This window comes from uncultured Pseudokineococcus sp. (assembly GCF_947499845.1).
In the GTDB taxonomy this organism is placed as follows: domain Bacteria; phylum Actinomycetota; class Actinomycetes; order Actinomycetales; family Quadrisphaeraceae; genus Pseudokineococcus.
Genome location: NZ_CANMPM010000006.1, coordinates 115,344 through 172,382 on the forward strand (window position 1 = coordinate 115,344; position 57,039 = coordinate 172,382).

The following is a 57,039-nucleotide window of genomic DNA, read 5'->3' on the forward strand; positions in this document are numbered from 1 at the left end:
CATCGTCATGCCGCTCGTCGCGAGGTCGGTCATGACCTCGAGCACCTCGTTGATCATCTCCGGGTCGAGGGCCGAGGTGGGCTCGTCGAAGAGCATGACCTTCGGCTCCATGGCGAGCGCCCGCGCGATGGCCACCCGCTGCTGCTGGCCGCCCGACAGCTGGGCCGGGAACTTGGCCGCCTGGTGGGCCACGCCGACGCGCTCCAGCAGCTCCATGGCGCGCGAGCGGGCCTCGGCCCGCCCGACCCCGCGCACGCGCACCGGGCCGAGGGTGACGTTCTCGAGCACCGTCTTGTGCGCGAAGAGGTTGAAGGCCTGGAAGACCATGCCGACGTCGGCGCGCAGCCGCGCGAGGGCCTTGCCCTCCTGGGGCAGGGCGCGGCCGTCGATCTCGATCGTCCCGGAGTCGATCGTCTCCAGGCGGTTGATGGTGCGGCACAGGGTCGACTTGCCGGACCCTGACGGTCCGATGACGACCACGACCTCGCCGCGGCCCACCGCGAGGTCGACGTCCTTGAGCACGTGCAGGTCGCCGAAGTGCTTGTCCACGTGCGACAGCACGACGAGCGGCTCCCGGCCGTCCCCGCTGCGCTCCTGGCTGGTGGTCACGCGGCGCAACCTAACCGCGCCGCCCCGCGCCGTGGGGACGTCGCCGGACCGTGACGGCATCGTGACCGCGGGGCCGTCGGCCCGGTCCCCGGCCGGGCCGCGGGCGGCGTCCGTGGTGGTGCCCCGCGCGGACGTACCCTGGCCGCGCCATGACTGCCACCGCTGACGCCCCCACCACGGCCCCCGCGACGGAGCCCCAGGCCGCCCCGGTGCGCACCTACGCGGTGCGGACCTTCGGCTGCCAGATGAACGTCCACGACTCCGAGCGCCTCTCCGGCTCGCTCGAGGCGGCCGGGTACGCCCCGCTCGCGGCGGGGGAGCGGCCGGAGACGGCCGACGTCGTCGTCTTCAACACGTGCGCGGTGCGCGAGAACGCCGACAACAAGCTCTACGGCAACCTCGGCCAGCTCGCGCCGGTGAAGGCGCAGCGGCCCGGCATGCAGATCGCGGTCGGCGGGTGCCTGGCGCAGAAGGACCGCTCGACGATCGTCGAGAGGGCGCCCTGGGTCGACGTCGTCTTCGGCACCCACAACATCGGGTCGCTGCCGGCGCTGCTCGAGCGGTCGGCGCACAACCGCCGCGCCGAGGTGGAGATCCTCGAGTCGCTCGAGACCTTCCCCTCCACGCTGCCCACCAAGCGCGACTCCGCGGCCTCGGGCTGGGTGTCCATCAGCGTCGGCTGCACGAACACCTGCACCTTCTGCATCGTCCCGGCGCTGCGCGGCACCGAGAAGGACCGGCGCCCCGGCGACGTCCTCGCCGAGGTGCGGGCGCTCGTCGACGACGGCGCCGTCGAGGTCACCCTCCTCGGCCAGAACGTCAACACCTACGGCATCGAGCTGGGCGACCGCGGCGCCTTCGCCAAGCTGCTGCGCGCCTGCGGGCAGGTCGACGGCCTCGAGCGCGTGCGCTTCACGAGCCCGCACCCGGCGTCCTTCACGGACGACGTCATCGCCGCCATGGCCGAGACGCCGAACGTCATGCCCCAGCTGCACATGCCGCTGCAGTCGGGCTCGGACCGGGTGCTGCGCGCGATGCGCCGCTCCTACCGCAGCACCCGCTTCCTCGGGATCCTCGAGCGCGTGCGCGCCGCCATCCCCGACGCCGCCATCTCGACCGACCTCATCGTCGGCTTCCCGGGGGAGACGGAGGACGACTTCCGGGCCACCCTCGACGTCGTCGCGGCGTCCCGCTTCGCGCAGGCCTTCACGTTCCAGTACTCCCCGCGCCCGGGCACCCCGGCGGCGACGATGGCCGACCAGGTGCCCAAGGCCGTCGTCCAGGAGCGCTTCGAGCGCCTCGTGGCGCTGCAGGAGCAGATCAGCTGGGACGAGGGGAAGGCCCAGGTGGGCCGCGAGGTCGAGGTCATGGTCTCGGTCGGCGAGGGCCGCAAGGACGACGCCACGTCCCGCATCTCGGGCCGGGCGCCCGACAACCGGCTCGTGCACGTCGCGCTGCCCGAGGGCGCCGAGGTGCCGCGACCGGGCGACATGGTGACCACGCGGATCACCTACGCCGCGCCGCACCACCTCGTCGCCGACCCCGCCGTCGGCGTCGGGCCGGAGCTGGTCGCCCAGGGCGCCCCCGCCGTGCACCGCCTGCGGCGCACCCGGGCCGGCGACGCGTGGGACCGCCGCCAGGCCGCCTCCTGCGGCGTGCCGGCGCCCGCGGGGGAGCCCCGGCCCGCCGGCGCGCCCGTCGCCCTCGGCCTGCCCGGCCTGCGCCGCTGACCCTGCCGACCCCCCGCGGGGGGCGGCCGCTCAGCCCGCGGTGATCCAGAGCCGGACGGCGAGCCCCAGCCCGGCGACGCCGATGACGGCCCGCAGCACGCCCTGGGGGAGGCGGCGGGCCACGATCGGCCCCAGCCAGCCGCCGACGAGGATCCCCACGGCGAGCGGGAGGGCGGCCAGGAGGTCGACCTCGCCGAGCACGAGGAAGAGCGCCGCGGCGACGAGGTTGCTCACCATGAGCAGGATGTTCTTCAGCGCCACGAGCCGCTGGAGCGTCGTGTCGAGGACGAAGCCGAGCAGCACGGGCACGAGCACCCCGGCGGCGGCGCCGAAGTAGCCCCCGTAGACCGCGACGAGGAACAGGCCCACGAGGGCCGGCCACGACTCGCGGACGTCGTCGCCCGGCTCGTCGACGGGAGCGGCCTCCCGGCGCAGGAGCCGGCGCAGGCGCGGCTGGGCCAGCATGAGGGCCGAGGCGCCGCCGACGAGGAACGGGACGACCCGTTCGAACACCTCCCCGGGCGTCGTCACGAGGAGGACGGCGCCGGCGAGGCCACCGACGGCGAAGACGGGCGCCAGGCGCACGAGGCGGGCCCGCTGACCCGCGAGCTCGGGGCGGCTGCTGGCCGCGGACCCGACGCCCGAGGCGACGAGGGCGACGGTGTTGGTGACGTTGGCGGTCACCGGCGGCAGCCCGGCCGCGAGGAGCGCGGGGTAGGTCACGAGCGAGGCCAGGCCGACGACCGAGCCGACGAGCCCCCCGCCGACGCCCGCGAGGACCAGCAGGGCGACCTCCAGCGGGCTCATCACCGTCGATCCAACCACCGCGCCGGCGTCCGCCCGTGCCGACGTCGCCCGCACGGCGGCCCGGCCGTCGGTCCGCGCGAGGCTCTGACGCCGGGTCCGCGGCCCGGCGGGCGGACCCGCCTGTGGCAGGGTCTGCGGGCGTGGAGGGACCGGTCGCGCAGGACGTCCGCCCCCGGCCGGGGGCGGACGAGCAGCCGCCGCTCGTCGCCGTCGTCGGCCCGACCGCCACGGGCAAGTCCGACCTCGGCGTCGCCCTGGCGCTGGCGCTCGGCGGCGAGGTCGTCAACGCCGACGCCTCCCAGCTCTACCGCGGCATGGACGTCGGCACGGCCAAGCTTCCCGTCGCCGAGCGCCGCGGCGTCCCGCACCACCAGCTCGACGTCCTCGACGTGCGCGAGGAGGCGAGCGTCGCGGCCTACCAGCGGGCCGCCCGCGCCGCCGTCGCCGACGTCCGCGCCCGCGGCCTCGTCCCCGTCCTCGTCGGCGGGAGCGGCCTCTACGTGCGGGCCGTCCTCGACGCGCTCGAGTTCCCCGGCACCGACGCGGACGTGCGGGCGCGCTGGCAGGCCGAGGCGGACCGGCTCGGCGCCCCCGCGCTGCACGCCCGGCTGGCCGAGCTCGACCCGGCGGCCGCGGCCGCCGTCCTGCCCACCAACGAGCGCCGCGTCGTCCGCGCCCTGGAGGCCATCGAGGTCAGCGGGCGGCCCTTCAGCGCGACGATGCCGCGCTACGAGCACCCGCCCGCGCTCGCGCCGGTCGTCCAGGTCGGCCTGCGCCTGCCGCGCCCGGAGCTCGACGACCGCGTGGCCCGGCGCGTGCGGGCCATGGCCGACGCCGGCCTCGTGGAGGAGGTGCGGCGGCTCGTGGACGCGGGGCTGCGCGAGGGCCGCACGGCCCCGCGGGCGCTCGGGTACGCCCAGGTCCTCGACCACCTCGACGGCAGCTGCTCGCTCGAGGAGGCCCTCGCCGCGACGACGGCGGCCACGCGGCGCTTCGCCCGGCGCCAGGAGAGCTGGTTCCGCCGCGACCCGCGCGTGCGGTGGCTGGACCTCGTCGACGACGCCGACGACCTCCTGCGACGGGCCCTCGCCGAGGTCGCCCGTGCCCCCGCGCCCGTCGACGTCCCCGTCGACGCGAGGGCCGCACCGCTGCCCGGTGCGTAGCCTCGGCACGTGACCACCGAGCCCGTGACCACCGAGCCCGTGACGACCGAGCCCGTGACCACCGAGCCCGTGACCGCCGAGCCCGAGGCGCCGACGTCCCTCAGCGGCCTGCGCTTCACCACCGGCCACGGCACGGAGAACGACTTCGTCCTGCTCACGGACCCGGACGGGCGCCTCGCCCTCGACGACGCGGCGGTCCGCCTCCTGTGCGACCGGCGCGCCGGCGTCGGCGGCGACGGCGTCATCCGGGCCGTGCGCAGCGAGGCGCTCCCCGAGGGCGCCGCCGCGCTCGCCGAGGACCCGGGCGCCACCTGGTTCATGGACTACCGCAACGCCGACGGCAGCGCCGCGCAGATGTGCGGCAACGGCGTGCGCGTCCTCGTCGCCCACCTCCTGCGCGAGGGCCTCGTCGACCCGGCGGAGCTGGCCGACGGCCGGGCCCTCGCCGTGGGCACCCGCTCGGGCGTCAAGCGCGTCACCGCCGCCGAGGACGACGAGGGCCGCCCGGGCTGGTTCGCCGTCGACATGGGCCCCTGGACGGTGCCGGGCGGGGACGCCGCGGTCGCCGACGGCTTCGACGTCACCGTCGGCGTGCGGGGCCTGGACGGCGTCCCGCGCCCGGGCCTGTCGCTCGACCTCGGCAACCCCCACGTCGTCGTGGCGCTCACCGGCCGCGAGGAGCTCGAGGCCGCCGACCTGCTCGGGGCGCCCGTCGTCGAGCCCGCGCCGGCCGACGGCGCGAACGTCGAGCTCGTCGTCCCGCTCGACGCCCCCGCCCCCGGGGTCGGCGCCCTGCTCATGCGGGTCAGCGAGCGCGGCGTGGGCGAGACGCGCTCGTGCGGCACGGGCGCCTGCGCGGCCGCCCTGGCCGTCCGCCTGTGGGCCGGCGCGGACTCCCCGGACGTCTGGCGGGTGGCCGTGCCCGGGGGGCGGCTGCGCGTGCGGGCGCTGGAGGGCGGGCGCGTCGAGCTCGCCGGCCCGGCCGTCCTCGTCGCCGACGGCGTCCTCGCCTGAGTCCGCCCCCTCCGGTCGCCTCGGGGCGCCGTCGAGCACCACGTCGTCCGTCCCCGGAGCGGTCGACGGCCGGCGGTGACCGGATCGTGACGACGGGATACCGGATCGTGATGACGTCCTGCGACCACAGGTGACTCTCGGGTGATGCACTACGGGCGGCGCGATGCGCCGGAGCCGTCGGGGGGGCCGACGGCGGACCGGAGGGACGTGGTCGACGTGACGGAGCAGGGGAGCGGCGTCGTGCTCGCCGGCGCAGCGGCGGGCCGGGCCCGCGCGGCCGGCCGGGTCGTCGCCCCGGGGCCAACGACGCAGGCGGCGCGCCGCCAGCTGGTCCGCCGCGTGACGGCCGAGGTGCCGGAGCCCCGCGAGGGCGCGGACCGGGCGGCCCGCCGCGAGGCGCTCATCCACTCGCTGGAGATGTCGCGACGTCGTCGTCGCCCCGTGCGGCGCTGAGGCCGCCGCTGCGCTCAGGCGTCTCCGTGCGTCCCGGCCGCCCCGTCCGCCGGCCGTCGGACCCGCAGGACGCGGTAGCCCTTGGCGCTGCCGGCGCGGGTCGTCTCGAGGGGCGCCGGCAGGGCCCCGCCGAGCCAGGCCTTCAGCGAGTCGGCACCGAGGTTGCGCTGGACGACGAGGTGGGCGTCGGCCCCCGGCGCCAGGCGGGGGAGCCACCGCAGGAGCAGCGCGTGGAGGGCGTCCTTGCCGACCCGGATCGGCGGGTTGGACCACAGGCCGGCGAGGACGACGTCGTCGGGGACCTCGGAGGGGAGCACGGCGCGGACGCCGGGCAGGCCCAGCCGGTCGGCGTTCCGGCGCACGAGGTCGAGCGCCCGCTCGCTGACGTCGACGGCCCACACGATCGCGCCCGGCGCCTCGGCGGCCATGGCCAGGGCCAGCGGCCCCCACCCGCAGCCGAGGTCCAGCAGGTCCCCGCCGTCCGGGGGCGTCGGCGCCTCGCGCAGCAGGACGCGCGTGCCGAGGTCGAGCCGTCCGGCGCTGAACACGCCGGGAGCCGTCTCGACCTCGACGTCGCGCCCGCGCAGGCGCACCTCGCGGACCTCGCGCTCGTCGTCGCCGGCGGGGCGGCCGGCCAGCCGACCCGTGAAGTAGTGCTCGGCGGGCGAGGGGTCGGAGGCCGGAGGGGGGCCGGACGGGGTGCTGCTCACGGCCGGTGACGCTACTCGCGCCGCCACGGGCCCCGACGCACCGGAATCCCCTCGTCACCGCGCTCGTTGACTGCCACAGTGGCACCGCCGCACCCGGCCCGCGACCAGCGGGCCGCCCGACCTCCACCGCAGGAGACCATGACGCCCACCACGTCGACCGCTCCCACCCGCCGCTCGACCGAGCCCGTCCCGCACGACAGCAGCGACGCCGTCGTCGACGAGGCCGTCCCGACCGGGCCGCCCGACGGCGCGGGGCCCGCTCGCGCGGACGCCGTCAGCCGCATCCTCGCCCGCCACGGCGCGTCGCCGTCGCCCGCGGGCACGACCTTCGACGGCGACCAGCTCGACCTCGCCGAGCGCCAGGCGCTGCGCCGCGTCGGCGGCCTCGGCAGCCACTCCTCGGAGCTGCAGGACGTCACCGAGGTCGAGTACCGCCAGCTGCGGCTCGAGCGCGTCGTCCTCGCCGGCCTGTGGACCTCGGCGAGCGTCGAGGAGGCGGAGGCGTCCCTGCGCGAGCTGGCCGCCCTGGCCGAGACCGCCGGGTCGGCCGTCCTCGACGGCGTCCTGCAGCGGCGGCCCACGCCCGACCCGGCGACCTTCCTCGGCTCCGGCAAGGCCGGGGAGCTCAAGGGGATCGTCGCCGCGACGGGCGCCGACACGGTCATCTGCGACGGCGAGCTGTCGCCGTCGCAGCGCCGCGGGCTCGAGGACATCGTCGGCGTCAAGGTCATCGACCGGACGGCGCTGATCCTCGACATCTTCGCCCAGCACGCGAAGTCCAAGGAGGGCAAGGCCCAGGTCGAGCTGGCCCAGCTCGAGTACCTGCTCCCGCGCCTGCGCGGCTGGGGCGAGTCGATGTCCCGCCAGGCCGGTGGCCGCGTGGCCGCTGGCGCCGGGATCGGGTCCCGCGGACCGGGTGAGACGAAGATCGAGCTGGACCGTCGCCGCATCCGCACGCGGATGGCGCGCCTGCGTCGGCAGATCCGCGAGATGGCACCCGCCCGCGAGACGAAGCGGTCGCGGCGCCTGGCCGGGGGCGTGCCGTCCGTGGCGATCGCCGGGTACACCAACGCCGGCAAGTCGAGCCTCCTGAACCGGCTCACGGGCGCCGGGGTCCTCGTCGAGGACGCGCTCTTCGCGACCCTCGACCCGGCCGTGCGCCGGGCCCGCACCCCCGACGGCCGCGACTACGTGCTCGCCGACACCGTGGGCTTCGTGCGCCACCTGCCGACCCAGCTCGTCGAGGCGTTCCGCTCGACGCTGGAGGAGGTCGGCGGCGCCGACCTCGTCCTCCACGTCGTCGACGCCTCGGACGTCGACCCCGAGGGCCAGGTCACCGCGGTGCGCTCGGTGCTGGCGGACGTCGGGGCGCTCGACGTGCCCGAGCTCGTGGTCCTCAACAAGTGCGACGCCGCGAGCCCCGAGGCGGTGGCCCGGCTGCGCTCGCGCCTGCCGGGGGCCGTCGTCGTGTCGGCGCGCACCGGGGAGGGGCTCGAGCACCTGCTCGACGTCGTCGCCGAGCGGCTCCCGCACCCGGAGGTCGACGTCGACGTCGTCGTGCCGTACACGCGGGGCGACCTCGTCTCCCGCGTGCACCGGGCCGGCGAGGTCCTCGAGGAGGAGCACACCGGGGAGGGCACGCGGCTGCGCGCCCGCGTCGGCGAGCACCTCGCCGCCGAGCTGCACGGCGTCGCGGTCTGACGCCGCCCCGACCGCCCGACGGCCCGTCCCCCTGCGCGGGGGGCGGGCCGTCGCCGTCCGCGGCGGCCCTCCGCCGCGCCTGTGGAGGCGTCCCGCCGGGGCGCCCGGGGCGACCTACCCTCGGCCGGTGACCTCCGCAGCCGCCGACCCCGACGTCGAGCCCGGGGTGGACGTCGCCCCGGGGGAGGCCGACGGTGCTCCCGCTGACGTCGACGCGCTGCTGTCCTCGGCCGTCGCGGCGCTCGGCGGCACCCGGCGCGAGGGGCAGCACGTCATGGCGCGGGCCGTCGACGCGGCGGTGCGCACCCGCGAGCACCTGCTCGTCCAGGCGGGCACGGGCACCGGCAAGTCGCTGGCCTACCTCGTGCCCCTGGCGCGCCGGGCCGTCGAGTCCCGGCGGCCGGTCGTCGTCTCGACCGCGACGCTGGCGCTCCAGAACCAGGTGGCGGCCCGCGACCTGCCGCGCCTGGCCGACGCCCTGGAGCCCCTGCTCGGTCGCCGCCTCACGTGGCAGGTCGTCAAGGGCCGGGCCAACCACCTCTGCGTCCACAAGCTCGACGGCGGCTTCCCCGAGGACGACGGGCTCTTCGAGGCCCCGGCGCCGCTGCCCGGCCGGTCGGTGACCGGCGGGGCGTCCAGCCGCCTGGGCCGCGAGGTGGTGCGGCTGCGCGAGTGGGCCCGGACGACGGAGACCGGCGACCGCGACGACCTCGTGCCCGGCGTCAGCGAGACCGCCTGGCGCCAGCTCGCCGTCACCGCGCGCGAGTGCCTCGGCGCGAGCCGGTGCCCGCAGGCGCAGGAGTGCTTCAGCGAGCGGGCGCGCGAGCGCGCCCGCGAGGTCGACGTCGTCGTCACCAACCACGCGCTCCTCGCGATCGACGCCTTCGAGGGGCGGTCCATCCTCCCCGAGCACGAGGTCCTCGTCGTCGACGAGGCGCACGAGCTGGCCGACCGGGTCACCTCCGTCGTCTCGGCGCAGCTGACGGCGGCCTCGGTGGCCGCGGCCGCGACCCGGGCGCGGCAGGCGGGCTCGGACACCGCCCGCCTGGACGCCGCGGCGGAGGACCTCGGCGTGGCGCTGGCCGACGTCCCCGAGGGCCGCTTCGCCCGGGGCCTGCCGGAGCTCGTCCACCTCGCCGTGGCCGGCGTCCGCGACGCCGCCCGCGAGCTCGTCGGCCAGCTCAAGCCGCCGCCGGGGGAGCGGCCCACCGAGGCGCTGGCCGGTGCGCTGGCGGTCGCGAAGGCGGCGGTCGGCGAGGTCCACGAGGTGGCGGAGCGGATGACGTCGGCGCCCCGCGACGGCACGGGGCACGACGTCCTGTGGCTGTCGGTCTCCGACCTGTCCTCGACGCCCTCCGCGGCCCGGCGCATGCTCCACGTCGCCCCGCTGCAGGTGGCGGGGCTGCTCCGCGAGGCCCTGTTCGCCGAGCGGACCGTCGTGCTCACCTCCGCGACCCTCACCACGGGCGGCACCTTCACCGGCGCGGCGCAGTCGGTGGGCCTCGCCCGCCCTCCCGCGGCGGGGGAGGACGCCGGTCCGGGGCCGAGCTGGGACGGGCTCGACGTCGGCAGCCCCTTCGACTACCCGCGCCAGGGGATCCTCTACCTGGCGCGCCACCTCCCCGTGCCGGGGCGCGAGGGCGCCGGGACGCCGGTCGTCGACGAGGTCGTCGAGCTGGCCCGCGCGGCCGGAGGGCGCACGCTCGGGCTCTTCTCCTCCCGGCGGGCCGCGGAGGCCGCCGCGGAGGTGCTGCGCGAGCGCCTGGACGTCCCGGTCCTGTGCCAGGGGGACGACGTGACGCCGACCCTCGTCCGCGAGTTCGCGGCCGACCCCAGCAGCGTCCTCGTCGGCACCCTGTCCCTGTGGCAGGGCGTCGACGTCCCCGGCCCCTCGTGCCAGCTCGTGACGATCGACCGCATCCCCTTCCCGCGGCCCGACGACCCGCTCCTGTCGGCGCGCGCCGAGGCGGTCGCGCGCGCCGGGGGCAACGGCTTCCTCGCGGTGTCGGCGCAGCACGCGGCCCTCCGGCTGGCCCAGGGCGCCGGACGGCTCGTGCGCTCGACGGCCGACCGCGGGGTCGTCGCCGTCCTCGACCCGCGGCTCGCGACCGCCCGGTACGCCGGCTTCCTGCGCGCGAGCCTGCCGCCGCTGTGGGCCACGAGCGACCGTGAGGTCGTCCTGGGGGCGCTGCGCCGGCTCGACGCCGCGGCGCGGGCCGCCGAGGGCTGAGCCGGCGGCTGCCTCCACACGTGGGGGCGCGCGGAGGAGGCGCCCGGCTCCGCGGGGCGCGTCGGGGCGAGCCGACCTAGCGTGCGGGCATGGCCGCCGCTGCCCGTCCCGACCGTCCCGGAGCTGCCGCGTGGGTGCCGGAGGACCCGGCCCTGCGCGACGTCGACCACCTGCGCGCCGCGGCGCGCGAGTGCCGCGGTTGCGAGCTGTGGGAGCCCGCGACGCAGGTCGTCTTCTCCGCCGGGGCCCCCTCGGGGCGGGTGGCCCTCGTGGGCGAGCAGCCCGGGGACCAGGAGGACCGCCGCGGCGTGCCCTTCGTCGGGCCGGCGGGACGGCTGCTCCAGGTGGCGGTCGAGGAGGCGGGCATCGCCCGCGAGGACGTCTACGTCACCAACGCCGTCAAGCACTTCCGCTTCACGCAGACCGCCCCGGGCAACCGCCGCGTCCACGCGACGCCGGACGCGGGCCACGTCACCGCCTGCCGGCCCTGGCTGGCGGCCGAGCTGGCCGCCGTCGACCCGGACGTCGTCGTGGTCCTCGGCGCGACGGCGGGCCGCGCCCTGCTCGGGCCGTCCTTCCGCGTGACGAAGGAGCGCGGCCGGGTGCTCGAGCGGGAGACGAGCCGGGGCCCCAAGCGCTTCGTGGCGACGATCCACCCGTCCGCCGTCTTGCGGACCCCGGACGACCAGCGCGAGGAGGCCCGCGCCGGCCTCGTCGCCGACCTGCGGGTGGCCGCCGAGGCGCTCGGGACGACGGCGGCCTAGCGGCCGTCACCTCGAGCGCTCCGGCGGCCGGCGGGGCCAGGCCCCGGGGCGTCGTGCCCCGACGCGGCGCTCAGACGCTCCGCAGCACCGCCACGACCCGCCCGAGGACGACGGCCTCGTCGCCGGGGATGGGCTCGTAGGCGGCGTTGCGCGGCAGCAGCCGCACGTGGCCGTCGCGCCGCTGGAACACCTTGACGGTGGCCTCGCCGTCGATCATCGCGGCCACGACCTCGCCGTTCTCGGCGACGGGCTGCTGGCGGACGACGACCCAGTCCCCGTCGCAGATGGCGGCCTCGACCATCGAGTCGCCGGCGACCTTGAGCAGGAAGAGCTGCCCGTCGCCGACGAGCTGGCGCGGCAGGGGGAAGACGTCCTCGACCGCCTGCTCGGCGAGGATCGGCCCGCCCGCCGCGATCCGTCCCACGACCGGCACGTAGGTGGCCGCGGGGCGCGCGTCGCCGGAGCCGGTCTCGTCGGGCGCGCCGGCGTCGGCCGCCGCCTCGTCGGGGACGGCGCGCAGCAGGGGCTCGCCCGCCGCCGCACCACCGCGCGAGCCCGGCACCACGACCTCGATGGCCCGGGGCCGCCGGGGGTCGCGGCGCAGGAAGCCCTTGCGCTCCAGCGCCGCCAGCTGGTGGGCGACGCTCGACGGGCTCGTCAGCCCGACGGCCTCGCCGATCTCCCGCATGCTCGGCGGGTAGCCGCGCCGCTCGACGGCCTCGCCGATGCACTCGAGCACCTTGCGCTGGCGCGCGGTGAGGCCGTCGACCGCCGGGGCGTCGGGCATCTCGACGACCGTGGCACCGGGCCCCTCGCCCGCGGGGGCCGCGCTCCCGCCCGCCTGCGCGTCGCCCTGCTGCCGGCCGTCCTTCTCCTCGTCGCCGTTGCGCCGCGCCACGTGGCCTCCCGAGCTCGGTGTCGGCGACCGCCCTCGTGCGGGACGCCGTGCCGGTCAGCGTAGGGAGCCCCCACCTCGTGATCAAACACCTGTTCGAGCGTGTCGCGGCCGGATCCAGGCGCGGCCGCGCCGCCGAGGGACCTCGGGCGCGGCGGGCGGGGCGCGGCCGTGCGGGCTCCCCGCGCGATCGCCCGACGGGCCTGCGACGGCCCTGGGGAGCCGCGGACGGAGCCCGTTGTCGGTGGTCGGTGCTGGAGTCCTGCACGTCGGCGGCTCACCCGTCCTCCTCGGAGGCCGGGCACCCGTCGCCGGGGTCCGGTCGAACACCTGTCTGGACGCCGGGCCGCCACGCTGGTACAACATCGCACAGACGTTCGACCGACAGCGCGAGCCGTGCGCCCTCCCGGGCCGCGGCGCCGCAGCCGCCCCTCGACACGCACGTCCGCGGAACCTCCGGCAGGAGGGGCCGTGGTCCTCCCGGAGGTCACCATGAGCGCACTGGTCCTGCTCCCGCCGCTGGGCGCCCCCGCGCGCAGCCCGCGCTCGAGCGCTCGACGTCGTCACCTGTCCCTCGTCCCGACGCCCCGCCGCGCACCGCGGCCCGCGCCGTCCGTGCGGCGCGCCGCGCCCGTGGTGGCGCCGGTGCCGGTCGCCGCTCTGCCCGTCGCCGAGGTGCCGGTCACGGCGACGGGATCCTGCCGGTCCCGCCGCCGCCCGGTCGCCCTCCGCGTCACCCGGCGGGGGCGCCTGGCGCTCACGGTCTCGGTGACCGTCCTGCTGGCGGCCGGGGCCGTCCTCGCCCTGTCGGCCGGCTCGCGCCCGGCGCCGGCCGCCGCCGCGCCCGCGGTCGTCGCCGCGGCGCCCGCGTCCGAGGTCCCCGCCGAGGTCGTGGTCCTGCCGGGCGACACCCTGTGGTCCATCGCCGACGAGGTGGCGGCGCCGGGCGAGGACGTCCGGGACGTCGTGCTGCGCCTGAAGGAGGCCAACGGCCTCGGCTCGGTGGCGCTCGCCGTGGGCGACAGGATCCTCGTCCCCGCCTGAGGCGCCCCCGGGTGGCGCCGTGGCGGCTCCCGCTCTGCCAGAGTGGCGCCGTCAGCGCCAGCTCCGCCGCGGCGGCGGCGGCGCCGCACCCGCGGCTCGTCCCGCGGAGGCCGCATGAGCCGCACCGACCCCGACCCGCACGCCACGACCGACGGCGTCCCTCCCGGGGGGCGGGTCGACCGCTTCTTCGGGGTGACGGCCCGGGGCTCGACCGTCGGCCGCGAGGTCCGCGGCGGCCTCGTGACGTTCGTGGCGATGGCCTACATCGTCGTGCTGAACCCGCTGATCATCGGGACGGTGCCGGACTCGACGGGCACCTACCTCGGGGGCGGCGACGCGCCCGATCTGCCAGCCGTGGCCGCCGTGACCGCCCTCGTGGCGGCGGTCATGACGATCCTCATGGGGCTCGTCGGCCGCTTCCCCCTCGGCCTGGCCGCCGGGCTCGGCCTCAACGCCTTCATCGCCTACGGCGTCGCGAGCCTGCCGGGCATGACGTGGCCCATGGCCATGGGCCTCGTCGTCCTCGAGGGCCTCGTCATCCTCGTCCTCGTCCTCACCGGCTTCCGCCGCGCCGTGCTGCGGGCGGTGCCGCGCCAGCTCAAGACGGCCATCAGCGTCGGCATCGGCCTCTTCCTCACCCTCGTCGGGCTCGTCAACGCCGGTTTCGTCCGCGCCCCCGTGGGCGGGGGGACCCCGCTCGAGCTCGGGGTCGGCGGCTCGCTGCGCGGCTGGCCCACCGTCGTCTTCGTGGTCGGGCTCCTCGTCACCGTGGTCCTCGTCGTCCGGGGCGTCCGCGGCGCCCTGCTCATCGGCGTCGTCGTCGCGACGGCCCTCGCCCTCGTCGTCCAGGCCGTGTTCGACGTGGGCGGGCAGGCGCCCGACGGCAGCAACCCCACGGGCTTCGGGCTCACCGTGCCCGAGGCGCCGGCGGCCTGGCTGGCGTGGCCCGACCTCGGGCTCCTCGGCCAGGTGAGCCTCGTCGGTGCCTTCGCCGCGGTGGGCGCCGTCACGGCCGCGCTCGTCGTCTTCACCCTCGTCGTCGCCGACTTCTTCGACACGATGGGGACGATGGTGGCGGTCGGCGCGGAGGGCGGGCTGCTGGACGAGGAGGGCAACCCGCTGGGCAGCCAGCGGATCCTCCTCGTCGACTCCCTGGCCGCCGTCGCCGGCGGGGCGGCCAGCGCTTCGAGCGCGACGAGCTTCGTCGAGTCCGCCGCGGGCGTCGGCGACGGCGCCCGCACCGGGCTGGCGAGCGTGGTGACCGGGGCGGCCTTCCTCGTCGCCGTCGTCGCCTCGCCGCTCGTCTCGCTCGTGCCCTACGAGGCGGCCAGCCCCGCCCTCGTGGTGGTCGGCTTCCTCATGATGAGCCAGGTCACCGGCATCCGGTGGGACGACCCGGGCGTCGCCCTCCCGGCGTTCCTCACCATCGTGCTCATGCCCTTCAGCTACTCCATCACCGTGGGCATCGGCGCCGGCTTCCTCACCTACGTCCTGCTCGCGGTCGTGCGCGGTCGTGCGCGGGAGGTGCACCCCCTGCTGTGGGTCGTCGCCGCGGCCTTCCTCCTGTACTTCACGGTCGGGCCGGTGCAGGACTGGCTCACCGGCGCGGCCTGACCCGAGTCACCTCGCGACTCCCTCCAGCCCCGCTCACGCCGTCGGCGCCCTCCTCGGACGCCGACGGCGTTGTCGGTGGTCGGGTGCATGGTGCTCCCGTGCGCGGTGGTGGGGTGGCCGGTGGTCGGGTGGCCGGTGGTCGGGTGGCTGGTCGCCGCACGGTCGGGGCGCAGCCGGAGCGGCAGGGCCCTGCGGCGCAGCCCACCCGAACCGGGAGGGCGGTGCCCCGACGACACGCCGGTGCTTGCGGAAGCGTGGGCCCCGGCTTAGCGTTCACCCCAACATCTAGTAGTTGCACGGCTGTCGTTCCTCCACAGGTTGTGGACGTTGGGGACAGCTCATCCACACGCTGTGGAGGAGCGCCCGCGCCCCGCAGGGGGCGGTGGTCGAGCGCCGAGGCGGGAGGGGTCGCCGTGCACTGCCCGTTCTGCCGCCACCCCGACTCCCGCGTCGTCGACTCGCGGGCGACCGACGACGGCACCGCGATCCGGCGCCGTCGTCAGTGCCCGAGCTGCCAGCGGCGCTTCACGACCATCGAGGCCGCGAGCCTCACCGTGGTCAAGCGCTCGGGCACCACCGAGCCCTTCAGCCGCGAGAAGGTGCTGTCGGGCGTGCGCAAGGCCTGCCAGGGACGGCCCGTCACCGAGGACAGGCTGGCGCTGCTGGCCCAGCAGGTCGAGGAGTCGATCCGCACGGCCGGGGCCGCGGAGGTCGAGGCCCACGACGTCGGCGTGGCGGTGCTCGCGCCCCTGCGCGACCTCGACGAGGTGGCCTACCTGCGCTTCGCCTCCGTCTACCAGGCCTTCGACACGCTCGAGGACTTCGCGGCGGCCATCGCCGTGCTGCGCGCCGAGCGCGACGCCGGCACGGGGGACACGAGCACCGGCAGCACGAGCACCGGGGACGCCACCACGGGCGTCGCCCGGGCCGAGGAGACCGTCGGCCGGACCACCTGAGGACGCCTGGCGGCCCTCCGAGGGACCCGCCTGAGCGCCTCCCCGCAGACGCACCACAGACCAGACCCACGAGACCGCACCACCTGGGCCGCGCCCGCGCGGCCGCCAGCACCGAGGACGAGCCCACCGCCCCGCGGTGGCAGGACGAGCGACGGAAGAAGGACCCATGACCGAGACGACGCCGCGCCCCCGGTCCGCCCGCAAGGGCGGAGGACGGGGCAAGGGCCTGGTGGTCGAGCGCCTGTTCACGACCGCCGGTCGCCACCCCTACGACGAGGTGGAGTGGGAGCGCCGCGACGTCGTCCAGACCAACTGGAAGACGGGCGCCACGATCTTCGAGCAGCGGGGCGTCGAGTTCCCGGCGTCCTGGAGCGCCAACGCGTCGACCATCGTCACGACGAAGTACTTCCGCGGCGCCGTGGGCAGCGACGCCCGGGAGACGTCGCTGCGCCAGCTCATCGACCGGGTGGTGCTCACCTACGGGCGCGCCGGCCGCGACAACGGGTACTTCGCCAGCGAGGCCGACGCCGAGGTCTTCGAGCACGAGCTCACCTGGATGCTGCTGCACCAGGTGTTCTCCTTCAACAGCCCCGTGTGGTTCAACGTGGGCACGTCCAGCCCGCAGCAGGTCTCGGCCTGCTTCATCCTCTCCGTCGACGACTCGATGGACTCGATCCTCAACTGGTACCGCGAGGAGGGGATGATCTTCAAGGGCGGCTCCGGCGCCGGCCTCAACCTCTCCCGGATCCGCTCCTCGAAGGAGCTCCTGCACAGCTCCGGCGGCACGGCCTCGGGGCCGGTGTCCTTCATGCGCGGGGCGGACGCCTCCGCGGGCACCATCAAGTCCGGCGGCGCCACGCGGCGCGCGGCGAAGATGGTGGTCCTCGACGTCGACCACCCCGACATCGCCGAGTTCGTCCAGACGAAGGCGCGCGAGGAGGACAAGATCCGCGCGCTGCGCGACGCCGGGTTCGACATGGACCTCGGCGGCGAGGACATCACCTCGGTGCAGTACCAGAACGCCAACAACTCGGTGCGCGTCAGCGACGAGTTCATGCGCGCCGTCGAGGACGGCACGTCCTTCGGCCTGCGGGCCCGCACTACGGGCGAGGTCGTCGAGGAGGTCGACGCCCGCGAGCTGTGGTCCTCGATCGCGAAGGCCGCGTGGGAGTGCGCCGACCCGGGCCTGCAGTACGACGACACCATCAACGACTGGCACACGACGCCGGAGTCGGGGCGCATCAACGCCTCGAACCCCTGCTCGGAGTACATGCACCTCGACAACTCGAGCTGCAACCTCGCCAGCCTCAACCTGCTCTTCTTCCTCCGCGAGGACGGGTCCTTCGACGCCGAGCGCTTCGCCCGCTCCGTCGAGCTCGTCATCACGGCGATGGACATCTCCATCTGCTTCGCCGACTTCCCCACGGAGGCCATCGGCGAGACGACCCGCGCCTACCGCCAGCTCGGCATCGGCTTCGCCAACCTCGGCGCGCTACTCATGGCGTCGGGCCTCGCCTACGACTCCGAGGGCGGGCGCTCCCTCGCGGCCTCCATCACCTCGCTCATGACCGGCGCGGCCTACAAGCGCTCGGCCGAGCTGGCCGGCGTCGTCGGCGCCTACGAGGGCTACGCCCGCAACGCCGAGGGCCACCAGCGGATCATGCGCAAGCACGCCGCGGCCAACGATGAGATCCGCACCCTCCACAGCGCCGACGCCGACGTGCACCGCCTCGCCACGCGCGTCTGGGCCGAGGGCAACGAGATCGGTGCGGCCAACGGCTGGCGCAACAGCCAGGCCAGCGTCCTGGCCCCCACGGGGACCATCGGCTTCATGATGGACTGCGACACCACCGGCATCGAGCCCGACTTCTCGCTCGTGAAGTTCAAGAAGCTCGTCGGCGGCGGCTCCATGCAGATCGTCAACCAGACGATCCCGCGCGCCCTGCGGGCCTTCGGATACGCCGAGGAGACGGTCGAGGCGATCGTCGAGCACATCGCCCAGCACGGCCACGTCGTCGACGCCCCCGGGCTGCGCCCCGAGCACTACGAGGTCTTCGACTGCGCGATCGGCGCCCGGGCCATCCGGCCCATGGGCCACATCCGCATGATGGCCGCCTGCCAGCCGTTCCTCTCCGGCGCCATCTCCAAGACGGTCAACCTGCCGGAGACGGCGACCGTCGAGGAGGTCCAGGATGCGTACTTCCAGTCGTGGAAGCTCGGCCTCAAGGCCGTCGCGCTGTACCGCGACAACTGCAAGGTCGGCCAGCCCCTCGGCGACGGCAAGGAGGCCAAGAAGGACAAGGAGGTCGAGGCCCCGGCCCCCGTCGTCGAGTACCGGCCCACCCGCACGCGTCTGCCGAAGTCGCGCCCCTCGATCACCACGTCGTTCGCGGTCGGCGGCGCCGAGGGCTACCTGACGGCGGGCTCCTACCCCGACGGCGGGCTCGGCGAGGTCTTCCTCAAGCTCGGCAAGCAGGGCTCCACGCTGGCCGGGGTCATGGACGCCTTCTCCATCGCCATCTCGGTGGCGCTGCAGTACGGGGTCCCGCTCGAGACCTACGTCGAGAAGTTCACCAACATGCGCTTCGAGCCGGCGGGCCTCACCGACGACCCGGACGTGCGCATGAGCCAGTCGGTCATGGACTACATGTTCCGCCGCCTGGCGCTCGACCACCTGCCCTTCGAGACGCGCTCGGCGCTCGGCATCCACACCGCCGAGGAGCGTGCGCGCCACCTCGAGACGGGCTCGTACACGCCGAGCGCCAGCGACGACCAGGACGACTTCGACGCGGTGTCGCAGTCCGTCGACACGGCCCCCGCGGGCCGTCCGGCGGCGTCCTCCGCGCCGGTCGCCGCGGCGCCGAGCGAGGTCGCCGAGTCCGGGGCGGGCGCCGCGACGGCGCGCAAGGCCCCCGTCGAGGTGCACTCCTCGAGCGAGCTCATGGAGTCCCTCGGCACCGCGACGGACGCGCCGATGTGCTTCACCTGCGGCACGAAGATGCGTCCCGCCGGCAGCTGCTACGTCTGCGAGGGCTGCGGCAGCACCTCCGGCTGCAGCTGACCGCTCGAGGCCCTCGAAGCGCCACTGAAAGGTGGATGACGGCGACGCTCTAGCTCGTCCGCTGACTGCCTGAACGAGTGGTCGAAAGACGCAGAGGCCCCACCGCGACGTGGTGGGGCCTCTGCGTCTTGGGCGATCGCAGGGAGACGGTGACGCGGTCGAGGGCACGACCACGCGGACGTGACCATCGCCTGTCTTCTCGATGCCTCACTTGATTTCTCAAGGCGCGACGGCCCCTGGCGTGGGACTGTGACGGCGTGAACGGACGGACTGTCGACGCTGACCCCTCGCTTCCTGGCGGCCTGGGCCTCTCCACGTTGCTAGGCCGACTGGCTGCCCGTCGACCCGTCTTCCACTCAGAAGCCGACTTCCAGTTTGAGTTCGCCCGTGAGCTGGCGGTCGAGGCGCCCGATATGCAGATCCGCCTCGAAGTCCCCTTCCGTAGTCCCGCGGACGGCACCCGCTACGTCGATCTCACCTGCAGGACGTCGGGACAACGGGCCCTGGTCGAGTTCAAGTACGTCACCCGCGCTTACACCTGGACGGCCCCCGACGGCGAGGAGTTCCGTCTCAAGAACCATGCCGCGATGGATCTCGCCCGCCTGCACTTCGTGCACGACGTCCATCGCCTCGAAAGCCTCATCGGCGACGACAGCGACACGACCGGTATCGCGCTGCTCCTCACCAACGCTGACGCGCTCTGGGGCAGCCCCGGACGTCGTGTCACCAGAGACGTCGCCTTCCGTCTGCACGAAGGGCGTAGCCCCCTCTCCGGCACTCTGACCTGGGGGCCGGACGACAACCGCTACCCCGCCAACGAGCGCGTTCTCAACGGCAATTACCCCATCAAGTGGCACGATTACACATCGGCTGACCTTTCCGCCTCGGCGGGCTACTTCCGTTGGCTCGCCTTTCAGGTCTGAGCCAGGGCAGTTCGGTCTAAGCCTCTGCTGAAGAGCAGAAGCATGGCCGGGACCTTGATAGACGACAGGCTGGGGGCTGGCCGGCGGGCCACCCGTGGAGCCGCAGCCTGGCTGCCCTCGCCGCGGTGAGGCGCCGAGGAAGCGATGACCCGCGCGGCGGCGTCGAGCGGCGCTACTCGCAGGTGCTAATCAACGTCCGCGTGGGCGGCGGGGGAGGCGGGCCCCTGCTGTCGTGATCCGGAGGGCTGTGCACCAGGGTGGGACCGTGACGAGCGGTGGCGGGCAGCGCACGGACGACGGGGCCGCGGCCCACGACCGGACGGACGGAGCGCGCGCGGTGCGGCTGGTGGCCGCGGCGCTCGTCTTCGGGCTCGTCATGGCCGGCGCCACGCTGCCGACGGCGCTGTACGGCCGCTACCAGGAGCAGCTCGGCTTCGGCCCGCTCGTGCAGACGACGCTCTTCGCCTCCTACGCCGTCGGCGTCCTCGCCGCGCTCGTCGTCCTCGGGGAGCTGTCCGACCGGGTGGGCCGGCGCCCGCTGCTGCTGCTCGGGCTCGCCGCGGCCGCGCTGAGCGCCCTGTGCTTCCTGCTCGCCGACGGCCTGCCCCTGCTCTTCGCGGGGCGTCTGCTGTCGGGTCTGTCCGCGGGCGTCTTCACCGGCACGGCGACGACCGCCGTCGTCGAGCTGGCCCCGCCGCGGTGGTCGCGGGCCGCGACGTCGACCGCCACCGCGGTCAACGTGCTCGGCCTCGGCGCCGGACCGGTCCTATCCGCCCTCGTCGCCGAGGCCTCGCTGGCGCCCCTGCGCGCGCCCTACCTCGTGCACCTCCTCCTGCTCGTGCCCGCCGCCCTCGTCACCTGGTGGCAGCCGGAGACCGCCGGGTCGCAGCGGCGCGACGGCGGCCGCCCCGCTCCGGCCTCGGCCTGGTGGCCGCACCTACTGCGCCCGACCGTCCCGGTCGAGGTCCGGCGGGCGTTCGTGCCCGCGGCCACGGCGGGGTTCGCCGGCTTCGCCGTCTTCGGGCTCTTCACCGCGGTGGCGCCCCAGCTGCTCGTCGAGCAGCTCGGGGTAGGTGACCGGGTCGTGGCCGACGCCCTCGTCGGCGTGCCGTTCCTCGCCTCGGCGGTGGCGCAGGTCGCCACCGGCGGGCTCGCCGCACCCCGCGCGCTCGTCGCGGGATGCGCCGGCCTCGCCGCCGGGGCCGCCCTGCTCGTCGCCGGCCTCGCGGCCCAGGCCCTCCCTCTGGTGGTCGTCGCGGCCACGCTGCTGGGCCTCGGCCACGGCACGGCGTTCCGGGCGGGCGTCGCCTCGGTGCGGGCCGCCAGCCCGGAGGGGCGCACGGGCGAGGTCGTCTCGACGCTCTTCGTCGTCCTCTACGTCGCCATCTCGCTGCCCGTGGTCGCGCTGGGCGCGCTGGCCGTCGCCACCGACCTCCCGACGGCCGCCGAGATCCTCGGCGTCGTCGTCGGCCTGCTGGCGCTCGCGGCCCTCGTCCTCCTCCGGCGTCGTCCCCTGGAGGGCTGAGCCCGGCTGTCGCGGTCCGGGGGAGGGCGCCTCAGAGGGGGCGGTGCATGACGTGCAGCCCGACGAGGCCGTGGGTCCGTGAGGCGAAGGCCTCGGGCACGGTGCCCACCACGGTGAAGCCGAGCGACCGCCACAGGGCTACCGCCCGCACGTTGGTCTCGACGACGGCGTTGAACTGGACGGCGCGGTAGCCCTCGGCGGCCAGGCGCGCCAGCACGGCCTCCCCGAGCGCACGGCCCACGCCGCGGCCGGACGCCTCGGGCGCCACCATGAAGCTCGCCGTCCCGACGTGCTCCCCGCGGCCCGGCCGGTTCGGGCCCGCCTTGGCCGTGCCCAGCAGGCCCTCGTCGTCGACGGCCACCAGCGCCCATCCGGGCGGCTCCTCGAGCCAGAGGTCCCGCGCGGCCTCGGACGTCAGGTCGTCGGGGTAGGCGTACGTCTCCCCGGCGCCGACCACGGCGCGGAAGACCGGTTCGATCGCGGGCCAGTCCTCGGCGGTCGCCGTCCGGATGAGCACGCGCGCACCGTAGCCGCGCCGTGAGCCGGACCGGTGCGCCCGGCGCCCGGCCCCGCGCCGTGGGTCCCACTCCGAGACCCCGGCGGCTACGCCCGCAGCACCAGCCCGGCGTGGGCGAGCTCCGGGAGGCCGACGAGGCCGACCGCCAGCGCGGGCGTGAGGTGGCCGGTGCGCGGCGGGTCCTCCACCGTGCGGGCCAGCAGGAGCCCCACCTCGGCGACCATGCGCGCCGTCGCGCGGTACCCCGGGTGGCCCGTGCCCTCGAGGAGGGCCGTCCCGCGCGCGCCCGACCGCGTGAGCGCCTCGGCGCGCACGCTCCACGTCCACCCCTCGAGCACGTCGCCGCGCGGGCCCGAGCCGCTCCCCGGGAGCGTGCGGCCGAGGGCGGCCGCGAGGCGCCGGCGCACCGGCCCCGGCAACCGGGTGAGGGCCAGCACGCCCGCCTGCAGGCCGGAGGACGCAGCGGCCGCAAGCAGCGAGAGGGCCCCGGCGGGCCCTCGCACGGCGCCCATGTCGACGCCTTCCGCGAGGGCGGCGGGGGAGTGGGGCACGCCGCGCTCGGCGGCCAGCAGCGCCGCGGTGCGGTGGAGCACCGGCGGGTCGATGAAGGCGGCCGGGACCACCGGACCCAGGACCCGGCCGTGCATCACCCGCGGGCGGAGCGCCAGGGGGCTCCGGCGGCGGACGCGTCGGGCGGCGCGGGCGTCCGGCACGAGGGCCGCCGGGTCGCCGGCGACGCGGGCGTCCTCGTCGGCGAGGACCTCGACGAGGCTCTGGAGGGTGCCGCCCGAGACGGCGTCGGACAGGCCGAGGCGGCGCCGGGGCGGCCGCGCGGTCGACGTGACCGCCACGGCGACGACGGGCCCGGCAGCGCCCGGGCCGTCCCCGAAGGGGCCCTCTGCACCGGGGCCGTCCGCCGCCTGCGCCGACGCCGGCCCTCCGACCGCGTCGGCCTCCTCGGCGCGCCGGCAGGCGAGGAGGACGGCGAGGTCGGCGGGCAGGGCCTCGTAGCCGCTGACCTGCACGACCCGGACACCGGCGCGGCGGGCGGGCCCGTGCCAGGTGCGGACCGTGCGCGCGACGGCCGGGATCTCGCCGCTGAGGTCGACGTAGGAGGCGCCGCCTCGCACGCAGGCGGCGACGACGGCGTCCGCCGTGGTCGAGTACGGGCCGGCGAGGTCGAGGACGACCCGCGTGCGACGGGCGACGCGCTCGAGCGCCGGTCCGTCGCGCAGGTCCACCACGAGGGACGGGACGTCGGGCGCACCCAGCTCGTCGAGCACGGCGGCCAGCCGGTCGGGGTCGCGTCCGGCCACGGCCCAGCGCGCGCCGGTGGCGCGCGATCGCTCGTGCAGGTGACGTGCGACGAGACGGCCCGTCAGCCCGGTGGCCCCGAGGACGACGACGTCGAGGTCCCGGCCCGCCCCCGTGGCGCTCTCCGCGGCCGTCACGACGCCGTGATGCGTCCGACGACGTCGACCCGCACCGGGACGCCGTCGACCTCGGCGGGCACCTCGGGCGCGTCGTCCTCCGCGACGACGCCCACGCGCACGCCGTACGCGGCGACGGACGTGCCCACGGCCCACCGGACGACCCCGACGCCGTTGACCCGGCGGTCACCGGCGAGCGAGGACGCCAGGCGGCTCTTGGCGGCGCGGGCGGCGTCCCGGCTGGCCCCGGGGAGACCGTCACCGGACGGCTGGCTCATCCCGGCAGTGTGCACCGCCCGGCGACGCGCCACCACGCGTCCGGTGACGGCTCCGCCCGGCCGGTCGCCTACGGCGCGAGCAGGTGCACGCCCAGCGCCTCGAGCACCGCGTCGACGGGGTTGCAGAAGGTGAGACCCGCCCCGCCGGTGCCCCCGCGCTCGCTGCCGGCGAAGAGCAGGCCCACGGCCGCCCGGGTCACCGGGTCGTAGACGAGGGAGCCGCTGTCCCCACCCGCGGAGAAGGCGCCGTCCGCGCCGGTGACCTCCACCTGGTCGTCGAAGGTGACGACCCCGCTCGGGTAGGAGACGGCCACGCCGTCGAGCTCGATGGCGGTCACCGCGCCGCGGGTCAGGCCGGTGGTCCGCCCCACCTTCTCGACGAGGAGGCCGTCGTCCGCGGCGGTGGTCGTCGTCACGGCGCCGACGGGGTAGGTCGGGTCGATCTCGACGTCGTCGTCGAGCGCCGCCAGGGCGGCGTCGACGACGTTGGGCGAGGCCAGCTGCAGCGGGACGGCGACGGAGAGCCGGCCGACGGCGTCCGCGGCCGTGCCGCCGTCGGCGCTGCCGGGCTGCAGCACCGCCGACCCGGTGGCGGCGCGGTCGGAGTCGGCGAGCACGTGGTTGTTCGACAGCAGGTAGCGCGTCGGGTCGCCGGGCCGAGCGACGAAGCCGCCCACGGTGCCCGCCGTGACGGCCCGCTGGGCGACCGACAGGCCCGGCCGCAGCGGGCGCTCGCGCCGCTGGAGCACCTCGGCCGCCCACCGGCCCGGGCGCGCCGGCGTCGGCGCGCCCGCGAGGTCGCGCTCGACGGGGGAGCGGTCGGCCGGCGGCGTCCCCGGGTCCAGCCGCTGGGGGTCGAGCCGCTGGGGATCGAGCCGCTGGGTCGAGGGCCCCCCGTCGCCGACGAGGGCCCGCACGACGCCGACGTCCAGGACGTCGGCGTCCTCGCCGGCCAGCTCGAGGGCCCGGGCGGCGACCTCGGCGCCCGCCGTGCCGTCGTGGCGCACCGCGAGCCCGTAGCGCCCGCCGCCGTAGACCCGGACGCCGACGAGGAGGCCACCGGGGCCGGCGTCGCCCGTCCGCGCCGCGGACAGGGCGGTGGCCGCCGTCCGCAGCAGCTCCTGCTTGGTCTCGCGCGCTGCCTGGATGTCCACGGGCCCTCCTCCTGCCCCGCCCTCGGTGACGGGACCTCTGCGGTGACGGTGACGGGGCGTCTGCACTGCTCACCGGTCGTGGCCGAGTGTGGACCCGACCCCTGACAGCCCGCGGCCCGGACCGAGCCGTCCCGCCCCGCTCGCCCCGCCCCGCCCCGCCGCGTCGGGGGCGGTCCGGTGCCGGTGCGGGCGGTGCCATCCGGGCGCGGCTGTCGGCGCCCCCTGCTCCACTGGGCGCGTGGACCCCCGTGCGACGCCCCCGGCCGGCTACGACCCGCTCTTCCTCGGCACGTCCGTGCCGCTGCCGCGCCGGCGCGGCGGCGGCGCCACCGACCTCGTCGAGCTGCCGAGCACCCACTTCACGGTCCTGCTCGACCGGGGGCGGCGCCTGGCCGCGGCCACGGCCGTCGTCGTGGACGGCGCCCGGTTGCGCGACCTGCCCCGCTCCGGGGACTGGAGGCCCGACCCGCGGGTCGCCCCGCAGGACCAGGCGGGGGAGGAGCTCTACGCGCGCAACGACCTCGACCGCGGCCACCTCGTCCGCCGGCGCGACCCGGTGTGGGGGGAGCCCGCGGAGGCGGCGCGGGCGGAGGCCGACACCTTCACCTACCCGAACGCGGCGCCCCAGGCGTCCGCCTTCAACCAGTCGAAGGAGCTGTGGCTGGGGCTGGAGGACCACGTGCTGCAGGCCGCCGAGGCCGGTCGGCGGCGGCTCGCCGTCCTCACCGGGCCCGTCCTCGCCGACGACGACCCGCTCTACCGCGGCGTCCAGCTGCCCCGCCTCTTCTGGAAGGTCGTCGCGTGGGCCGCGCCGGCCCCGGCGGGCGAGCGCCTCGCGGCGGTCGCCCACGTGCTCGACCAGACGCCGCAGCTGGGCTCGGTGGACCTCCAGGCGGCCTCCGCCCGGGCCGCGCTCGCCGACGAGCCGCCGCCCCTGGGGCCGTTCCGCACCTTCGCCGTGCCCGTCGCCGACGTGGCCGAGCTCACCGGGCTCGACCTCGGCCCGCTCGTGGGCGCCGACGTCCTCGTCGTCCCGGCCGGCGCCGGCGACCCGGGGGGCGCCCGGTCGCGCTGGCGCGAGCTGCGCTCGCTCGACGACGTCGCGGTGGGGCGGGGGCCGGTGCCGTAGCGTGCCCGCGCCGGTCGGCCCGTCGAGGTCGCCGGCGTCCCGGTGCCGCCGCGCCGGCCATGGTCACCGACCCGCCGGGCCGACCCCGGAACCCCGACCCGACCCGCCGACCGAGGAGCCGTCCTGCGCCCGTCCCGCCGTCCGCGCCGCGACGCGCCCGGCGACCCGCCGGCGACGGCGGACGGCCTGCTGCGTCTCGTCGTCCGCCGCCAGCGGCGGCGCCTGGCCGTGGCGTGCCCGCTGCTCGGGCTGTGGGCCCTGTGCGAGGTCCTCGTGCCCGTCGTCGCGGGGTGGACCGTCGACCGGGCGGTCCTCACCGGCGACGTCACCGCGCTCGTCACCTCGGTGCTCGCCGTCGCTGCCCTCTTCCTCGTCCTGTCCCTCAGCTACCGGCACGGCATCCGGCCGCTGCTGGCCGCGCAGGAGCATGAGGGCCACGCCCTCCGGGTGGCGGTCGCGCGGCGCTCCCTCGACCCCCGGGGCGCACGCCACCACCGCGCCGACGGGGAGGTGCTGTCGGTGGCGTCCTCGGACGCCGAGCGCACCGCGGACGTCCTGGACGCCGTCGCGCTGCTCGTCTCGGCCGTCGTCTCCCTCGGTGCCGTGGCCGTCACGCTCCTCGGGCTGCACGTCCCGCTGGCCCTGGCGGTGCTCGCGGGCGCGCCCCTGGTGTCCCTGGCCCTGCGGGGTCTCGGACCGCTCGTCACCCGCCGCGCGAGCGCCCAGCAGGAGGCCGTGGCCGCGACGTCCGCCCTGGCGACCGACCTGGTGCGCGGCCTGAGGGTCCTCCACGGGCTCGGGGCCGCGCCCGCCGCGGCGGCCCGCTACCGCCGCTCGAGCGACGCCGCGCTCGCCGCCTCGCTGCGGTCCGCGGCGGCGGACGGCGCCCAGCTGGGCGCGACGACGCTGCTGAGCGGTGCCTTCCTCGCCGCCGCGGCCGGGGCGGCCGGCTTCCTCGCCCTGCGGGGCGACCTCAGCGTCGGCGAGCTCGTCGTCGTCGTGGGCCTCGCCCAGCACCTGTCCCAGCCTGTCCGGCTCGTGGGTGCGGCCATGGCGCGCCTCGCCGCCTCCCGGGCCAGCGCGGCGAGGGTCGCGGCGCTGCTGGCGGAGGAGCACGTGGCGCCCGCCGGGGGCCTGGCGCCCTCGGGGTCGCCGGCGCTGCACGTGCAGGGCCTGCGCACGGGGCGCCTGACCGGCCTGGACCTCGACGTCCGGCCGGGGGAGCTGGTCGCCCTCGTCGCGGAGGACCCGGCCGACGCCGCCGACCTCCTCGACGTCCTCGCCGGGCGCGTGCCCCCCGGCGAGGTCGGTCGTGCCGTGCGCCTCGACGGCGCCGCCTGGGCCGACCTCGACGCGTCCGCCGTGCGCGAGGTCGTCCACGTCGAGCCGCACGCGACCTCCCTCTTCGAGGGCACGCTGGCCACGAACCTCGACGTCGCGCCCGCCCGACCCCGCACGGGCGGCCCCACCCTCGCTCAGGCCCTCGCCGCCGCCGGGGCGGACGAGGTCGTCGGCCTCGACCCGCGCGGTCTCGACCGGCCGCTGCTCGACCGCGGGGCCGGCCTCTCCGGGGGCCAGCGCCAGCGCCTCGGGCTGGCGCGGGCGCTGCTGGCCGACCCGCCGCTGCTCGTCCTGCACGAGCCGACGACGGCCGTCGACGCCGTCACCGAGCAGACCGTCGCCCGCGGGCTGCGCGCCCTGCGTCACGACGCCGCCGACCCGGCGGCCCCGCGGAGCACGCTCGTCGTCACGGCCGGCCCGGCGCTGCTGGCCGTGGCCGACCGGGTCGTCCTCGTCAGCGGCGGCCGGGCCGCGGGCACGGGCCCGCACGCCGACCTCGTCCTCGCCGACCACCGCTACCGCGCGGCGGTGCTCGGGTGAGGAGGGCGGACGGCACGCGCCAGTCGGACCCGGACGCGCGCCAGAGCCAGAGCCCGGGCCAGAGTCCGGACGACCCGGGCCCCCTGCCCGAGGGACCCGACGAGGAGGCCGGCCGGGCGCTGCTGCCCGTGGCGAGCCGCCGCCGGGCGTGGGCGGCCGTGCGCGGGGAGCTGGCGCGCACGCCGTGGCGGACCGCCGCCGCCCTCGGGCTCAGCGCGGTCGCGGCGGCGCTGGGGCTCGTCGCCCCCTGGGCGCTGGGCCTGCTCGTCGACGTCGTCGCGCGCGAGCGCGGCCTGCCCGCCGCCGGCGCGGGCGGGTCGGCGGAGGGGGCGGCGGCGCTCGTCCCGGTGCTCGCGCTCCTCGTGGGGGGAGCGCTCGCGGCCGGCGTCGCCTCGGGGCTCGCGGCGGCGGCGGTCGCGCGGGCGGGGGCCCGCGCCCTGGCCGGTCTGCGCACCGCGGTGGTCGACCGCGTGCTGCGCCTGCCCACGTCCGTCCTCGAGCGGACGGGGACGGGGGACCTGCTCGCGCGGGTCGGCGACGACGTCGCGGTCGTCACCCGGGCCATCGCCGAGGTCGTCCCGCAGGTGCTCGCGTCGGCGCTCACCGTCGTCCTCACGGCGGCGGCGCTGACGGCGGTGGACTGGCGCGTCGGCGTCGGCGGCGTCATCTGCCTGCCCGTCTACGTGGGCGCCCTGCGCTGGTACCTGCCCCGCTCCGGGCCCCTCTACGCCCTGCAGCGGACCGCTCAGGGCGCGCGCTCCCAGGCGCTGCTGGGCGCTCTGCAGGGCGCCCGCACCGTGCGCGCGCTGCGGGCGGAGGAGGCGCGCGCCGCGGACGTGGAGGCCCGCTCGGCGCGCGCCCGCGACCTCGCGATCACCGTGCTGCGGCTCTTCACGCGCTTCGCCTCGGCGATGAACCTTGCCGAGGCGGTGGGCGTCGTCGCCGTCCTCGGCACGGGGTTCTGGCTCGTGCGCGGCGGCACCCTCACCGTCGGCGAGGTGACGACCGCCGTGCTGCTCTTCCTGCAGCTCTTCGGGCCCCTCGGCGTGCTCCTGACGTCCTTCGACGACGTCCAGTCGGCCGGGGCGAGCCTGGCGCGCCTGGCCGGCGTGGCGCAGATGCCCGCGGCCGCGGCGCCCGTCGCCGCGCCCGCCCCGGCGGACGCCTCCGTCCGCGTGGACGGCGTCGTGCACCGCTACGACGGCGGTCCCCCGGTGCTTCACGGGGTCGACCTCGCCCTCGCGCCGGGCGAGCACGTCGCCGTGGTCGGGGCCAGCGGCGCCGGCAAGTCGACGCTGGCGGCCCTGGTGGCGGGCGAGCTGGCCCCCGCCGTCGGGCGGGTCCTCCTCGGAGGCAGCGAGGTGGGCGCGCTGGACCCGGAGCAGCGCCGGCGGTCCGTGGTCCTCGTGAGCCAGGAGGTGCACGTCTTCTCCGGCCGCCTGCTCGACGACGTGGCGATGGCCGCCCCTCCGGGCCTCGAGGGGGCGGCGCTGGAGCGGGCGGTCACGGCGGCGCTGGAGGCCGTGGGCGCCGCCGCCTGGGTGCGGACGCTGCCTGACGGGGCGGCCACCCGGGTGGGGGAGGGCGGCGTCGCGCTGACGCCCGAGCAGGCCCAGCAGCTCGCGCTCGCCCGCCTCGTGCTCGCCGACCCCGCCGTCGCGGTGCTCGACGAGGCCACCGCCGAGGCCGGCAGCACGGGGGCCGCCGCGCTCGAGCGCGCCGCGCGGGCCGCGACCGCCGGTCGCACGACGCTGGTCGTCGCGCACCGCCTCACGCAGGCCCGGCTCGCCGACCGCGTCGTGGTCATGGCGGGCGGGAGGGTCGTCGAGGTCGGGGCCCACGACGACCTGGTGGCCGCGGCGGGGCCCTACGCCGACCTGTGGCGGGCCTGGTCGGGCGGCTGACCGGCGGCGGGCGCTCGCGCCGGCCCGGGAGCGGCTCTCCCCGGAGGCCACCCTTAAAGGTGAGGGAAGCCTTCCTGCGGCTGGCGGTAATGGGGCCAGGAAAGGGAGAAGAAAGGCTTCCCTTCGGTGCGCCGGCGCTTTCCCGGGTCTACCGTCGCCGCACGACACCGTGGCCGCGCGGCGGCCGAGACCCGGAGGAGCGCCATGTCCCTGCTCGAGATGCCCCAGGTCAGCGAGTGCGCGGTCGACGGCTGCGCCTTCAACCACGACGGCTGCCACGCCCCCGCCATCACCGTGCGCAGCGAGCACGGCACGGCCGGCTGCGGCACCTTCTTCGACATCTCCACGAAGGGCGGCCTCGACCGCGTCGTCGGCCAGGTCGGCGCCTGCGAGCGCACCGACTGCTCGTTCAACAAGGACCTCACGTGCACCGCCGGGTCGGTGCGCGTCGGCCCCGGGCACGACGTCCAGGCGAACTGCCTCACCTACACGACGGCCTGAGCCGGCGACCGCTGCGGCCGTCCGGGGGACGGCCCGGCCCGCACGTACGAGACCCCCGGCCCGCGCGGGCCGGGGGTCTCGTGCGTCCTGGAGGCGGCCCGGCGGAGGCCGTCCGCCGGGCGGTCGACTAGCGCTGGTCCAGCGCGAGCTCGAACCAGACGGCCTTGCCGCCGCCGACGAGGCGGCTGCCCCAGCGGCTGCTCAGCGCCTCGACGAGGACGAGGCCCCGCCCTCCGGAGGCGTCGAGGCGGGGGACCTGCAGCGAGGGGCTCCGCGTCGAGCGGTCGGTCACCTCGACGCGCACGAGGGGGCCGACGACCTCGACCCGGACGACGACCTCCCCGCGCGCGTGGAGGACGGCGTTCGTCGTCAGCTCGCTCGTGAGCAGCACCGCCGTCTCGACCACCGTCGACGGCGCCACCGGTGCCAGCAGCCGGGCGACGAGCGCGCGGGCCGTCGAGGCGCCGCGCGGGTGCGGCTCGATGCGCGCCTCCTCGGCCACGTGCCGGGGACGGGCGCCGGCGGCGTCCGTCGCCGCGGTGCCGGCGGACGTGCCGGGTCGGGCTCCGGGCGCGGTGGGGTCGGCCTCGCTCACCGGGGCAGCCTAGGCGTCGTCCGCCGCCCGCGGGCACCTGGAGCGGGTCCGCCGACGCGTGCCCGGACCGGCGGGGACCCCGCCGGTGGCCGACGTACCGTGGTGGCGTGCCGACGTCGCCGACGACACCGCCCGCGCCCGGGCGTCCCCTCGTCCGTCCGTCGCTGGTGCTGCGCCCGGCGCGCGCCCTGCCCGGGGAGCGGGCACCGGAGCCCGTGCGCGACCCGCAGGAGTGCGCCGTCCTGCTCGCGGAGCTGCTGGGCCGCGGGGGAGCGGTGGTCCTGTCGGGCGCCGGTCTGTCCACGGACTCCGGCATCCCCGACTACCGCGGGCCGCGGGGCTCGCTCCAGCGGCACGTGCCGATGACCTACCAGGCCTTCACCGGAGCCACCGAGGACGGCCCCGCGGCGCGGCGCCGCTACTGGGCCCGCAGCCACGTCGGGTGGCGCGTCATCGCCCGCTCGCGGCCGAACGTCGGGCACCGGGCCGTCGCCGCGCTCGAGCACGCCGGTCTGGTGCGAGGGACCATCACGCAGAACGTCGACGGCCTGCACCAGGCCGGCGGCTCGCGCGACGTGGTCGAGCTGCACGGCAGCCTCGACCGGGTCGTCTGCCTCGCCTGCCGCGACGTCTCCTCCCGCGAGCGGCTCGACGCGCGCCTGCGCGCCGCCAACCCGGGTTTCGCTCCTGAGCCGCCGGCGGGCGAGGTCAACCCGGACGGCGACGTGGACCTGCCGGAGGAGGCGGTGGCCCGCTTCGTCGTCGTGCCCTGCGAGCGCTGCGGGGCCGGTCCGCTCAAGCCGGACGTCGTCTTCTTCGGCGAGACGGTGCCGCGCCCGCGGGTCGAGGAGTGCGCGGCCCGCGTCGACGCCGCCCGCAGCCTCGTCGTCCTGGGCTCGTCCCTCACCGTCATGTCCGGCTACCGCTTCGTCCTGCGGGCGCGTCGCGCCGGTCTACCGGTGGCGGTGCTCGGCCAGGGGCCCACCCGTGCCGACGCGACGGCGACGCTGCGGCTCGACGCCCCCCTCACGCCGGTGCTCAGCGGGGTGCTGGACCGCCTGGCCTGAGGTCGTCCCGCCCGGCGACGAGGCGGACGGCGCGGGCGTCGCCGTCGAAGCGGCGCACCCCCACGACCGCCGCCTCGACGTCGGCCGCCGGGCCGAGCGCGCCGGCGCCGCCCAGCGCGGCCAGCGCCTCCGCGAGCTGCTCGCCCGTCAGGCCGCGCGCGAGGGTGACGTGCGGCGTCCACGCCCCGGGCGCCAGCAGCTCGCCGGGCTCGGGGCAGCCGCTGACCACCTCGGCGGTGCGTGCGTGCAGCGCGAGGAGCCCCGGCGTCGCCACGAGCAGGCGGGCCAGGACGTGGCGGCGGCCGCCGAGGACGACGAGGGGCCCCAGCCGCACGGCCTGGGGCAAGGGCTCCGCGGCCTCCCGCAGGGCGTCGTCGAGCGCGGCCGGCATCTGCGCCGCGGTCGCGAGGGTGACGTGGGGCCGGTTGGTGGCGCCGGTGTGGTCGGCCTGGCTCGGCAGGCCGGCGTGCTGCAGCACCTGCCACTGGCCGACGACGAGCCTCTCGGTCTCGGCGTCCAGCAGGGCCTCCACGGTCTGCACCACGCCGCAGATGCTGCCCGGTGCCCGTCGTCCCGGCGCGGCCAGGAGGGGCGGGCGGCCTCCCCGACGCCGAGGACGCGCCGGACGGCGGGTGGGCGCCGCTGACGGCGGTGCTCCGGCCGTGGTGGACTGGGGCCCGCCCGGCCCGCGCCGGGACGGTTGACGACGGGGTCGACGCGCCGAACCACGACCACGAGGGGCCCCCGCCCCGCCCCGGAGCCGCCGCGTGCCCCCGCTGACCTCGACCTCGCAGGCCCACCTGCCGGACGACCGCCCGACGACCGCCGCAGGACCGTCCGTGCCCCGGCCCCGTCGGGCTTCGCCGCCGCTGCGGCGTCCCCGGGCCCGGCACACGCTCGTGGCCCTGGCCGTCGGAGCCTTCGCGGTCGGCACGGCGGAGTTCATGATGATGGGGCTGCTGCCCCTCGTGGCCCAGGACCTCGGGGTCTCCGTGCCGGCCGCCAGCGCCACGATCACGGCCTACGCCGTGGGCGTCGTCGTCGGGGCGCCGCTGCTCACCGCTCTCGCCAGCCGCACCACGCCGCGGACCGCTCTCCTCGCCCTCATGGGTCTGTTCGTCGTCGGCGGGCTCGCGTGCGCCCTCGCGCCCGACGCGCGGGCGCTCGTCGTCGCCCGCTTCGCGACGGCCCTCGTCCACGGCGCCTTCTTCGGCACCGCCACGGTCGTCGCGCGCTCGGTGGTCCCGGCCCACCGCACGGCGCAGGCCATCGGCCTCGTCATCGCGGGTCTCGCGGTCGCCAACGTCGTGGGCGTCCCCGCGGCGACGGCCCTGGGCCAGGCCTTCGGCTGGCGCCTGCCCGTGGCGGCGGTCGCGGGCCTCGGGCTCGTGACGGCGGCGGCGGTGCTCGCCCTGGTGCCCCGCACGGCCGCCCCGCGCGTCGCCCTGCGCTCCCAGCTGTCCGCCTTCCGCGTCCCGGCGGTCTGGCTGCTGCTCGGGGTGACGCTCACGGGCTTCAGCGCCCTCTTCGCGGTGCACTCCTTCGTGGCGCCGCTCCTCACCGACCGCAGCGGCTTCGACGAGGCGCAGGTGCCCCTCGTCCTCGCCGTCTTCGGGGTCGGGTCCGTCATCGGCACGCTGGTCGGCGGGCCGCTGGCCGACCGGTTCCCCACGGGGGTGCTCGTGGGGGGCATGGCCTCGACGGCGGTCCTGCTCGTCGCCCTGACGGTGACGTCGCTGTCGCGACCGGCCGTGGTCGTGACGCTGCTGCTCCTGGGGGTGGTCACCTTCGGGGCCTCACCGGGCCTGCAGGAGCGGGTGGTGAGGGCCGGCGGCGGCAGCGGGGCCATGGTCGCGGCCGCCAACCAGAGCGCCTTCAACCTCGCCAACGCCCTCGGGGCCTCGGCGGGGGCGGCGGTCCTCACGGCCGGGCTGGGGCTGACGGCCCCCATGTGGGTCGGCGTCACGGCCTCGGTCGTGGGCCTCGGCATCCTCGCGCTCGCCGTCCGCGCCGAGCGCTCCTCGTCCGCGCCCCGGCCGCAGGCGGCCGCGACTGCGTCTGCCTCTGGGTCTGCGTCCACCGGCTGACGCGCCGCCGGTGGGGGCGGCCCGGGCGGGAGGGGCGTCCCCGCCCGCCCGGGCCGGCCCGCCGTCAGTCCTCGTCGAGCGAGGTGCCCTTGTGGACGGCCTCCTTGCCGGTCTTGTCGCTCTCGACGAGGTACTGCGGGTCGTCCTTGCTCGCGCGGACCGTGCGGCCCGCCTCCTCGGTGTCCTTCGTGATCTTCTTCTCCACGGTGCCGTGGACCTTGGTGCCGTGGGAGGACCAGGCGACGTCGTCGCCCTTCTTGAAGTCGTCTCCGGACATGGCTGCTCCTCGTGCTCGTGCGGTGGTGGGCCCGCGCCGTCGTGGCGCGCGGGGTGGTGCTCCGCCGGTCGGCGGGGACGGCGTCCGCCCCGGGGGTGTCCGGGACGGTCGGGCGGGAGCAGGGCCCTCGGGGCGGGGCCTGGCGGCCCGCCCCGTGCGCCCGGACGCTACGACGCCGCGGGGGACCCGGCGACCTCGGCGGCCAGGCGGGCCCCGAGGGCCCGCCCCGAGAGCCAGGCCTGCTCGACGCCCGGCTTCTCGCCCCACCCGTCGCCGCAGACGCCGAGGCCCAAGGAGAGCCAGGAGGTCTCCGGACGTCCTCCGGCGGGGCGGGCGAAGGTCCACCGCTGCGCGCCGGTCTCGAGGGGCGCCGGCGCGGTGCCGCCGCCGAGGAGCTCGCCGAGCTCGGCGAGGACGGGGGTGACCGCGGCCGGGGGGTCGCCGAGGTGGTCTTGGGCGAGCCCCGGCGTCGAGTGCGCGACGAGGACGGGCGCCCCGTCCCCGCGGCGGCGTCCGTCGTCGGCCACGGACTCGACCGCCGGCGAGCCGTTGACGAACGCGCCGTCCATCGCCGGCCACCAGGCCCGCTCCCACCGGGCCCAGACGGTGATGACGGGCGTCCAGGCCCGCTCGCGCAGGGGAGCGGTCTCGGCGGCGAGCCCGGGGCCCACGAGGCGCACGGCCTGGGGCTCGGGCATCGCGAGGACGACGGCGCGGCAGGGCTCGCCGTCGACGACGAGCCCCCCGTCGGCCGTGCGGTCGACGCGGCGGACGTCGTGGGAGCGCACCTCGACGCCGTCGTCGGCCAGGTCGTCGGCGAGGTCCAGGGCCAGCGACCGCAGGCCTCCGGGCGCGGCCCAGCGCGTCGGCCCCGGCTTCGCGGTCGTCGTCACGCGCCCGCCCTCGTCCCGCGCCACGGCCAGCAACGTGTCGGTCCACGGCGCGGCCAGGCCCCGCGCCTGCCAGGACCCGGCGAGGGCGGCGAAGGCGGTGTCACGGGGGACGAAGTAGGAGGCGCCGACGTCGACGACGCGCTGCGCGCCCTCCTCGCCGGTGCGCCGCAGGCCGAGACGCCCGCCGGGGCGGCGGCCGCGGTCGAGGACGACGACGTCGAGGCCCGCGTCGCGCAGGGACCTCGCGGCCGCCAGCCCCGAGATGCCCCCGCCGACGACGACGACCGCGCCCGGGGCCCAGCCGGGGCGTCGCCCGCCCGCTCCGGAGGTGGGGTCGGGGGCGGGGGCGTCCGGACGGGCCGAGGTGGGTGCGCTCACCCGCTCGACGCTAGGTGCGGCCCCGCCCTCCCGCACTGCGGCGCCCGGCGCCCCGGCCGCTCCCCGTGGTCACCGCCCTCGGACGCGCGACGACCGCCGCAGCGGTGCTGCGGCGGTCGTCGGCGGTGGCCCTGGCCTCGCCCGGGCGGGGCTCAGCTGCTCAGGCGATCAGAGGCGGACGGTCTCGTTCTCGCCGCCGCTGTAGGGCTGCCCGGTCGCGCGGCTCTTGACGTAGGACAGGAGCGTGGCGGCGCGGCCGCCCGGGGTGTCCCAGTACTCGGCGGTGTCCGCGTGGACCTTGACGAGCACGATGCCGGGGGCCTCCGGGCCGTCGGGGAACCACGCCTCGACCCCGGCGTTCCACAGCTCCTTCGCCTTCGCGACGTCGCGCACCACCTCGGCGTCCCCCGCCACGGAGACCCAGGAGTCACCGGAGGCGAAGGCCACGTTGACGTGGGCCCCGTGGCGGACCTGGTCGACCTTCGAGGAGTCCTCCTCGGCGAAGAACCACAGGTCGCCGTCGAACTCGACCTCCTGCACCGCCATCGGGCGGCTCACGAGGCGGCCGGCCGCGCCGGTCGTCGTGAGCATGCAGACCTTGACGTCCTTGATGAGCTCGGCGACCTTGGCGACGCCCTCGTCGCGGGGGGTGTCCGGGGTCTCGGGGGTGGGGCTCACGGGTGCTCCTCGGGTCGGTGGTCTCGTCGTCGTGCCGGGTCCGTCGTGCTGGGTCCGTCGTGCTGGGTCCGTCGTGCTGGGTCCGTCGTGCTGGGTCCGTCGTGCTGGTCGTCCCGGGCCGGGCGCGTCGTCCCGGTCCCGTCGTGCGCGGTCGGGTGGACCTCAGCCGCGCCCGGTCTTGTCCTGGAGCCGGTCGATCATCTCGGAGGCGTGGGCCTTGGAGATGTCCTGCGGCACCTCCTCGCCGGCCTCCTGGGCGAGGGTGCTCAGGTAGCTGCGCTGCGGGCCGGTGGCGGGCTCGCCGCCCGTCACCCAGGTCTCCGGGTCCTTCTCCGCGTCGGAGGGGGCCGTCCCCGGCTCCTGGTCGGCGGGGCGCCCGTCGCCGTGCGCGCCGCGCTGGTCCTCGGCGTCCTGCGCCTGCGCGATGGCCTGGTCCGCCTCGTCACCGGTGGGCTGCTGGCTGCTCTGCTCGGTCATGTGTTCGAGCGTAGGGCGGGGGCCCGACGGCGGCGCGTCGAGCGCGGGGCCCTCGGATCAGCCCCGCGCCCGGCGCGTGCTCGCGTCGTTGGCCCTCTGCAGCGCCTCGACCAGCTCGTCCTTGCTCATCGACGAGCGGCCGTGGACGTCGAGGCGCCGCGCCAGCTCGAGCAGGTGCTCCTTGCTCGCGTTCGCGTCGACGCCCCCGGCCGTCTCCCGGTCGGTGCCCAGGCCCCCCTCCGCCTGCGCGTCCGAGGGGCCCTTGCCGTCCTTGGGCTCCCAGTGGTCGCCGACCTTCTCGTGGGTGTGCTTGAGCGCCGACCAGGCGACGCGGTTCGCCCTCTCCCCGTCGCCGTAGGACTCCTCCGCGGACGTCTTGGCGGCCGCGTAGGTGCGCTGGGCCCGCTCGTCCGAGCGCTCGAGCGTGCTGGGCAGGTCGACGTCGGGGACGTCGTCGTGGTCCTTCGCCATGGGTCCTCCCGGGCCGGTGGTCGCGACCGGGGCGGCGCGCCCGGCCACGGCCATGCTGGGCCGACCCCGGGGCGCGCGCACCCGGCCGACGGGGCGCCCGTCGCGGGAGCGACGGCGCGCTTGCAGCGCCCCCGCCCCGGGGCCAGGGTGATCACAGCCGGCGCGACCGCCGACAGCACCACGCCCGGAGCCCCAGGAGGACCCATGGCCGACTACGCCCTGCCCGACCTGCCCTACGACTACTCCGCGCTCGAGCCCGCGATCAGCGGCGAGATCATGGAGCTGCACCACTCCAAGCACCACCAGACCTACGTGACGGGGGCCAACACCGCCCTCGAGCAGCTCGCCGAGGCCCGCTCCACGGACTCCCTCGGGCCGGTCAACCTCTTCGAGAAGAACCTGGCGTTCAACCTCGCCGGCCACGTCAACCACTCGGTCTTCTGGCCGAACATGAGCCCCGACGGCGGCGACAAGCCCGACGGCGATCTCGGCGCGGCCATCGACGAGCACTTCGGCTCCTTCGACGCCTTCCGCGCGCACTTCACGGCCAACGCCCTCGGCATCCAGGGCTCCGGCTGGTCGATCCTCGCGTGGGACTCGGTGGGCCAGAAGCTCCTCAACGTCCAGCTGTACGACCACCAGGGCAACCTCCCCGTCGGCCTGGTGCCGCTCCTCATGCTCGACATGTGGGAGCACGCGTTCTACCTGCAGTACCGCAACGTCAAGGCCGACTACGTCAAGGCGTGGTGGGACGTGGCGAACTGGGCCGACGTCACCGACCGCTTCGCGCGCGCCCGCACGCAGACCTCGGGCCTCATCACGCCGACGGCGCTCTGACCCGGCGCCGGGCTCCGTCCGGCGCACCCGCACGACCCCGCACGACCCTGCTCCCGCGAGTGAGCAGAGCGACGGCCGGCGGCCCCACCCGGGGCCGCCGGCCGTCCTGCGTCCGCCCTCGAGGAGCGGCCGCCGGCTCCGGGTGTGGGGTCGAGGGCGCCGACGTAGCGTCCCCGGCGTGGCAGGACGCGGAGGGCGCCGGGGGCGCGAGCACGAGCAGGACGAGCAGCACGAGGCGGGGGACGGTGCGGGGAGGCCCGACGACCGGAAGGAGGCCCTGGCGGCCGCGGTCGTGGAGGTCCTCGGCGAGGGAGCCGTCCTGCGGGACGCCCAGCGCCGCGCGCTCGAGGCGCTCGCGCACGCGGACACGCTCCTCGTGGCCCGCTCGGGCGCCGGCAAGACGGCGGTCTACCAGATCGCCAGCCGCCTGGCCGGAGGGCTGACGCTCGTCGTCTCCCCGCTCGTGGCGCTGCAGCGCGACCAGGCGCGGACCCTCGCCGAGGGCGGCCAGCGGGCCGGTCTCGTCAACAGCACCCTCCGACCCGCCGAGCAGGCCGAGGCGCTGCGGGCCGCCGCGGCCGGCGAGCTGGACCTGCTGCTGCTGGCCCCCGAGCAGCTCGCCCGCCCGGCGACGACCGAGGCCCTCGCCGCGGCCGACGTCCGGCTCGTCGTCGTCGACGAGGCGCACGTCGTCAGCGACTGGGGCCACGACTTCCGGCCCGACTACCTCCAGCTCGGCGCGGCCGCCCGCGCGGCCGGGGCGGAGCGGCTGCTGGCCCTCACCGCCACGGCCTCGCCCGCCGTCCGGCGCGACGTCGTCGAGCGCCTGGGCCTCGACGACCCCAAGGTCGTCGTGGACGACGTCGACCGGCCGAACATCCACCTCGCCGTCCGCGCCGCCGGCGACCGGGCGGCCCGCGACCGCGCCGTGGTCGACGAGGTCGTCGCCGCCTGCGAGGGCGGCTGCTGCGGCATCGTCTACGTGCAGACCCGGGCCGACGTCGACGCGGTCGCCGACGCGCTCGAGCGGCGCGGCCTGGCGCCGGCGCGCTACCACGGCGGCCTCTCGCCGGACGAGCGCTACGCCGTCGCGGACCTCTTCCTCGACGGCACGCTCGACCTCGTCGTGGCCACGAGCGCCTTCGGGATGGGCGTCGACCGCCCCGACGTGCGCTTCGTCGTCCACGCCGGACCGTCCGGCTCCCTCGACGCGTACTACCAGGAGGTCGGCCGGGCGGGGCGCGACGGCGAGCCCGCCTGGGCGCTGCTCGTCCACACCGGCACGGACTCCTCGCTCGGGCGCTTCCACGCCTCCGGCGGCGGACCCCGGACGGCGACGGTGCGCGCCGTCGTGCCGGCGCTGCAGCGGGCGGGGGAGGCGGGCCTGACGCGCGCCGAGCTGGCCGAGGAGGCGGACGTCTCGCCCCGCACGCTCGCGCGCGTCCTCGGCGCCCTCGTGCAGGTCGGCGTCGCGGCCCCCGCGGAGGACGGCCGCACCCGCTGGGTCGACGGCGACGCCACGGGCACCCAGGTGGCCGAGATGCTCACGGCCGAGCGGGAGCGCCGCCGTCGCCTCGACGAGTCGGCCGTGGAGATGGTGGAACGCTACGCGGGCACCGACGACTGCCGCCGGCGCCTGCTGCTGGAGCTGCTCGGCGAGGAGCACCCGCAGCGGTGCGGCGCCTGCGACAGCTGCGACGCGGGCACGGCCCGGGACGTCGAGGACGCCGCGTGGCGCAGCGGCCAGCGCGTCCACCACGGCCGCTTCGGGGACGGCGTCGTGGCGTCGGTGGACACCGACACCGTCACCGTGCTCTTCGAGGACGAGGGCTACAAGACGCTCGGCGTCCGGCTCGTCGAGGAGCACGACCTGCTCGAGAGCGCCTAAGGCGTGGGCCGTCTCGTCGACCAGGGCGAGGTCGTCGACGGCCCGCTGCGGGTGGTGGCGCTCGCCGACACCCACCTCCCGCTGCGGGCGCGCGCCCTGCCGGAGGAGGTGCACGAGGCCGTCGCCGGGGCGGACGTCGTCGTCCACGCGGGCGACTGGGTGGACGCGGCGGCCCTGGACGACCTGCTCGGGCGCAGCGCCCTCCTGCTCGCCTGCTGGGGCAACAACGACGGCGAGGAGCTGCGGGCCCGCCTGCCCGAGGTCGCGCGCGCCGTCCTCGGCGGGGTGCGCGTCGAGGTCGTCCACGAGACCGGCGGGAAGGACGGCCGCGAGCGGCGCTGCGACCAGGCGCACCCCGGGGCCGACGTCCTCGTCTTCGGGCACAGCCACATCCCCTGGGACACGACGACGCCCCGCGGCCTGCGCCTGCTCAACCCCGGCTCGCCGACCGACCGGCGGCGGATGCCCCGGTGCACCTACCTGACGGCGACGGCCGCGGACGGCGCGCTCGCCGACGTCGTCCTCCACGACCTGCCGCTGCGGACCGCGGGGCGCCGGCGGGGATGACCCGCCGGCACCCCTCGCTCTGCCCGCTCGCTCCGTCCCTGCGTCCTGTCCCTGGAGTCCCTCGTCAGGGGGCGGCCCCGCCGCCGCCGCGGGGGTGGCGGCGACGGGGCTCCCTCACCCGCCCGCGACGACCTCGGGCAGCGCCAGCTCCTCCTCGGTGAGCAGCCGGGAGCGGATGAGGAAGCGCACGCCCTCGGGCGCCTCGACGCTGAACCCGGACCCGCGGCCGGGGACGACGTCGACGGTCAGGTGCGTGTGCCGCCAGTAGCCGTACTGGGACGCCGACATCCAGAACGGCGCCCCGGCGACCTCTCCGAGCAGGACGTCGCCGGAGCCGGTGAGGAAGTCGCCCTGCAGGTAGCACATGGGCGAGGAGCCGTCGCAGCAGCCGCCGGACTGGTGGAACATCAGCGGCCCGTGCCGCCCGCGGAGGCGCTCGAGCAGCGCGGCCGCCTCCGGCGTGATGTCGACGCGCGAGGCGGGGCGCCCTTCCAGCGCCGCCGCGTCGACGACCTCGGTCCCCTCCGCCGCCGGGTCGACGGCGGAGGGGGCACCGGCGGAGGGGCCGGTCGGGGAGCCGGCCGGCATCAGAAGAACCCGAGCTTGTCGGGGGAGTAGGAGACGAGGAGGTTCTTCGTCTGCTGGTAGTGGTCGAGCATCATCTTGTGGTTCTCGCGCCCGATGCCCGAGGCCTTGTACCCGCCGAACGCCGCCCCCGCCGGGTACGCGTGGTAGTTGTTCACCCACACGCGGCCCGCCTCGATGCCGCGGCCCAGCCGGTAGGCGGCGTTGGTGTCGCGGCTCCAGACGCCGGCGCCGAGGCCGTAGAGGGTGTCGTTGGCGAGGCGCAGGGCGTCGGCGTCGTCGGAGAAGCGCGTGACCGCGAGCACCGGCCCGAAGATCTCCTCCTGGAACACCCGCATGGAGTTGCTGCCCTCGAAGATCGTCGGCTCGACGTAGTAGCCGCCCTCGTAGCCCTCGACGGTGCGCTGCGACCCGCCGGTGCGGACGGTCGCGCCCTCGTCGCGGCCGATCTGCAGGTAGCTGAGGATCTTCTCGAGCTGGTCGTTGCTCGCCTGCGCGCCGACCATCGTCGCCGGGTCGAGCGGGTCGCCCGTGACGATGGCCTCGACCCGGGCGACGGCCCTCTCCATGAAGGCGTCGTAGATCGACTCGTGGACGAGGGCGCGCGACGGGCAGGTGCACACCTCGCCCTGGTTGAGGGCGAACATCGCGAAGCCCTCGAGCGCCTTGTCGAAGAAGGCGTCGTCGGCCGCCATGACGTCGGCGCGGAAGATGTTCGGGCTCTTGCCGCCCAGCTCGAGGGTCACCGGGATGATGTTCTGGCTGGCGTACTGCATGATCAGCCGGCCCGTCGTCGTCTCGCCCGTGAAGGCGACCTTGGCGATGCCGGTGTGCTGCGCCAGCGGCTTGCCCGCCTCGACGCCGAAGCCGTTGACGACGTTGAGCACGCCGTCGGGCAGCAGGTCGGCGATGAGCTCGACGACCTTGAGGATCGACGCGGGCGTCTGCTCCGCGGGCTTGAGGACGACGCAGTTGCCGGCCGCGAGCGCCGGCGCGAGCTTCCACGCCGCCATGAGGATGGGGAAGTTCCAGGGGATGATCTGGCCGACGACGCCCAGCGGCTCGTGGAAGTGGTACGCGACCGTGTCGTGGTCGATCTCGCCGATCGAGCCCTCCTGGGCGCGGATGGCGCCGGCGAAGTAGCGGAAGTGGTCGACGGCGAGCGGCAGGTCGGCGGCCAGCGTCTCGCGCACCGGCTTGCCGTTCTCCCAGGTCTCGAGGACGGCGAGCTCCTCGAGGTGCTCCTCGATGCGGGCGGCGATCGCCAGCAGGAGGTTGGAGCGCTCGGTGACCGACGTGCGCCCCCAGACCTGCGCCGCGCCGTGGGCCGCGGAGACGGCGAGGTCGATGTCGGCGGACGTGCCGCGGGCGACCTTGACGAAGGGCTTCCCGTCGACGGGGGAGATGTCGTCGAAGTACTCGCCGTGCACGGGCGGCGTCCACTTGCCGCCGATGAAGTTCTCGTAGACCTCGGGGACCGAGATGATCGAGCCCTCGGCCCCGGGACGGGTGTAGGCCATGACGTGCCCTCCAGCGTCGTGCGCGCCCGTCGTCGGTGACGGGCGCCGTGCGGCGGACGGTAGGGCGGCGAGGTTGGCCGGAGGTTGGTCCGGAGGCCGGCCCCCACCCGGTCGGGGGAGCGGCTCAGCGCGCCTCGGGCGAGCCGAGCACGCGGCGGACGACGTGCGGGTCCGCGCCGGAGGTGGCCGCGTAGGTGAGCGCGACGCGACGGTCACGGGTCGCGAGGACGGCGTCGCGCAGCCCGGCGGACAGCTCGGCGTCCACGCGGCGCAGGAAGGGGGAGTCGGTGCCGCCCGCGCCGGCGAGCACCTCCCCGCCCCAGGCGTCGGCCGCCCCGACGGGGTCGCCGGCGCGCAGGCGCCGGCGGACGACGTCGACGTCGCTCGTGCACGGCAGCAGCAGCCGGTAGGGGCGCGAGCCGATCGCCCCGCCGAGCAGGGAGCGCAGGTGGCTGACCTCCGCCTTGAGGGTCGAGCGGCTCACGGGGGCGTCGCCGTAGACGGCGTCGTGGAGGGCGTCGGCGACCAGCCCGTCGGGGGACAGGGCGAGGACGGCGAGGACCTCCAGCTGGCGGCGGGTGAGGTGCAGCGGGCGCCCGTCGAGCTCGGCGCGCCCGGCACCGAGCAGGGAGAGCCGCAGCGCGCCGGCGGGGCGCGGGGCGCCCGCCCCGGAGCGCGCCGCCGCGGCCACCTCGTGGGACAGCAGCGCGGCCATGGCCCGCGCCGTCGTCAGGCCGAGGGGGTGCGAGCGCTCCCAGGTCGTCGACAGGTCCAGCACCCCGAGGGGGACGCCGTGCGGGTCCAGCACCGGGGCGGCCCAGCACACCCAGCCCTGCACGGCCGGGGCGTAGTGCTCGGCGGACCAGACGGTGGCCGGGCCGGCGGTGCGCAGGGCGAGGTCGAGGGCGTTGGTGCCGACGCTCGCCTCGTCCCAGCGGCCGCCGGCCACGAAGTTCACCCGTTCGGCGCGCTCGCGCATCACCCGGCCGCCGCAGGTCCACAGGATGCGGGCGCCCGGGTCCGTGACGGCGACGACGAGGTCGCCGTCGTCGGCGACGGCGCGCAGCTCCTCCTCGAGGACCCCGACGGCGCGCTGCAGGGGCGAGCTCCGCCACGCCTCCTCGGTGGCGGCCTCGTCGGACAGCGGGGCGGAGGAGAGGTCGTCGTCGACGGTGCGCAGGCTCCGCCGCCAGCTGGCGCGGATGACGTCGCGCACCGGCGTGGAGCCCGCCTCACCGGAGGCCGCCTCGACGAGGGCGCGCCCCCGCGCGCGCACGAGCTGCGCCCGGCGCTCCCGGGCGTCCGCTGCCGTGGTCATCGGCCGACCTCCGCACCCCGCGACCGTGCGGGAGCCGCACGGTACCGCCGCGTCGCCGCGCGACGGGGGCCTTCCCGGCGTCCTCCGCAGCACGTGCCCCACTTCGCCCCTGACGGCCCCGGAGCAGAGCGGACAGACCCACCATGTCGGGCACGTCGCCCTGTCAGGCACGGCGTCCGACGCCGACGAGCGACGCCCCCACCCGTCCACCCCAGGAGGAGCCCATGGCCCGCACCACGCCCGCCACCCACCGCCGCACCCGACGGGCGGGCGCCTCGCTCGCCGTGGCCGCCGCGCTCGCCGCGGGGGCGGCCGCCTCGGCGGTCCCCGCGACGTCGTCCGCGCCGCCGCGCCCCCCGGCGCTGGGAGGGCTCGACCTCGACACCGCGGGCCTCACCGAGGTGAGCGCCGCGCTGGCGGAGGGACGGACGACGTCGGCCCGCCTGGTGCGGGCCTACCTGCTGCGGATCGACGCCCTGAACAGCCGGGGGCCGGCGCTCAACGCCGTCCGCTCGGTCAGCACCGGCGCGGCGGCCCAGGCGCGCGCGCTCGACCGCGAGCGTCGGACGAGCGGGCCACGGGGTCCCCTCCACGGCGTCCCCGTGCTGCTCAAGGACAACATCGACGTGGCGGGGCTGCCCACCACCGCGGGCTCCGTGGCCCTCGCCGGCAGCACGCCCGACCGGGACGCCTTCGTGACGGCGCAGCTCGAGGCGGCCGGGGCGATCGTCCTCGGCAAGACCAACCTCACGGAGTTCGCCAACTTCATGACGACCGGGATGCCCGGCGGCTACAGCTCGCTCGGCGGGCAGGTGCTCAACCCGTACGACACCTCGGACTCGCCCAGCGGGTCGAGCGCCGGGTCGGGCTCGGCGGCAGCCGCCGGGCTGGCCGCGGCGACGGTGGGCACGGAGACGTCGGGGTCGATCCTGTCGCCCGCCCGGGCCAACAGCGTCGTGGGGATCAAGCCGACCGTCGGGCTCGTCAGCCGCAGCGGCATCGTGCCGATCTCGGCGACGCAGGACACGGCCGGTCCGATGACGCGGTCCGTCGCCGACGCCGCGGCGCTCCTCACCGGCATGACCGGCGTCGACCCGGAGGACCCCGCGACCGCGGCGAGCGCCCCCTACGCCGGCACGGACTACACCGCGGCGCTGTCCACCGACGCGCTGGAGGGCGCCCGCCTCGGCTACGTGCCGGTCACGAGCGAGGTGCCGTCCGCCGCGGACCAGGTGTACCTCGACGCCCTCGACGTGCTGCGCGAGCAGGGGGCCGAGCTCGTCGAGGTCGAGGTGGGCGGCACGAGCGCGCCGAGCATCCTCACCTACGAGTTCGAGCGGGACCTCGACGCCTACTTCTCCCGGCTGCCCGACGGGCCCGTCCGCTCCCTGGAGGACGTGATCGCCTACGACGAGGCGCATCCCCAGGAGGCCCTGAAGTTCGGGCAGCGGCTCCTCGAGGCCTCCGCCGCCGTGGACCTGTCCGACCCGGCCACCGCGGCGGCGTACGAGGCGGCCCGCGTCCAGGGGCTCGAGGAGACCCGGGCCGCCATCGACTCGGCGCTCCGGCGGCTGGACGACGACCCGTCGGACGACCTCGACGCCGTCGTGTCCGCCTCGAGGACGACCGGCGTGGGCGCCCGGGCCGGCTACCCGTCCGTCATCGTCCCCGCGGGGTACACCCGCGACGTCGGGCGCGATCCCGTGGGCCTCGTCTTCCTCGGCTCGGCCTGGGAGGAGGCGGAGCTCATCGGCCTCGCCTCGGACTTCGAGGAGGCCGCCGACGCCTGGGCGCCGCCGACGGTGGTGAACCCGGCGGCCTTCCGCTGCACGGCGGTGGACCGCTCCTCGACGTACGAGGCCTCCTGCCCGCCGTGACCAGCGACCGGGCCGGGGGTGCGCTCGTCGCCCCCGGCCCGGCTCCCGCGCCCGTCCTCAGACGACGAGCAGCCGCACCGTCTCCGGCATGGCGCGCAGGGCCTCGACGACCTCGGGCGTGACGCCGTCGGCGACGTCGGTGACGGCGTATCCGAAGGCGCCGCGCGTGGTGAGCAGCTGCCCGTCGACGTTGACGCCGTGCTCGGCGAGCACGCGGTTGACGGTCGCCAGGACGCCGGGGACGTTGCGGTGGAGGTGGGCCAGGCGGGCCGACCCGGGCACGCGGTCGAGCGCGACGGCCGGCAGGTTGACGGACAGGCTCGTGCTGCCGGTGCGCAGGTAGTCGCGCAGCTTGGTGGCGACGAAGCGGCCGATGTCCTCCTGCGCCTCCTCCGTGGACCCGCCGATGTGCGGGGTGAGGATGACGTTGGGCAGGCCGCGCAGCGGCGAGGCGAAGGCGTCGCCGCGCTTCTTGGGCTCCTCCGGGAAGACGTCGACGGCCGCCCCGGACAGGTGGCCGCTCGTCACCGCGTCGGCGAGCGCGTCGTGGTCGAGCACGAAGCCGCGCGAGAGGTTGAGGAAGACGGCGCCCTCGCGCATCTGCGCCAGCTGCTCGCGGCCGAAGAAGCCGGCGTTGCCCGACCGCCCGTCGACGTGCAGCGTCACGACGTCGCTGTGGCGCAGGAGGCTCTCGAGGTCCGGCGCCCGGCGCGCGTTGCCGAGCGCCAGCTTCTCGGCGGTGTCGTAGTAGACGACGGACATGCCGAGGGCCTCGGCGACCACCGAGAGCTGGCTGCCGATGTTGCCGTAGCCGACGATGCCGAGCGTGCGGCCGCGGACCTCGTGGCTGCCCTCCGCCGACTTGTCCCAGACGCCCGCGTGCAGCGTCGAGTCCTTGACCGTCAGGCGGCGGGTCAGCGCGATGATCTCGGCGATCGCGAGCTCGACGACGCTGCGGGTGTTGGAGAACGGCGCGTTGAAGACGGCGACGCCCCGCGCCGCCGCCGCGTCGAGGTCGATCTGGTTGGTGCCGATGCAGAAGGCGCCGACGGCCTGCAGGCCGGGGGCCCGCGCGAGGACGCGCTCGGTGACCTGGGTCTTGGAGCGGATGCCGAGCACCGCCACGCCCTGCAGCGCCTCGACGAGCTCGTCCTCGTCCATCGCGCCGCCGTGCTCGACCGGCGTGACGCCGGAGCCGGCGAGGATGGTCGAGGCCTGGGGGTGCAGGTTCTCCAGCAGGAGCGCGCGAGCCATGCGCCGATCATCGCCGAGGGCCGCGCGGGGCCGTGGCGCGGGTCCGGACGCTGGACGCGCACGCGGGCGGTCGCCCGGGGAGGTGGTCCGCTCGGGGCCGTAGCCGTGGGCCACGATGGCGCCGTCCGCTCCCACGACCTCCGGAGGTCACCGTGACCGTCACCGCCCACGCCCTGCCCACGACGACGTGAGGGGCCGCGACGTCGCCCGGTCGGGTGGCCCCGAGCTCGAGCCGTCCCTGCAGCACCCCTCCTCTGCTCCCGCGAGCCTCCCCGCCGCGCCCACCCGCCGGCGGCTGCTCGCCGGTCTCGGTGCCGGTCTGGGCGCCGCGGCGGCCGCCGGCGCCCTCGCCGCCTGCGGCGGCCGCACCTCACCGGTGTCCCCGGCCGCCGACCCCTCGCCCGCCGGTCCCTCAGCCCCGTCCGGCGGTGCCCTGACGATCGGCGCGATCCCGGACCAGGACCCCGAGGTCCTCCAGCGCCTCTACGGCCTCGTGGCCGACTCGATGGCGGAGGCCACCGGCCTCGCCGTCACCTACCGGCCCGTCACCGACTACGCCGCCGCGGTCTCGCTCTTCCGCACCGGCGACCTCGACCTCGTGTGGTTCGGCGGCCTCACCGGGGTGCAGGCCCGGCGCCAGACGCCGGGCGCCGTCGTCGTCGCCCAGCGCGACATCGACGAGGACTTCCGCTCCGTCTTCGTCGTCAACGAGGCCACGGGCCTCGCCCCGTCGGAGGACCTCACCGAGCTCGCCGACCTGCGCTTCACCTACGGCAGCCAGACCTCGACGTCCGGCTTCCTCATGCCCGCCTCCTTCCTCACCGAGCAGGGGGTCGACCCGCGCGGCTTCCCCGGCGGCCCCGGCTACAGCGGCTCCCACGACGCGACGCTCCAGCTCGTCGCCTCCGGGAGCTACGAGGCCGGCGTGCTCAACGAGCAGGTGTGGGTGGCGCGCTCGGAGGCCGGGGAGGTCGACCCGGCCGTGCGGCTCTTCTCGCGGACGCCGCCGTACCACGACTACCACTGGCTGCTCGGCCCGGACGCGGTGGAGCGGCTGGGGGAGGACCTGCCCGAGCGGCTGCAGGACTACTTCCTCGGGCTGTCCGCCGACGACCCCGACGACGCCCGCGTGCTCGAGCTCTTCGGCGCCGGGTCCTTCGTCGAGGCCCGCGCGTCCGACCACGCCCAGATCGAGGCGGTCGGCGAGCAGCTCGGGCTGCTCCGCTGACCGGCGTCGACCCGGGCGTGCCGGCCGTCCGGCTGCGCGACGTCGAGGTCCGCCTCGGCCGCACCCGGGCCCTCGCCGGCGTCGACCTCGTCGTCGGCGCCGGCGAGCGGGTCGCCGTCGTCGGGTCCTCCGGGGCCGGCAAGTCCACGCTTCTGCGGCTGCTCACGGGGGCCGTGCGGCCGGCGACCGGGGCCGTGGAGGTGCTGGGGCACGACCTCGCCGGGCTGCCGGCGCGCGAGCTGCGCCGCCTGCGCGCCCGCGTGGGCACCGTGCACCAGCACCTCGACCTCGTGGGCGCGCTGCGCGTGGTGCACGACGTCAACGCGGGACGCCTCGGCACGTGGCCGACGTGGCGCGCGGCCCTGTCGCTGCTGCGGCCGCAGGGCGTCCCCGAGGTCGTGGCCGCGCTCGCCGAGGTGGGGCTGGCCGACCGCCTCTACGACCGCACCGACCGGCTCTCGGGCGGGCAGCAGCAGCGGGTCGCCGTGGCGCGCGTCCTGCTCCAGCAGCCCGACCTCGTGCTCGCCGACGAGCCGGCCTCGGCGCTCGACCCCGCGCTGACCGACCGGACGATGCTGCTGCTCCGCGACGTCGTCGAGCGTCGGGGCGGGGCGCTGCTGGCCTCGCTGCACGACCCGGCGGTGGCACTGCGGCACTGCACCCGCGTGGTGGGTCTGGAGCAGGGGCGGGTCGTGCTCGACGCGCCGGTGCCGGCCCTGACGGCGGCCGACCTCGCCGCCTTCTACGGGGCGCCCCGGTGAGCGCCGGCTCGCGCGCCGGGGCCGCCGCCCCGGTCTGTGCCCCGGTCGGTGCCCCGGACGGGGCGCCGGCTGGTGGGGACGCCGGGCCGTCGGTGCCGCGGCTGCGTCGCTCGCGCGCCCGGTGGGCGTGGGGCGTCGGTGCGGGCGTCCTCCTCCTGTGGTCCCTCGCCGGAGCGGGCGTCTTCTCCGGCGAGGTCCTCAACCCCGCGGGCGCGCGCCAGCTCGCCCGCTTCGGCGCGGGCGCGCTCGCACCCGACCTCTCGCCGGACTTCCTGCGGCTCCTCCTCGGCAGCACGCTCGTCACCGTCGCCTACGCCGCCCTCGGTGCGGGGCTCGCCGTGGCGGCGGGCGCGCTCGGCGCCCCGCTGCTGACCCGCAGCTCCTGGGGGCGCCGCCGGACCGGCCGGCTGCTGGCCCGGGGCGCGGTCGCGGTGCCGCGCGGGCTGCACGAGGCGGTGTGGGGCCTGCTGCTGCTCAACGTCCTGGGCCTGGACCCCTGGGTCGGCGTCCTCGCCATCGCCGTCCCCTACGGCGCCGTGACGGCCAAGGTCTTCGCCGACCTCCTCGACGAGGCGCCCCGCGCGGCGCACGACGCGCTGGTCGCCGCCGGCGCCGGGCGCACCACGGCGCTGCTCTACGGGCTGTGGCCGCAGGCCGCCGGCGGCCTCCTCGCGTACGCCTTCTACCGCCTCGAGTGCGCGGTCCGCTCCGCCGTCGTCCTCGGCCTCATCGGGGCGGGGGGCCTGGGCTACCAGCTCTCGCTGTCCTTCACCTCGCTGCGGTGGGACCAGGTGTGGACCTGCGTCTACGCCCTGACGGCGGTGTGCGTGGCCGCCGTCGTCGCCGGTCGGGCCGTGCGCCGGCGGATCGCCGACCCCCCGGCCCCGCGGGGTGGTCGGCTGCGCCGCGACCGCGTCCTGGTGGTGGCCGGCGTCGCCGTGCCCGCCCTGGTGGCCTGGTCCGCGTGGTACCTGGCGGTCTCGCCCGCCGCGCTCGTCGACGACCGCGCCCGCGAGCAGCTGGCCCTGCTCGTCTCCGCCGCGTGGCCGCCGGACGTCTCGGGCCCCCTGCTCGTCGCGCTCGCCGGAGCGGCCGTGGTGACGGTGCAGACCTCCGTCGTGGCCGTCGCCCTGGCGACGGCGGGGGCCGTGCTCCTGGCCGGCCTCACGACCCGCCCGGCGCACCGCGTCGCGGTCCCGCGGGCCCTCGCCGGCGTCCTCGTGCGGACGGCGCTGCTCGTCCTGCGCGCGGTGCCCCCGCCGGTGTGGGCCCTCGTGCTCCTCTTCGTCCTGCGCCCCGGCGTCCTGCCGGGGGCGCTGGCGCTCGGCGTCTACACGCTCGGGGTGATGGGGCGGCTGACGGGCGAGGCCCTCGAGGAGCTGGACCGCCGGCCCGCCGACGCGCTCACCGCGCTGGGGGCCTCGGGAGCCGCCGCGCGCCTCTACGGCGTCGCGCCCCGCGCCGTCGGACCGGTGCTCGCGCTCGCGCTGTACCGCTGGGAGGTCGCCGTCCGCGACACCGTGCTCGTCGGGCTCCTCGGCGCCGGCGGCCTCGGCGCCCTGCTCGCCCTCCAGCTGGCCGTCTTCGACTGGCCGGCGGTCACCACGACGCTCGTCGTCGTCGTCGCGCTGACCCTCGCCGTGGACCTCGTCAGCGACCGCGCCCGCGCCGTCCTGCGCTGACGGGCCTCAGCGCAGCCGGCGCCGGTCGTCCGGCTGGCGCGCGGTGCGCCCGCTCGCGTCCAGCGCCTCGAGCAGCGGCAGGGCCACCCGTCGGCTCGTGCCCCAGGCCTGCCGGGCCTCGCTGGTCGTGAAGGGCGACGGCAGGGCGGCCAGCGCGGCGGCCGCCGCGTCGAGGGCGCCCGGCGCGAGGACGACGTCGCCCACGCGGACCAGGGCGCCGACCCGCACGGCCGCGCCGAGCTCGCGCGGCCCCAGCCCGAGGTCGCGCAGGCGGTGCGCCTCCGGGGCGCGGAAGGGCTCGGCGCGCAGGTCGGCCAGGACCTCCCGCACCGCGGCGGCCACCGGCGGCGGCAGCTGGTCGAGGGCCAGCTGCTCGGCGGCGGGCTGCTCGGAGGAGGTGCGCTCGGTCGGGGAGGGCGGGACGGACGAGCGCGGGGCGATGGAGCCGGGGTGGCCAGGCTTTCCGGGGGCAGGGCTTCCGGGGGCGGGGCCCGCGGGGGTGGGGCGGCCGGACGAGGGCAGGGCGGGGCGGGGGCGCGGCGTCGGGGCGGGACCGCCCGCCGGGCGCGGCGACGGCGTGGTGGGCCGCGGCCGGGCCGACGGCGCGGGGCTCGGAGCGGTCGGCGTCGGGGCAGCCGTGCTCGGCGGGGCGGGCGTCGGAGGAGCGGGCGTCGGCGGGGCGGGCGCAACGAGCCGCCCGTCGCGCTCGACGAGCACGTCCGCGGCCAGGAGCCGGACGACGTCGAGGTCTGGCACGCCCAGCCGGTGCCGGGCCGCCTCGAGCGGCGTGCCGCCTGCGAGCGGGTCGGCGGCCGCGTCCTGCGCCACCAGGGCGACGAGCCGCTGCCGCAGCTCCTCGCGCAGCCGCGGGTCGAGCACCTGCGCGCCGGTCCCGCTGCGGCGCAGCCGGTCCCGCACGAGGACGGCCGGATGCCCGGCGCGGACGAGGTCGGCGGCGGCGGCGACGCCGCGCCGGCGGACCTCGTCGTCGAGGAGCGCCTGGCGCCGGGCGCGGGCGTCGGGGGCGGCGTCGTCGACGAGGAGCGCGGCGGGGACGGCGAGGTCGGCGGCGCGGGCCCGGGCGGCCCCGCGCCGGGTGAGCGGCGGCGGGTCGACGTCGAGGACGCGGACCCCGGCGAGGACGGCCCGGCGGCCCGGGTCGCGCAGCAGCCCGAGGTCGCCCGTGCGCAGGGGCAGCGGCGTCCGCAGGCGCAGCCGGACCACCTCGGCGCCGTCGCCGCTCGCGCCGCCGCCCCCGGTGCGCCCCAGCGCACGCGGCCGCGCGCTCACCTGGGCGGCGCCGACGTGCAGGAGCGCCTCGAGGGGCAGGGCGTCGCGTCCGACACCGGCAGTGGCGGGGCCGTCGTCCGCGAGCGCCCGCGCGCGCACCGCGCCGGTGAGCACGACGTCCACCTCGCAGGTGAGCCGGGCGCTGCCGGGGGCCAGGAGGGCGCTGCCGCGGGGCACGTCACCGGCGGACGCGCCGCGCAGGTTGACCGCCACACGGGCGGGCCCGGCCACCTCCGGGCGCGGCTCCTCGAGGGACTGCAGGCCGCGGACCCGCACCGACCGGCGTTCGCCGTCGGGCGTCACGGCCTCGAGCTCGTCGCCGGTGCGCAGGACGCCCTCGGGCAGGGTGCCGGTGACGACGGTGCCGGCGCCGCGGATGGTGAACGAGCGGTCGAGCCACAGGCGCGGCGGCGCGCCGGGGTCGGCCGGGGGCAGCCCGCGCACGAGGCCCACGACGGCGGCGCGCAGCGCATCGGTCCCGGCGCCCGTGCGGGCGCTCACCACGACGGACGGGGAGCCCGCGAGCGAGGTGCCGACCAGGCGCTGCGCGACGTCGGCGGCCGTGGCCGCGGCCCCGGCCGCGTCGACGAGGTCGGCCCGGCTGACGACGACGAGGCCCGAGCGCACGCCCAGGGCGTCCAGGGCGTCGAGGTGCTCCTGCGACTGGGGCATCCACCCGCCGTCGGCCGCGACGACGAGGAGGACGGCGGGCACGGGGCCGACCCCGGCGAGCATGGTGGGGACGAAGCGCTCGTGCCCGGGCACGTCGACGAGCGCGACGCGCTCGGCGCCGCCGGCGCCGTCGTCCAGGTCGGTCCAGGCGAACCCGAGGTCGAGGGTGAGCCCGCGGCGCTGCTCCTCGGCCCAGCGGTCCGGCTCCCGGCCGGTGAGCGCGCGGACGAGGGCGGACTTGCCGTGGTCGACGTGCCCGGCGGTGGCGAGGACGTGCACCGCTCAGGCCCCCGCGGGCGCCGCGGAGCGGGTGGTCGCCAGGGCGCGCAGCGCGGCCCCGACGAGCTGCGCGTCGTCCTCGGGCGCCAGGGAGCGCAGGTCGAGCAGGCACCGTCCGGCCTCGGTGCGGGCGACCACGGGGGGCGCGCCGGCGCGCAGGGCCGCCGCGGCGCGGGCGGGCAGGCTCACGGCCGCGCTCGGCAGGGGCAGCTCGGGGGCCCCGCCCCCGCCGACGGCGGCGTCGCTGGCGACGACGACCGCGTCGTGCCCGGCGGACGCCAGCGCCTCCGCCACGGCCTCGGCGCGGGCGCGGACCTGCTCGAGCGGCGCCTCCAGCGCGGCGCGGACCGGGACGACGGGGCCGCGCAGGGTCGCCTCGAGCGCGGCGAGGACGAGCTTGTCGACGCGCAGCGCGCGGGCCAGCGGGTGGCGGCGCAGCTGGTCGACGAGCTCCGCGCGGCCCAGCAGCAGCCCCGCCTGGGGGCCGCCGAGCAGCTTGTCGCCGCTGGAGGTCACGAGGTCGGCGCCCGCGCGCAGGGCGGTCGCGGCGTCGGGCTCGTCGGGCAGGAGGGGGTGCGGCGCGAGGAGCCCCGAGCCGGTGTCGACGACCACGGGCACGCGGCGCCCGAGCCGCCCGGCGGCCTCGTCGACGACGGCGGACAGGCCCGCGACGTCGACGTCCGCGGTGAAGCCCCGGACGACGAAGTTCGACGGGTGGACCTTGAGCACCATGCCGGTCTCGGGGCCGAGGGCGTCGGCGTAGTCCCGGGGGGCGGTGCGGTTCGTCGTCCCGACCTCGCGCAGCCGCGCGCCGGTCGAGACGAGGAGGTCGGGCAGGCGGAAGCCGTCGCCGATCTCCACCATCTCGCCGCGGCTGACGACCACCTCGCGGCCGGCGGCCAGGGCCGTCGCGGCGAGCACGAGGGCGGCCGCGCCGTTGTTGACGACGTGGACGCCGCCGGCGTCGGGGACGGCCGCGGCGAGCGCCGCCGTGGCGTCGCGCCCGCGGCGACCGCGCGCCCCCGTGGCGAGGTCCAGCTCGACGTCGGTCGTCCCCGCCGCGGCGGCGAGCGCCTCGACCGCGGCGGCCGACAGGGGCGCCCGGCCGAGGTTGGTGTGGAGGATGACGCCCGTCGCGTTGAGCACGGGTCGCAGGCTCGCCGCCGTGGCGGGCAGGGCCGCGAGGACCTCGGTCACGACGTCCTCCGGCGCGACCTCACCGGTGCGCACGCGCTGCTGGACCCCCGTGACGACCTCCTTGACGAGCGCCCGCCCGAGCCGGTGCTGCGGCTCGACGAGCGCGTCGGCGGCGAGGACGACGTCGGTCCGCGGCACCCGGCGGGCGGGGGAGCGCCGGTCGGACGGTGCGGAGGTGCTCACGGGGCCGACTCTAGGTCGCGCCACGGCGGTGCTGGCGTCGGCTGCACCCGCGCTCGGGGCCCTGCCTGCTCGCCTGCCTGGTCCCGCGCCTGGCCCCCGGGGGGCGCGCGCGGCGGAGGCGGACGGGAATCGAACCCGCCAGACCGAGGTGCTCGGCCTCGTCGGTGTTGAAGACCGCGGGGCCCACCAGGAACCCAGACGCCTCCACGCGCGGGGACGAGTGTGCCGCACGCCCGCTGGTCGTGCTCACCCCCGCCGGACGCGGGGCCGGTCGCCGCACCCGGCCCGGTCGTCGCGGCGCGGTGCCCACAGGCACACTCGGACCGTGACGGCGACGCCCCAGCAGACCGGTCGGCTCACCTCCTACGCCCACGGCGGGGGGTGCGCGTGCAAGATCCCACCGGGCGAGCTGGAGGCCGTCCTCGCTGGCCTGCCCGGTCGGGGGACGGCGCCCGACGGCGCCGGGACGCTCCTCGTCGGCCTCGACGACGGCGACGACGCCGCCGTCGTCACCTCGCCGGCCACGCCCGGCGTCGGCCTCGTGGCGACCGCCGACTTCTTCACGCCCGTCGTCGACGACCCCTACGACTGGGGCCGGATCGCGGCGACCAACGCCCTGTCGGACGTCTACGCCATGGGCGGGACGCCGCTCGTCGCCGTCAACCTCCTGTGCTGGCCCCGTGACCTCCTGCCCATGGAGCTCGCCGCCGAGGTGCTCCGCGGGGGCGCCGACGTCGGCCGCCTCGCCGGGTGCCACGTGGCCGGCGGCCACAGCGTCGACGACCCCGAGCCCAAGTACGGCATGGCGGTGACCGGCCTCGTCGACGTCGAGCGCCTGCTGCGCAACGACGCCGGCGTCGCCGGCGTGCCGCTGTCGCTCACCAAGCCGCTGGGCGTCGGCGTCCTCAACAGCCGGCACAAGGCGACCGGCGAGGTCTTCCCGCAGGCGGTGGACGCGATGACGACGCTCAACGCGGAGGCCTCGCGCGCCGCCGTCGCCGCGGGCGCCCGGGCGGCCACGGACGTCACCGGGTTCGGCCTGCTCGGCCACCTGCTGAAGATGGCGCGCGCCAGCGGCGTCGACGCCGTCGTGGACGCCGCGGCGGTGCCCTACCTCGACGGCGCCCGCGACGCGCTGCGCGACGGGCACGTCTCCGGGGGGACGCGCCGCAACCTCGACTGGGTGCGCCCCCACCTCGCGAGCCGGCTGCCCGAGGACGAGCTGCTCCTGCTCGCGGACGCCCAGACCTCCGGCGGGCTCCTCGTGGCGGGCGAGGTGCCCGGCGCGCCGGTGGTCGGCGAGCTCGTGCCCCGCCGCGGCGCCGCGGTCGAGGTGCACGTGCGCTGAGCGCCCGCCGGGAGAGGACCGGGGCGGGTGGGCCCCGCCGCGTCAGGCGGCGGAGCCCACCCGACCGGCGTCCTGGCCCTCCGCGGCAGCGGCGGCCTCGGCCTCGGCCTCGGCGCGGCGACGGGCCTCGAGGCGCTCGCGCTGCGGGACCACCGTGTACTTGGGGTCGCGGGCCGACGCCATGCCCGCCTCGAAGACGCCGAAGCGCGTGAGCAGCGAGCCGGCGTTGAGCGCCACGCCCGACGCCACCCCGACGGCGCGCGAGCGGCCGGCGAAGAAGGCGCCGACGGCGCCCACGGCCGTCAGGGCCTTGGCGGCCTTGAGCCACCGACCCTGGCGTCCGATCTTGTAGGGCTCCCCGACGAGGCCGGTGCGGTGCTCCATCCGGTGGCTCAGGCCGAGCTCGAGGGCGGCCCCGGCGACGGCGGCGCGCCGTGCCGGGCCGGCCTCGTGGACGGGCGCGGCGATCATGCCGAGCCCGCCGGCGGCGGCCATGCCCGACCCGGCGAAGACGAACGGCAGCTCCGGGTACGACTCGTGCCAGGTCGGCACCGCGGTGTCGGCGATGAGCACGGCCGTGTAGGTCGCCAGCGGCGGCCCGAGGACGGCGGCGGCGACGCCGGACGCCCGGCCCACCGGCCCGACGAGCGGGAGGAGCGGCGCGAGGCGGGGGAGGCGCCCCGAGGCCAGCAGCGGGCCGCCGACCTCCGCCGCCGCGGCGACGCCGGCGAACGCGCTGTACGGCGAGAGGATCCAGCTGCCCACGCTCAGCGGCGAGGTGACCTTGAAGACGCGCAGCATGTTGAGGAAGCGGCTGGGCATGCCCAGGTCGTGGATGAGCGCCACCACGCTGCCGATGCTGCCGATCGAGCCGGCCAGGCGGGCCGTGCGCCGCAGCACCGGTCGCCCGGTCGCGTCCGCCAGCGCTCCGATCACCGAGCTCGAGCCCGCGAGCCCGCCGAGGTAGAGGTACAGCGGGACGTCGGGCACCTTCCACGTGGGCGTGTGGATGACCTGCCGGCCGTAGTACGACTGGAACTCGGCCTCGGGGACCATGAGCTCCTCGGCGCCGCGACGACGGCGACGCGAGGCCCCCGGCCGGCCGCGGTCCTGCGGGCCGCCCGTCAGCGTCCCCTGCTCGCTGGGCGTCGTCGTCAGCTGGTCCCAGCCGCGCCGCTCCCCGCTCGCCGGCGACGGACCGGCGTCCGGCGCGGGGGCCTCGCCGTCCCGCGGCTCGCCGGCGCTGGCCGGCATCCCGCGCTCCGCCTCGCGGCGCTCGGGGGCGCTCACCGGCGGGCCCCGAGGAAGGAGAGGGCGAGCGCGCCGAGCATCGTGCCCGCCGCCATGGCCGCGTGCTTCCACATGTCCGGCAGGTCGCGCGTCGTCACCACCGGGTCCGGCGGCAGGCCGTAGACCTCCGGGTCGTCGAGGAGGAGGAAGAAGGCGCCGTCGCCGCCCACGCCGTCCTCGGTGTCGTGGCCGTACAGCTGGGCCTTGGGCTCGCCCTTCTCCTGCAGGACGGCGAGCCGCTCGTCGGCCCGGCGCCGCAGCTCGTCGACGGGGCCGAACTGGATGGACTCCGTCGGGCACGCCTTGGCGCAGGCCGGGGTCATGCCCTCGCCGAGCCGGTCGTAGCA

Annotated in this window: 50 protein-coding genes and 1 tRNA gene (2 of these 51 running past the window's edge); 27 read left to right on the forward strand and 24 right to left on the reverse strand. The window is 77.3% G+C overall.

The genetic code is table 11. The annotated features are described in order from the left end of the window. Positions 1 to 609, reverse strand: partial view of an amino acid ABC transporter ATP-binding protein gene (locus Q0789_RS08010; RefSeq protein WP_298803956.1) — the 5' portion only. It extends 162 nt beyond the left edge of the window; 609 of the gene's 771 nt are visible here — the first part of the coding sequence; it begins with the start codon at positions 607 to 609; the stop codon falls past the left edge of the window. Between the two features lie 149 nt (positions 610 to 758). On the opposite strand from Q0789_RS08010, the gene miaB reads away from it, so the two are divergent. After that, positions 759 to 2,339 (forward strand): tRNA (N6-isopentenyl adenosine(37)-C2)-methylthiotransferase MiaB, encoded by a 1,581-nt coding sequence (gene miaB / locus Q0789_RS08015; protein ID WP_298803958.1) that lies wholly within the window; start codon positions 759 to 761, stop codon positions 2,337 to 2,339. Between the two features lie 30 nt (positions 2,340 to 2,369). Here the strand turns inward: miaB and Q0789_RS08020 are convergent, their stop codons facing one another. Then, entirely contained in the window at positions 2,370 to 3,146 is a 777-nt protein-coding gene (locus Q0789_RS08020) for a sulfite exporter TauE/SafE family protein (RefSeq protein ID WP_298803960.1), read from the reverse strand. 140 nt (positions 3,147 to 3,286) lie between these two features. Between Q0789_RS08020 and miaA the strand changes: the two genes are divergently transcribed. From miaA to Q0789_RS08035, 3 genes are all read left to right on the forward strand, one after another. Beyond that, on the forward strand, positions 3,287 to 4,309 hold the full coding sequence (miaA, locus tag Q0789_RS08025; RefSeq protein WP_298803962.1) for a tRNA (adenosine(37)-N6)-dimethylallyltransferase MiaA: 1,023 nt from the start codon (positions 3,287 to 3,289) through the stop codon (positions 4,307 to 4,309). Between the two features lie 69 nt (positions 4,310 to 4,378). Then, the gene (gene dapF / locus Q0789_RS08030; protein ID WP_366917683.1) at positions 4,379 to 5,323 is read left to right on the forward strand and encodes a diaminopimelate epimerase; all 945 of its coding nucleotides are present in this window, start codon (positions 4,379 to 4,381) and stop codon (positions 5,321 to 5,323) included. 216 nt (positions 5,324 to 5,539) lie between these two features. Beyond that, entirely contained in the window at positions 5,540 to 5,776 is a 237-nt protein-coding gene (locus tag Q0789_RS08035) for a hypothetical protein (protein ID WP_298803967.1), read from the forward strand. A 14-nt stretch (positions 5,777 to 5,790) separates the two neighbouring features. Here Q0789_RS08035 and Q0789_RS08040 read toward each other — a convergent pair whose 3' ends face one another. Further along, positions 5,791 to 6,414 carry a methyltransferase gene (locus tag Q0789_RS08040; protein WP_366917684.1) on the reverse strand — a complete coding sequence of 208 codons (624 nt, stop codon included), beginning with the start codon at positions 6,412 to 6,414 and terminating at the stop codon, positions 5,791 to 5,793. 210 nt (positions 6,415 to 6,624) lie between these two features. Here Q0789_RS08040 and hflX point away from each other — a divergent pair, with 210 nt between their 5' ends. The 3 genes from hflX to Q0789_RS08055 all read left to right on the forward strand — a co-directional run bounded on the left by hflX (position 6,625) and on the right by Q0789_RS08055 (position 11,181). After that, a complete protein-coding gene (gene hflX, locus Q0789_RS08045; protein ID WP_298803971.1) occupies positions 6,625 to 8,187 on the forward strand; it encodes a GTPase HflX in 1,563 nt (520 codons plus the stop codon). A 166-nt stretch (positions 8,188 to 8,353) separates the two neighbouring features. Next, on the forward strand, positions 8,354 to 10,417 hold the full coding sequence (locus tag Q0789_RS08050; protein ID WP_366917685.1) for an ATP-dependent DNA helicase: 2,064 nt from the start codon (positions 8,354 to 8,356) through the stop codon (positions 10,415 to 10,417). Positions 10,418 to 10,506: 89 nt separating this feature from the next. Then, positions 10,507 to 11,181: a UdgX family uracil-DNA binding protein gene (locus Q0789_RS08055; protein ID WP_298803975.1), complete on the forward strand. Its 675-nt coding sequence runs from the start codon at positions 10,507 to 10,509 to the stop codon at positions 11,179 to 11,181. A 70-nt stretch (positions 11,182 to 11,251) separates the two neighbouring features. On the opposite strand, the gene lexA is transcribed toward Q0789_RS08055, so the two are convergent. Then, a complete protein-coding gene (gene lexA / locus Q0789_RS08060) occupies positions 11,252 to 11,968 on the reverse strand; it encodes a transcriptional repressor LexA (RefSeq protein WP_363326106.1) in 717 nt (238 codons plus the stop codon). A 600-nt stretch (positions 11,969 to 12,568) separates the two neighbouring features. Between lexA and Q0789_RS08065 the strand changes: the two genes are divergently transcribed. From Q0789_RS08065 to Q0789_RS08090, 6 genes are all read left to right on the forward strand, one after another. After that, positions 12,569 to 13,120 (forward strand): LysM peptidoglycan-binding domain-containing protein, encoded by a 552-nt coding sequence (locus Q0789_RS08065; RefSeq protein WP_298803979.1) that lies wholly within the window; start codon positions 12,569 to 12,571, stop codon positions 13,118 to 13,120. Between the two features lie 114 nt (positions 13,121 to 13,234). After that, complete coding sequence (locus tag Q0789_RS08070; protein WP_298803981.1) at positions 13,235 to 14,734, forward strand: NCS2 family permease; 1,500 nt, start codon at positions 13,235 to 13,237, stop codon at positions 14,732 to 14,734. 413 nt (positions 14,735 to 15,147) lie between these two features. Then, on the forward strand, positions 15,148 to 15,690 hold the full coding sequence (gene nrdR / locus Q0789_RS08075; RefSeq protein ID WP_298803983.1) for a transcriptional regulator NrdR: 543 nt from the start codon (positions 15,148 to 15,150) through the stop codon (positions 15,688 to 15,690). Positions 15,691 to 15,856: 166 nt separating this feature from the next. After that, positions 15,857 to 18,751 (forward strand): vitamin B12-dependent ribonucleotide reductase, encoded by a 2,895-nt coding sequence (locus Q0789_RS08080; RefSeq protein WP_298803985.1) that lies wholly within the window; start codon positions 15,857 to 15,859, stop codon positions 18,749 to 18,751. 257 nt (positions 18,752 to 19,008) lie between these two features. Beyond that, a complete protein-coding gene (locus Q0789_RS08085) occupies positions 19,009 to 19,674 on the forward strand; it encodes a hypothetical protein (RefSeq protein WP_298803987.1) in 666 nt (221 codons plus the stop codon). Between the two features lie 265 nt (positions 19,675 to 19,939). Continuing rightward, a complete protein-coding gene (locus Q0789_RS08090; protein WP_298803989.1) occupies positions 19,940 to 21,199 on the forward strand; it encodes an MFS transporter in 1,260 nt (419 codons plus the stop codon). 31 nt (positions 21,200 to 21,230) lie between these two features. Here Q0789_RS08090 and Q0789_RS08095 read toward each other — a convergent pair whose 3' ends face one another. From Q0789_RS08095 to Q0789_RS08110, 4 genes are all read right to left on the reverse strand, one after another. Continuing rightward, entirely contained in the window at positions 21,231 to 21,716 is a 486-nt protein-coding gene (locus Q0789_RS08095) for a GNAT family N-acetyltransferase (RefSeq protein ID WP_298803991.1), read from the reverse strand. Between the two features lie 86 nt (positions 21,717 to 21,802). Further along, positions 21,803 to 23,167: a saccharopine dehydrogenase NADP-binding domain-containing protein gene (locus tag Q0789_RS08100; protein WP_298803993.1), complete on the reverse strand. Its 1,365-nt coding sequence runs from the start codon at positions 23,165 to 23,167 to the stop codon at positions 21,803 to 21,805. Then, positions 23,164 to 23,424: a hypothetical protein gene (locus Q0789_RS08105; RefSeq protein ID WP_298803995.1), complete on the reverse strand. Its 261-nt coding sequence runs from the start codon at positions 23,422 to 23,424 to the stop codon at positions 23,164 to 23,166. The genes Q0789_RS08100 and Q0789_RS08105 overlap by 4 nt, the downstream gene beginning before the upstream one ends. Positions 23,425 to 23,492: 68 nt before the next feature. Further along, positions 23,493 to 24,578 (reverse strand): hypothetical protein, encoded by a 1,086-nt coding sequence (locus Q0789_RS08110; protein ID WP_298803998.1) that lies wholly within the window; start codon positions 24,576 to 24,578, stop codon positions 23,493 to 23,495. A gap of 238 nt (positions 24,579 to 24,816) precedes the next feature. On the opposite strand from Q0789_RS08110, the gene Q0789_RS08115 reads away from it, so the two are divergent. The 4 genes from Q0789_RS08115 (at position 24,817) to Q0789_RS08130 (ending at position 29,993) form a co-directional block, all read left to right on the forward strand. After that, a complete protein-coding gene (locus Q0789_RS08115; RefSeq protein WP_298804000.1) occupies positions 24,817 to 25,707 on the forward strand; it encodes a DNA/RNA non-specific endonuclease in 891 nt (296 codons plus the stop codon). 228 nt (positions 25,708 to 25,935) lie between these two features. Continuing rightward, a complete protein-coding gene (locus Q0789_RS08120; RefSeq protein ID WP_298804003.1) occupies positions 25,936 to 27,588 on the forward strand; it encodes an ABC transporter ATP-binding protein in 1,653 nt (550 codons plus the stop codon). After that, positions 27,585 to 29,492: an ABC transporter ATP-binding protein gene (locus Q0789_RS08125; RefSeq protein ID WP_298804005.1), complete on the forward strand. Its 1,908-nt coding sequence runs from the start codon at positions 27,585 to 27,587 to the stop codon at positions 29,490 to 29,492. Before Q0789_RS08120 ends, Q0789_RS08125 begins: the two co-directional genes overlap by 4 nt. Before the next feature lie 204 nt (positions 29,493 to 29,696). After that, entirely contained in the window at positions 29,697 to 29,993 is a 297-nt protein-coding gene (locus Q0789_RS08130; RefSeq protein ID WP_171201802.1) for a DUF1540 domain-containing protein, read from the forward strand. A 127-nt stretch (positions 29,994 to 30,120) separates the two neighbouring features. Here Q0789_RS08130 and Q0789_RS08135 read toward each other — a convergent pair whose 3' ends face one another. Beyond that, a complete protein-coding gene (locus tag Q0789_RS08135; protein ID WP_298804010.1) occupies positions 30,121 to 30,588 on the reverse strand; it encodes an ATP-binding protein in 468 nt (155 codons plus the stop codon). Positions 30,589 to 30,830: 242 nt separating this feature from the next. Here Q0789_RS08135 and Q0789_RS08140 point away from each other — a divergent pair, with 242 nt between their 5' ends. Continuing rightward, positions 30,831 to 31,655 carry an NAD-dependent protein deacetylase gene (locus Q0789_RS08140; RefSeq protein WP_363326113.1) on the forward strand — a complete coding sequence of 275 codons (825 nt, stop codon included), beginning with the start codon at positions 30,831 to 30,833 and terminating at the stop codon, positions 31,653 to 31,655. Here Q0789_RS08140 and Q0789_RS08145 read toward each other — a convergent pair. Continuing rightward, positions 31,627 to 32,199 (reverse strand): 2'-5' RNA ligase family protein, encoded by a 573-nt coding sequence (locus Q0789_RS08145; protein WP_298804015.1) that lies wholly within the window; start codon positions 32,197 to 32,199, stop codon positions 31,627 to 31,629. The two genes, Q0789_RS08140 and Q0789_RS08145, sit on opposite strands and share 29 nt — an antisense overlap. A gap of 223 nt (positions 32,200 to 32,422) precedes the next feature. On the opposite strand from Q0789_RS08145, the gene Q0789_RS08150 reads away from it, so the two are divergent. After that, positions 32,423 to 33,742: an MFS transporter gene (locus Q0789_RS08150; protein WP_298804018.1), complete on the forward strand. Its 1,320-nt coding sequence runs from the start codon at positions 32,423 to 32,425 to the stop codon at positions 33,740 to 33,742. Between the two features lie 64 nt (positions 33,743 to 33,806). Here the strand turns inward: Q0789_RS08150 and Q0789_RS08155 are convergent, their stop codons facing one another. From Q0789_RS08155 to Q0789_RS08175, 5 genes are all read right to left on the reverse strand, one after another. Next, entirely contained in the window at positions 33,807 to 34,019 is a 213-nt protein-coding gene (locus Q0789_RS08155) for a DUF2945 domain-containing protein (protein ID WP_298804021.1), read from the reverse strand. Between the two features lie 167 nt (positions 34,020 to 34,186). After that, positions 34,187 to 35,290 (reverse strand): FAD-dependent oxidoreductase, encoded by a 1,104-nt coding sequence (locus tag Q0789_RS08160; RefSeq protein ID WP_298804023.1) that lies wholly within the window; start codon positions 35,288 to 35,290, stop codon positions 34,187 to 34,189. A gap of 168 nt (positions 35,291 to 35,458) precedes the next feature. Next, entirely contained in the window at positions 35,459 to 35,968 is a 510-nt protein-coding gene (locus tag Q0789_RS08165; RefSeq protein WP_298804025.1) for a pyridoxamine 5'-phosphate oxidase family protein, read from the reverse strand. 162 nt (positions 35,969 to 36,130) lie between these two features. Further along, entirely contained in the window at positions 36,131 to 36,445 is a 315-nt protein-coding gene (locus tag Q0789_RS08170) for a DUF3072 domain-containing protein (protein WP_298804027.1), read from the reverse strand. 57 nt (positions 36,446 to 36,502) lie between these two features. After that, positions 36,503 to 36,916 carry a ChaB family protein gene (locus tag Q0789_RS08175; RefSeq protein WP_171201795.1) on the reverse strand — a complete coding sequence of 138 codons (414 nt, stop codon included), beginning with the start codon at positions 36,914 to 36,916 and terminating at the stop codon, positions 36,503 to 36,505. 204 nt (positions 36,917 to 37,120) lie between these two features. On the opposite strand from Q0789_RS08175, the gene Q0789_RS08180 reads away from it, so the two are divergent. The 3 genes from Q0789_RS08180 (at position 37,121) to Q0789_RS08190 (ending at position 40,208) form a co-directional block, all read left to right on the forward strand. Beyond that, the gene (locus tag Q0789_RS08180; RefSeq protein WP_298804032.1) at positions 37,121 to 37,753 is read left to right on the forward strand and encodes a superoxide dismutase; all 633 of its coding nucleotides are present in this window, start codon (positions 37,121 to 37,123) and stop codon (positions 37,751 to 37,753) included. Positions 37,754 to 37,931: 178 nt separating this feature from the next. Next, positions 37,932 to 39,641, forward strand: a complete 1,710-nt coding sequence (locus Q0789_RS08185; RefSeq protein WP_298804035.1) for a RecQ family ATP-dependent DNA helicase — start codon at positions 37,932 to 37,934, stop codon at positions 39,639 to 39,641. A 45-nt stretch (positions 39,642 to 39,686) separates the two neighbouring features. After that, complete coding sequence (locus tag Q0789_RS08190; protein ID WP_366917686.1) at positions 39,687 to 40,208, forward strand: YfcE family phosphodiesterase; 522 nt, start codon at positions 39,687 to 39,689, stop codon at positions 40,206 to 40,208. 114 nt (positions 40,209 to 40,322) lie between these two features. Here Q0789_RS08190 and Q0789_RS08195 read toward each other — a convergent pair whose 3' ends face one another. The 3 genes from Q0789_RS08195 to Q0789_RS08205 form a co-directional block, all read right to left on the reverse strand. Beyond that, entirely contained in the window at positions 40,323 to 40,703 is a 381-nt protein-coding gene (locus Q0789_RS08195; RefSeq protein ID WP_366917687.1) for a DUF779 domain-containing protein, read from the reverse strand. A 92-nt stretch (positions 40,704 to 40,795) separates the two neighbouring features. Next, positions 40,796 to 42,313, reverse strand: a complete 1,518-nt coding sequence (locus Q0789_RS08200; protein ID WP_298804041.1) for an aldehyde dehydrogenase family protein — start codon at positions 42,311 to 42,313, stop codon at positions 40,796 to 40,798. 124 nt (positions 42,314 to 42,437) lie between these two features. Further along, positions 42,438 to 43,631 (reverse strand): transcriptional regulator, encoded by a 1,194-nt coding sequence (locus Q0789_RS08205; protein ID WP_298804043.1) that lies wholly within the window; start codon positions 43,629 to 43,631, stop codon positions 42,438 to 42,440. A 224-nt stretch (positions 43,632 to 43,855) separates the two neighbouring features. Between Q0789_RS08205 and Q0789_RS08210 the strand changes: the two genes are divergently transcribed. Further along, positions 43,856 to 45,508: an amidase family protein gene (locus Q0789_RS08210; protein ID WP_298804045.1), complete on the forward strand. Its 1,653-nt coding sequence runs from the start codon at positions 43,856 to 43,858 to the stop codon at positions 45,506 to 45,508. A 57-nt stretch (positions 45,509 to 45,565) separates the two neighbouring features. Here the strand turns inward: Q0789_RS08210 and serA are convergent, their stop codons facing one another. After that, complete coding sequence (serA, locus tag Q0789_RS08215; protein WP_298804047.1) at positions 45,566 to 46,762, reverse strand: phosphoglycerate dehydrogenase; 1,197 nt, start codon at positions 46,760 to 46,762, stop codon at positions 45,566 to 45,568. 187 nt (positions 46,763 to 46,949) lie between these two features. Here serA and Q0789_RS08220 point away from each other — a divergent pair, with 187 nt between their 5' ends. The 3 genes from Q0789_RS08220 (at position 46,950) to Q0789_RS08230 (ending at position 50,433) form a co-directional block, all read left to right on the forward strand. Further along, positions 46,950 to 47,990, forward strand: a complete 1,041-nt coding sequence (locus Q0789_RS08220; protein ID WP_298804050.1) for a putative selenate ABC transporter substrate-binding protein — start codon at positions 46,950 to 46,952, stop codon at positions 47,988 to 47,990. A 17-nt stretch (positions 47,991 to 48,007) separates the two neighbouring features. Then, the gene (locus Q0789_RS08225) at positions 48,008 to 48,751 is read left to right on the forward strand and encodes a phosphonate ABC transporter ATP-binding protein (protein WP_298804053.1); all 744 of its coding nucleotides are present in this window, start codon (positions 48,008 to 48,010) and stop codon (positions 48,749 to 48,751) included. A 92-nt stretch (positions 48,752 to 48,843) separates the two neighbouring features. Then, on the forward strand, positions 48,844 to 50,433 hold the full coding sequence (locus Q0789_RS08230) for an ABC transporter permease (RefSeq protein ID WP_298804056.1): 1,590 nt from the start codon (positions 48,844 to 48,846) through the stop codon (positions 50,431 to 50,433). A 6-nt stretch (positions 50,434 to 50,439) separates the two neighbouring features. Here the strand turns inward: Q0789_RS08230 and Q0789_RS08235 are convergent, their stop codons facing one another. The 3 genes from Q0789_RS08235 to Q0789_RS08245 form a co-directional block, all read right to left on the reverse strand. Continuing rightward, on the reverse strand, positions 50,440 to 52,674 hold the full coding sequence (locus Q0789_RS08235) for a selenocysteine-specific translation elongation factor (protein ID WP_298804059.1): 2,235 nt from the start codon (positions 52,672 to 52,674) through the stop codon (positions 50,440 to 50,442). A gap of 3 nt (positions 52,675 to 52,677) precedes the next feature. Further along, positions 52,678 to 54,054 (reverse strand): L-seryl-tRNA(Sec) selenium transferase, encoded by a 1,377-nt coding sequence (gene selA, locus Q0789_RS08240; protein ID WP_298804062.1) that lies wholly within the window; start codon positions 54,052 to 54,054, stop codon positions 52,678 to 52,680. Between the two features lie 113 nt (positions 54,055 to 54,167). Further along, positions 54,168 to 54,260: transfer RNA gene (locus Q0789_RS08245), tRNA-Sec, on the reverse strand. 119 nt (positions 54,261 to 54,379) lie between these two features. Between Q0789_RS08245 and selD the strand changes: the two genes are divergently transcribed. Next, positions 54,380 to 55,402, forward strand: a complete 1,023-nt coding sequence (gene selD, locus Q0789_RS08250) for a selenide, water dikinase SelD (protein WP_298804065.1) — start codon at positions 54,380 to 54,382, stop codon at positions 55,400 to 55,402. Between the two features lie 42 nt (positions 55,403 to 55,444). Here selD and nrfD read toward each other — a convergent pair whose 3' ends face one another. After that, entirely contained in the window at positions 55,445 to 56,692 is a 1,248-nt protein-coding gene (gene nrfD, locus Q0789_RS08255; protein ID WP_298804068.1) for an NrfD/PsrC family molybdoenzyme membrane anchor subunit, read from the reverse strand. Next, a protein-coding gene (locus Q0789_RS08260; protein ID WP_363326116.1) for a 4Fe-4S dicluster domain-containing protein crosses the window boundary here: on the reverse strand, positions 56,689 to 57,039 show its final stretch. Its footprint extends 660 nt past the window's final position; only the last 351 of its 1,011 coding nucleotides appear in the window; its start codon lies beyond the right edge, outside the window — the gene reads right to left on this strand; it ends in the stop codon at positions 56,689 to 56,691. Before Q0789_RS08260 ends, nrfD begins: the two co-directional genes overlap by 4 nt.

Coding starts and splice junctions, on each gene's coding strand:
- miaB (WP_298803958.1), top strand. CDS start 759: ATGACTGCCACCGCTGACGCCCCCACCACGGCCCCCGCGACGGAGCCC.
- Q0789_RS08020 (WP_298803960.1), bottom strand. CDS start 3,146: ATGAGCCCGCTGGAGGTCGCCCTGCTGGTCCTCGCGGGCGTCGGCGGG.
- hflX (WP_298803971.1), top strand. CDS start 6,625: ATGACGCCCACCACGTCGACCGCTCCCACCCGCCGCTCGACCGAGCCC.
- Q0789_RS08055 (WP_298803975.1), top strand. CDS start 10,507: ATGGCCGCCGCTGCCCGTCCCGACCGTCCCGGAGCTGCCGCGTGGGTG.
- lexA (WP_363326106.1), bottom strand. CDS start 11,968: ATGCCCGACGCCCCGGCGGTCGACGGCCTCACCGCGCGCCAGCGCAAG.
- Q0789_RS08065 (WP_298803979.1), top strand. CDS start 12,569: ATGAGCGCACTGGTCCTGCTCCCGCCGCTGGGCGCCCCCGCGCGCAGC.
- Q0789_RS08070 (WP_298803981.1), top strand. CDS start 13,235: ATGAGCCGCACCGACCCCGACCCGCACGCCACGACCGACGGCGTCCCT.
- Q0789_RS08080 (WP_298803985.1), top strand. CDS start 15,857: ATGACCGAGACGACGCCGCGCCCCCGGTCCGCCCGCAAGGGCGGAGGA.
- Q0789_RS08105 (WP_298803995.1), bottom strand. CDS start 23,424: ATGAGCCAGCCGTCCGGTGACGGTCTCCCCGGGGCCAGCCGGGACGCC.
- Q0789_RS08130 (WP_171201802.1), top strand. CDS start 29,697: ATGTCCCTGCTCGAGATGCCCCAGGTCAGCGAGTGCGCGGTCGACGGC.
- Q0789_RS08155 (WP_298804021.1), bottom strand. CDS start 34,019: ATGTCCGGAGACGACTTCAAGAAGGGCGACGACGTCGCCTGGTCCTCC.
- Q0789_RS08170 (WP_298804027.1), bottom strand. CDS start 36,445: ATGACCGAGCAGAGCAGCCAGCAGCCCACCGGTGACGAGGCGGACCAG.
- Q0789_RS08175 (WP_171201795.1), bottom strand. CDS start 36,916: ATGGCGAAGGACCACGACGACGTCCCCGACGTCGACCTGCCCAGCACG.
- Q0789_RS08180 (WP_298804032.1), top strand. CDS start 37,121: ATGGCCGACTACGCCCTGCCCGACCTGCCCTACGACTACTCCGCGCTC.
- Q0789_RS08200 (WP_298804041.1), bottom strand. CDS start 42,313: ATGGCCTACACCCGTCCCGGGGCCGAGGGCTCGATCATCTCGGTCCCC.
- Q0789_RS08205 (WP_298804043.1), bottom strand. CDS start 43,631: ATGACCACGGCAGCGGACGCCCGGGAGCGCCGGGCGCAGCTCGTGCGC.
- Q0789_RS08210 (WP_298804045.1), top strand. CDS start 43,856: ATGGCCCGCACCACGCCCGCCACCCACCGCCGCACCCGACGGGCGGGC.
- serA (WP_298804047.1), bottom strand. CDS start 46,762: ATGGCTCGCGCGCTCCTGCTGGAGAACCTGCACCCCCAGGCCTCGACC.